Source organism: Chroococcidiopsis sp. [FACHB-1243] (genome assembly GCF_014696895.1).
Classification (GTDB): Bacteria; Cyanobacteriota; Cyanobacteriia; order Cyanobacteriales; family Chroococcidiopsidaceae; genus Chroococcidiopsis.
In genome coordinates this window covers 1-55,748 of sequence record NZ_JACJQX010000005.1, presented here as the reverse complement: position 1 = coordinate 55,748, position 55,748 = coordinate 1, and the positions used below count along the sequence as shown (strand labels likewise).

General features: G+C 44.0%; 60 protein-coding genes and 3 pseudogenes (1 of these 63 running past the window's edge). 33 read left to right on the top strand and 30 right to left on the bottom strand.

Annotation, left to right across the window (positions count from 1 at the left end; all coding sequences use genetic code 11):
* The 3 genes from H6G17_RS05175 to H6G17_RS05165 all read right to left on the bottom strand — a co-directional run.
* On the bottom strand, nt 1–797 hold the 5' portion of the coding sequence (locus H6G17_RS05175; protein ID WP_192154801.1) for an alpha/beta hydrolase. The gene continues 82 nt to the left of window position 1, outside the view; 797 of the gene's 879 nt are visible here — the first part of the coding sequence; it begins with the start codon at nt 795–797; its stop codon lies beyond the left edge, outside the window.
* 4 nt (nt 798–801) lie between these two features.
* Entirely contained in the window at nt 802–1,266 is a 465-nt protein-coding gene (locus tag H6G17_RS05170) for a cupin (RefSeq protein ID WP_015156916.1), read from the bottom strand.
* A gap of 136 nt (nt 1,267–1,402) precedes the next feature.
* Entirely contained in the window at nt 1,403–2,989 is a 1,587-nt protein-coding gene (locus H6G17_RS05165) for a glucose-6-phosphate isomerase (protein WP_192154799.1), read from the bottom strand.
* A 269-nt stretch (nt 2,990–3,258) separates the two neighbouring features.
* On the opposite strand from H6G17_RS05165, the gene H6G17_RS05160 reads away from it, so the two are divergent.
* The 7 genes from H6G17_RS05160 to H6G17_RS05130 all read left to right on the top strand — a co-directional run bounded on the left by H6G17_RS05160 (nt 3,259) and on the right by H6G17_RS05130 (nt 9,385).
* Nucleotides 3,259–4,443 carry a branched-chain amino acid ABC transporter permease gene (locus H6G17_RS05160; RefSeq protein ID WP_192154797.1) on the top strand — a complete coding sequence of 395 codons (1,185 nt, stop codon included), beginning with the start codon at nt 3,259–3,261 and terminating at the stop codon, nt 4,441–4,443.
* Nucleotides 4,444–4,522: 79 nt separating this feature from the next.
* Nucleotides 4,523–5,308: an ABC transporter ATP-binding protein gene (locus H6G17_RS05155; protein ID WP_192155112.1), complete on the top strand. Its 786-nt coding sequence runs from the start codon at nt 4,523–4,525 to the stop codon at nt 5,306–5,308.
* 373 nt (nt 5,309–5,681) lie between these two features.
* Nucleotides 5,682–7,118 carry an NCS2 family permease gene (locus H6G17_RS05150; protein WP_192154795.1) on the top strand — a complete coding sequence of 479 codons (1,437 nt, stop codon included), beginning with the start codon at nt 5,682–5,684 and terminating at the stop codon, nt 7,116–7,118.
* Nucleotides 7,119–7,184: 66 nt separating this feature from the next.
* Nucleotides 7,185–8,186, top strand: coding sequence for an adenosine deaminase (locus H6G17_RS05145; protein WP_192154794.1), 1,002 nt, complete (start codon nt 7,185–7,187; stop codon nt 8,184–8,186).
* A 7-nt stretch (nt 8,187–8,193) separates the two neighbouring features.
* Nucleotides 8,194–8,721: a hypoxanthine phosphoribosyltransferase gene (gene hpt / locus H6G17_RS05140; RefSeq protein ID WP_192154792.1), complete on the top strand. Its 528-nt coding sequence runs from the start codon at nt 8,194–8,196 to the stop codon at nt 8,719–8,721.
* A gap of 125 nt (nt 8,722–8,846) precedes the next feature.
* Nucleotides 8,847–9,074, top strand: coding sequence for an addiction module protein (locus H6G17_RS05135; RefSeq protein ID WP_192154790.1), 228 nt, complete (start codon nt 8,847–8,849; stop codon nt 9,072–9,074).
* Nucleotides 9,074–9,385, top strand: a complete 312-nt coding sequence (locus H6G17_RS05130; protein WP_192154788.1) for a type II toxin-antitoxin system RelE/ParE family toxin — start codon at nt 9,074–9,076, stop codon at nt 9,383–9,385. The genes H6G17_RS05135 and H6G17_RS05130 overlap by 1 nt, the downstream gene beginning before the upstream one ends.
* Nucleotides 9,386–9,445: 60 nt before the next feature.
* On the opposite strand, the gene H6G17_RS05125 is transcribed toward H6G17_RS05130, so the two are convergent.
* Nucleotides 9,446–10,852 carry an ATP-binding protein gene (locus H6G17_RS05125; RefSeq protein WP_192154786.1) on the bottom strand — a complete coding sequence of 469 codons (1,407 nt, stop codon included), beginning with the start codon at nt 10,850–10,852 and terminating at the stop codon, nt 9,446–9,448.
* Nucleotides 10,853–11,134: 282 nt separating this feature from the next.
* On the opposite strand from H6G17_RS05125, the gene H6G17_RS05120 reads away from it, so the two are divergent.
* Nucleotides 11,135–11,605: a hypothetical protein gene (locus H6G17_RS05120; RefSeq protein WP_192154784.1), complete on the top strand. Its 471-nt coding sequence runs from the start codon at nt 11,135–11,137 to the stop codon at nt 11,603–11,605.
* 101 nt (nt 11,606–11,706) lie between these two features.
* Here the strand turns inward: H6G17_RS05120 and H6G17_RS33310 are convergent.
* Nucleotides 11,707–11,802, bottom strand: a pseudogene (locus H6G17_RS33310) (TetR/AcrR family transcriptional regulator); the annotation flags it as partial.
* 60 nt (nt 11,803–11,862) lie between these two features.
* Nucleotides 11,863–12,432, bottom strand: a pseudogene (locus tag H6G17_RS05115) (TetR/AcrR family transcriptional regulator); the annotation flags it as partial.
* Between the two features lie 110 nt (nt 12,433–12,542).
* On the opposite strand from H6G17_RS05115, the gene H6G17_RS05110 reads away from it, so the two are divergent.
* Nucleotides 12,543–13,493, top strand: a complete 951-nt coding sequence (locus tag H6G17_RS05110; protein ID WP_192154780.1) for a Rieske (2Fe-2S) protein — start codon at nt 12,543–12,545, stop codon at nt 13,491–13,493.
* Nucleotides 13,494–13,692: 199 nt separating this feature from the next.
* A complete protein-coding gene (locus tag H6G17_RS05105) occupies nt 13,693–15,300 on the top strand; it encodes a glycosyltransferase family 39 protein (protein ID WP_192154771.1) in 1,608 nt (535 codons plus the stop codon).
* 79 nt (nt 15,301–15,379) lie between these two features.
* On the opposite strand, the gene H6G17_RS05100 is transcribed toward H6G17_RS05105, so the two are convergent.
* Both H6G17_RS05100 and H6G17_RS05095 read right to left on the bottom strand, forming a co-directional pair.
* On the bottom strand, nt 15,380–15,757 hold the full coding sequence (locus tag H6G17_RS05100) for a hypothetical protein (RefSeq protein WP_041463490.1): 378 nt from the start codon (nt 15,755–15,757) through the stop codon (nt 15,380–15,382).
* Nucleotides 15,758–15,824: 67 nt separating this feature from the next.
* Nucleotides 15,825–15,971 carry a hypothetical protein gene (locus H6G17_RS05095; protein WP_192154767.1) on the bottom strand — a complete coding sequence of 49 codons (147 nt, stop codon included), beginning with the start codon at nt 15,969–15,971 and terminating at the stop codon, nt 15,825–15,827.
* 521 nt (nt 15,972–16,492) lie between these two features.
* On the opposite strand from H6G17_RS05095, the gene H6G17_RS05090 reads away from it, so the two are divergent.
* Nucleotides 16,493–18,382, top strand: a complete 1,890-nt coding sequence (locus tag H6G17_RS05090; RefSeq protein ID WP_192154765.1) for a chloride channel protein — start codon at nt 16,493–16,495, stop codon at nt 18,380–18,382.
* Nucleotides 18,383–18,781: 399 nt separating this feature from the next.
* On the opposite strand, the gene H6G17_RS05085 is transcribed toward H6G17_RS05090, so the two are convergent.
* Complete coding sequence (locus tag H6G17_RS05085) at nt 18,782–19,183, bottom strand: AbrB family transcriptional regulator (RefSeq protein WP_192154763.1); 402 nt, start codon at nt 19,181–19,183, stop codon at nt 18,782–18,784.
* A gap of 560 nt (nt 19,184–19,743) precedes the next feature.
* Between H6G17_RS05085 and H6G17_RS05080 the strand changes: the two genes are divergently transcribed.
* Both H6G17_RS05080 and cbiB read left to right on the top strand, forming a co-directional pair.
* Entirely contained in the window at nt 19,744–20,187 is a 444-nt protein-coding gene (locus H6G17_RS05080) for an Rrf2 family transcriptional regulator (RefSeq protein ID WP_015156901.1), read from the top strand.
* Nucleotides 20,188–20,296: 109 nt separating this feature from the next.
* Entirely contained in the window at nt 20,297–21,295 is a 999-nt protein-coding gene (gene cbiB / locus H6G17_RS05075; RefSeq protein WP_347276412.1) for an adenosylcobinamide-phosphate synthase CbiB, read from the top strand.
* A gap of 14 nt (nt 21,296–21,309) precedes the next feature.
* Here cbiB and H6G17_RS05070 read toward each other — a convergent pair whose 3' ends face one another.
* From H6G17_RS05070 to holA, 4 genes are all read right to left on the bottom strand, one after another.
* Nucleotides 21,310–21,999, bottom strand: a complete 690-nt coding sequence (locus H6G17_RS05070) for an urease accessory protein UreF (RefSeq protein WP_192154759.1) — start codon at nt 21,997–21,999, stop codon at nt 21,310–21,312.
* Nucleotides 21,986–22,420, bottom strand: a complete 435-nt coding sequence (gene ureE, locus H6G17_RS05065; RefSeq protein ID WP_192154758.1) for an urease accessory protein UreE — start codon at nt 22,418–22,420, stop codon at nt 21,986–21,988. Before ureE ends, H6G17_RS05070 begins: the two co-directional genes overlap by 14 nt.
* A gap of 96 nt (nt 22,421–22,516) precedes the next feature.
* The gene (locus H6G17_RS05060) at nt 22,517–23,002 is read right to left on the bottom strand and encodes a DUF4168 domain-containing protein (protein ID WP_192154757.1); all 486 of its coding nucleotides are present in this window, start codon (nt 23,000–23,002) and stop codon (nt 22,517–22,519) included.
* Between the two features lie 107 nt (nt 23,003–23,109).
* Nucleotides 23,110–24,102, bottom strand: coding sequence for a DNA polymerase III subunit delta (holA, locus tag H6G17_RS05055; protein ID WP_192154756.1), 993 nt, complete (start codon nt 24,100–24,102; stop codon nt 23,110–23,112).
* A gap of 271 nt (nt 24,103–24,373) precedes the next feature.
* Between holA and H6G17_RS05050 the strand changes: the two genes are divergently transcribed.
* From H6G17_RS05050 to H6G17_RS05040, 3 genes are all read left to right on the top strand, one after another.
* Nucleotides 24,374–24,994, top strand: a complete 621-nt coding sequence (locus H6G17_RS05050) for a precorrin-8X methylmutase (protein WP_192154754.1) — start codon at nt 24,374–24,376, stop codon at nt 24,992–24,994.
* A 92-nt stretch (nt 24,995–25,086) separates the two neighbouring features.
* Nucleotides 25,087–26,331 (top strand): precorrin-6y C5,15-methyltransferase (decarboxylating) subunit CbiE, encoded by a 1,245-nt coding sequence (gene cbiE, locus H6G17_RS05045; protein WP_192154750.1) that lies wholly within the window; start codon nt 25,087–25,089, stop codon nt 26,329–26,331.
* A 243-nt stretch (nt 26,332–26,574) separates the two neighbouring features.
* Nucleotides 26,575–27,888 carry an RNA-guided endonuclease TnpB family protein gene (locus H6G17_RS05040; RefSeq protein ID WP_192155110.1) on the top strand — a complete coding sequence of 438 codons (1,314 nt, stop codon included), beginning with the start codon at nt 26,575–26,577 and terminating at the stop codon, nt 27,886–27,888.
* A 45-nt stretch (nt 27,889–27,933) separates the two neighbouring features.
* Here H6G17_RS05040 and H6G17_RS05035 read toward each other — a convergent pair whose 3' ends face one another.
* Genes H6G17_RS05035 through H6G17_RS05025 form a run of 3 tightly spaced genes read right to left on the bottom strand, consistent with a single transcriptional unit; the run spans nt 27,934 to nt 29,743 of the window.
* Entirely contained in the window at nt 27,934–28,365 is a 432-nt protein-coding gene (locus H6G17_RS05035) for a DUF29 domain-containing protein (protein WP_192154748.1), read from the bottom strand.
* Between the two features lie 19 nt (nt 28,366–28,384).
* Nucleotides 28,385–29,278, bottom strand: coding sequence for a CPBP family intramembrane glutamic endopeptidase (locus tag H6G17_RS05030; RefSeq protein WP_347276411.1), 894 nt, complete (start codon nt 29,276–29,278; stop codon nt 28,385–28,387).
* Nucleotides 29,279–29,329: 51 nt separating this feature from the next.
* Nucleotides 29,330–29,743: an AbrB family transcriptional regulator gene (locus tag H6G17_RS05025; protein ID WP_015156891.1), complete on the bottom strand. Its 414-nt coding sequence runs from the start codon at nt 29,741–29,743 to the stop codon at nt 29,330–29,332.
* 1,046 nt (nt 29,744–30,789) lie between these two features.
* Here H6G17_RS05025 and H6G17_RS05020 point away from each other — a divergent pair.
* A complete protein-coding gene (locus H6G17_RS05020) occupies nt 30,790–31,824 on the top strand; it encodes a succinate dehydrogenase/fumarate reductase iron-sulfur subunit (RefSeq protein WP_192154746.1) in 1,035 nt (344 codons plus the stop codon).
* 92 nt (nt 31,825–31,916) lie between these two features.
* Here the strand turns inward: H6G17_RS05020 and H6G17_RS05015 are convergent, their stop codons facing one another.
* From H6G17_RS05015 to H6G17_RS05000, 4 genes are all read right to left on the bottom strand, one after another.
* The gene (locus H6G17_RS05015) at nt 31,917–32,441 is read right to left on the bottom strand and encodes a PD40 domain-containing protein (protein WP_199316522.1); all 525 of its coding nucleotides are present in this window, start codon (nt 32,439–32,441) and stop codon (nt 31,917–31,919) included.
* 98 nt (nt 32,442–32,539) lie between these two features.
* Nucleotides 32,540–33,142: a PD40 domain-containing protein gene (locus tag H6G17_RS05010; RefSeq protein WP_192154744.1), complete on the bottom strand. Its 603-nt coding sequence runs from the start codon at nt 33,140–33,142 to the stop codon at nt 32,540–32,542.
* Between the two features lie 25 nt (nt 33,143–33,167).
* A complete protein-coding gene (locus H6G17_RS05005; protein ID WP_192154742.1) occupies nt 33,168–34,064 on the bottom strand; it encodes a Ycf66 family protein in 897 nt (298 codons plus the stop codon).
* A 173-nt stretch (nt 34,065–34,237) separates the two neighbouring features.
* Nucleotides 34,238–34,357 carry a photosystem II reaction center X protein gene (locus tag H6G17_RS05000; protein ID WP_192154740.1) on the bottom strand — a complete coding sequence of 40 codons (120 nt, stop codon included), beginning with the start codon at nt 34,355–34,357 and terminating at the stop codon, nt 34,238–34,240.
* A gap of 209 nt (nt 34,358–34,566) precedes the next feature.
* On the opposite strand from H6G17_RS05000, the gene pdxH reads away from it, so the two are divergent.
* Nucleotides 34,567–35,211, top strand: a complete 645-nt coding sequence (gene pdxH / locus H6G17_RS04995) for a pyridoxamine 5'-phosphate oxidase (protein WP_192154738.1) — start codon at nt 34,567–34,569, stop codon at nt 35,209–35,211.
* 27 nt (nt 35,212–35,238) lie between these two features.
* Here pdxH and H6G17_RS04990 read toward each other — a convergent pair whose 3' ends face one another.
* Together H6G17_RS04990 and H6G17_RS04985 are read right to left on the bottom strand one after the other, a co-directional pair.
* Nucleotides 35,239–36,036 (bottom strand): DUF3153 domain-containing protein, encoded by a 798-nt coding sequence (locus tag H6G17_RS04990; RefSeq protein WP_192154736.1) that lies wholly within the window; start codon nt 36,034–36,036, stop codon nt 35,239–35,241.
* Nucleotides 36,037–36,217: 181 nt separating this feature from the next.
* Nucleotides 36,218–36,754, bottom strand: coding sequence for a tetratricopeptide repeat protein (locus H6G17_RS04985; protein WP_242038246.1), 537 nt, complete (start codon nt 36,752–36,754; stop codon nt 36,218–36,220).
* 225 nt (nt 36,755–36,979) lie between these two features.
* On the opposite strand from H6G17_RS04985, the gene H6G17_RS04980 reads away from it, so the two are divergent.
* Nucleotides 36,980–37,480: a hypothetical protein gene (locus H6G17_RS04980; RefSeq protein WP_192154732.1), complete on the top strand. Its 501-nt coding sequence runs from the start codon at nt 36,980–36,982 to the stop codon at nt 37,478–37,480.
* 269 nt (nt 37,481–37,749) lie between these two features.
* Here H6G17_RS04980 and argB read toward each other — a convergent pair whose 3' ends face one another.
* Entirely contained in the window at nt 37,750–38,643 is an 894-nt protein-coding gene (gene argB, locus H6G17_RS04975; protein ID WP_192154730.1) for an acetylglutamate kinase, read from the bottom strand.
* A gap of 86 nt (nt 38,644–38,729) precedes the next feature.
* Here argB and H6G17_RS04970 point away from each other — a divergent pair, with 86 nt between their 5' ends.
* The 9 genes from H6G17_RS04970 (at nt 38,730) to H6G17_RS04930 (ending at nt 45,192) form a co-directional block, all read left to right on the top strand.
* Nucleotides 38,730–38,924 (top strand): hypothetical protein, encoded by a 195-nt coding sequence (locus H6G17_RS04970; protein WP_192154726.1) that lies wholly within the window; start codon nt 38,730–38,732, stop codon nt 38,922–38,924.
* 597 nt (nt 38,925–39,521) lie between these two features.
* Entirely contained in the window at nt 39,522–39,965 is a 444-nt protein-coding gene (locus H6G17_RS04965) for an Hsp20/alpha crystallin family protein (protein ID WP_192154724.1), read from the top strand.
* A gap of 212 nt (nt 39,966–40,177) precedes the next feature.
* Complete coding sequence (locus tag H6G17_RS04960; protein ID WP_192154723.1) at nt 40,178–40,573, top strand: nuclear transport factor 2 family protein; 396 nt, start codon at nt 40,178–40,180, stop codon at nt 40,571–40,573.
* Nucleotides 40,574–40,632: 59 nt separating this feature from the next.
* Entirely contained in the window at nt 40,633–41,307 is a 675-nt protein-coding gene (locus H6G17_RS04955; protein WP_192154721.1) for an exonuclease, read from the top strand.
* Between the two features lie 142 nt (nt 41,308–41,449).
* A complete protein-coding gene (locus tag H6G17_RS04950; RefSeq protein ID WP_192154719.1) occupies nt 41,450–41,908 on the top strand; it encodes a DoxX family protein in 459 nt (152 codons plus the stop codon).
* Between the two features lie 93 nt (nt 41,909–42,001).
* Entirely contained in the window at nt 42,002–42,823 is an 822-nt protein-coding gene (locus tag H6G17_RS04945) for a tetratricopeptide repeat protein (protein WP_192154717.1), read from the top strand.
* A 204-nt stretch (nt 42,824–43,027) separates the two neighbouring features.
* On the top strand, nt 43,028–43,405 hold the full coding sequence (locus H6G17_RS04940; RefSeq protein ID WP_192154715.1) for a DUF952 domain-containing protein: 378 nt from the start codon (nt 43,028–43,030) through the stop codon (nt 43,403–43,405).
* Between the two features lie 70 nt (nt 43,406–43,475).
* Nucleotides 43,476–44,441 carry a queuosine salvage family protein gene (locus H6G17_RS04935; RefSeq protein ID WP_192154713.1) on the top strand — a complete coding sequence of 322 codons (966 nt, stop codon included), beginning with the start codon at nt 43,476–43,478 and terminating at the stop codon, nt 44,439–44,441.
* 487 nt (nt 44,442–44,928) lie between these two features.
* Nucleotides 44,929–45,192: a hypothetical protein gene (locus H6G17_RS04930; RefSeq protein WP_015156872.1), complete on the top strand. Its 264-nt coding sequence runs from the start codon at nt 44,929–44,931 to the stop codon at nt 45,190–45,192.
* 27 nt (nt 45,193–45,219) lie between these two features.
* On the opposite strand, the gene H6G17_RS04925 is transcribed toward H6G17_RS04930, so the two are convergent.
* Nucleotides 45,220–45,381: a molybdenum-pterin-binding domain-containing protein gene (locus H6G17_RS04925; RefSeq protein ID WP_071925454.1), complete on the bottom strand. Its 162-nt coding sequence runs from the start codon at nt 45,379–45,381 to the stop codon at nt 45,220–45,222.
* A gap of 498 nt (nt 45,382–45,879) precedes the next feature.
* On the opposite strand from H6G17_RS04925, the gene H6G17_RS04920 reads away from it, so the two are divergent.
* The gene (locus tag H6G17_RS04920) at nt 45,880–46,224 is read left to right on the top strand and encodes a hypothetical protein (RefSeq protein WP_192154711.1); all 345 of its coding nucleotides are present in this window, start codon (nt 45,880–45,882) and stop codon (nt 46,222–46,224) included.
* 18 nt (nt 46,225–46,242) lie between these two features.
* On the opposite strand, the gene H6G17_RS04915 is transcribed toward H6G17_RS04920, so the two are convergent.
* The 3 genes from H6G17_RS04915 to H6G17_RS04905 all read right to left on the bottom strand — a co-directional run bounded on the left by H6G17_RS04915 (nt 46,243) and on the right by H6G17_RS04905 (nt 49,160).
* Nucleotides 46,243–46,971, bottom strand: a complete 729-nt coding sequence (locus H6G17_RS04915; protein WP_192154709.1) for a pyridoxine 5'-phosphate synthase — start codon at nt 46,969–46,971, stop codon at nt 46,243–46,245.
* A 57-nt stretch (nt 46,972–47,028) separates the two neighbouring features.
* Complete coding sequence (locus H6G17_RS04910; RefSeq protein ID WP_192154707.1) at nt 47,029–47,568, bottom strand: GNAT family N-acetyltransferase; 540 nt, start codon at nt 47,566–47,568, stop codon at nt 47,029–47,031.
* Nucleotides 47,569–47,678: 110 nt separating this feature from the next.
* Nucleotides 47,679–49,160, bottom strand: coding sequence for an aminotransferase class I/II-fold pyridoxal phosphate-dependent enzyme (locus tag H6G17_RS04905; protein ID WP_192154705.1), 1,482 nt, complete (start codon nt 49,158–49,160; stop codon nt 47,679–47,681).
* A gap of 276 nt (nt 49,161–49,436) precedes the next feature.
* Here H6G17_RS04905 and H6G17_RS04900 point away from each other — a divergent pair, with 276 nt between their 5' ends.
* Nucleotides 49,437–49,691, top strand: coding sequence for a hypothetical protein (locus tag H6G17_RS04900; protein ID WP_192154703.1), 255 nt, complete (start codon nt 49,437–49,439; stop codon nt 49,689–49,691).
* Nucleotides 49,692–49,934: 243 nt separating this feature from the next.
* On the opposite strand, the gene H6G17_RS04895 is transcribed toward H6G17_RS04900, so the two are convergent.
* Genes H6G17_RS04895 through H6G17_RS04885 form a run of 3 tightly spaced genes read right to left on the bottom strand, consistent with a single transcriptional unit; the run spans nt 49,935 to nt 52,892 of the window.
* Nucleotides 49,935–51,602, bottom strand: a complete 1,668-nt coding sequence (locus tag H6G17_RS04895; RefSeq protein ID WP_192154701.1) for a CocE/NonD family hydrolase — start codon at nt 51,600–51,602, stop codon at nt 49,935–49,937.
* Nucleotides 51,596–52,051, bottom strand: a complete 456-nt coding sequence (locus H6G17_RS04890; protein WP_039713097.1) for a cupin domain-containing protein — start codon at nt 52,049–52,051, stop codon at nt 51,596–51,598. The genes H6G17_RS04895 and H6G17_RS04890 overlap by 7 nt, the downstream gene beginning before the upstream one ends.
* 55 nt (nt 52,052–52,106) lie before the next feature.
* The gene (locus H6G17_RS04885) at nt 52,107–52,892 is read right to left on the bottom strand and encodes an isochorismatase family cysteine hydrolase (RefSeq protein WP_192155104.1); all 786 of its coding nucleotides are present in this window, start codon (nt 52,890–52,892) and stop codon (nt 52,107–52,109) included.
* Nucleotides 52,893–53,088: 196 nt separating this feature from the next.
* Between H6G17_RS04885 and H6G17_RS04880 the strand changes: the two genes are divergently transcribed.
* The 3 genes and pseudogenes from H6G17_RS04880 to H6G17_RS32465 all read left to right on the top strand — a co-directional run bounded on the left by H6G17_RS04880 (nt 53,089) and on the right by H6G17_RS32465 (nt 55,452).
* Nucleotides 53,089–54,486, top strand: a complete 1,398-nt coding sequence (locus H6G17_RS04880) for an amidohydrolase family protein (protein ID WP_192154698.1) — start codon at nt 53,089–53,091, stop codon at nt 54,484–54,486.
* A 240-nt stretch (nt 54,487–54,726) separates the two neighbouring features.
* Nucleotides 54,727–54,993: a hypothetical protein gene (locus H6G17_RS32475; RefSeq protein ID WP_199316521.1), complete on the top strand. Its 267-nt coding sequence runs from the start codon at nt 54,727–54,729 to the stop codon at nt 54,991–54,993.
* Between the two features lie 9 nt (nt 54,994–55,002).
* Nucleotides 55,003–55,452: pseudogene (locus H6G17_RS32465) on the top strand (rhomboid family intramembrane serine protease).
* The last annotated feature ends 296 nt before the right edge of the window (nt 55,453–55,748 follow it).

The window sequence follows — 55,748 nt, the reverse complement described above, 5'->3', positions numbered from 1 at the left end:
TCTCCAGTAGGAGAGGCAACAAAGACACAATCAATCCCAAATAAGTTCTTGCAAGTGCGAATAGTAGCACCATTTGGCAGCGCGATCGCAATTTGGGCTTTCTCAAAATCGCGGCGATGACCGTCTGTCATTCCTGGTACTGCCTGCAACCGTTGTACGATATCGTCATAGACGATCGCCTCACCAACATTAGCATCTATCCAAAAGTCTTGAATGATGGTGGCAACCGTAGGATAATTTCGCAAGACGGCATGAGCTAGTTCTGGCAAGCAGATAAACCGAGCATTTTGGAATTTGGTAGATTCTACTGGAACTGTGCCATCGCTACCACCATTAATGTCTCCGGCAATAACTAATGTGGGAATTATAGAGGCGATCGCGGCTGCAATTGGCTTACGATTTTTTCCCAGATCGCCAGCAATCCCAATTCCCCAATTTAAAGGATCGATCGCCCGTGCCACATCTGCACCACCGACTGGCGATGCAATCAAAACCAACGAGTGAATTCTAGACCACCACTCGGGATGACGGTGCAACACCTCCAACCAGATCAAACCACCCATTGAATGACCGATAATCTTCAGCGGTACGTCTGGATATTTGGCAATCTGTTTGCTAGCCAGCTTTTCCACTGCCTGAATCAAAGGCTCAATTCTCACCCAAGTTTGAACGTAACCCAGACTCGGCGCAAAAACTGGAATTGTATCTGTGACCAACCGACGCGCCAGCTGCATCATGGCACGGTTATCATCTGCCCAGCCGTGCTGCACGAATAAAAGAAATGCCGGATCTACCAATCAGTCATACTCCCACACTACCCAAGGCTTGCTGAATAATTACAGCCTCCATTTCTGCTAGTTTAGCTCCCGCGATCGCGAGATTGTAGGGAAAAGGACGGGGACGAGGAATATAATCTCGCGGTTGCGTTGGACGATGGCGCAGAACGGCGTTAACGATCGTGCATGGTTCGGAATCCAAGTTAATTGCACCGTGCAGCACACCTGGGGGAATTTTAACAACTTGAGGCAGGCGATCGCTCAATGGAGTGTAGCGATATTGCTTATTTTCTAAAGTCACGAGGGCTAAACGCCCTCTCACAACTAAAATTTGGTCTGTCTGAGATTTGTGAACGAAGAGGTCGTCAATCGTGTGCGGCGGAATCTGCACCAGCATTGTCTCGTGGCTGGACTGGGGAGTATAAAACTGAGCCATTCCCCCTTGAATTGAAGCTAGCGGATAGATCTCAATACCCCGATGAGCAGCCATACCAGATCCGTTTAGACTAAGGATTTACTCCCAATCTAACCCAGCTCTCTGTAAAAAAGTGTTGCGCTAGCAACAGAATGTAACCAAGTATGGTATGTGACTTGTAGAGACGTTACATGTAACGTCTCTATAATTCTCAATTGGCAGAAAACGTCAAACTATCAGGATGGGCGAAATCTCCTTGCATCGTTACCTCTCTCCGATTTGCTTGCAGATGGCGCAGAATTTTATAAATTGCCTCAATTTGGTCTGTTGCTGCAGCTTTCTCGGCAATTTGTGCCAGAGATAAAGGAGTTTTAGCCTCTTGCAGGACTTGCAAGACTTGTTTTTGCAAATCTAACACCACGACGGCTGCTTTTTTCCCTGCTTCTACGCCTGGTTGGTGGTAGGCGTTAATATTCACTAGCGAACCATAGAAACCTACAGCTCGTTCGTAAAGGGCAATTAATGCGCCTACTGTGTGGGGGTTAACTTGGGGAATGGTAATGGTAATGGAATCGCGCTGTTTTTCATACAAGGCTTGGCGAGTTCCTTGGAGGAAGCCAGAGAGATAATCTCCAGCAGTTGCGCCTGGATCGATTTCTGGCGAGGAACCCGAACGGTCTTCCAAGACTTCGATAAAGGTGGCAAAGAAGTTAGGTACGCCTTCGCGCAATTGCTGGACGTAGGCATGTTGGTCGGTCGAACCTTTGTTACCATAGACGGCGATTCCTTGGTGGACGATGTTACCATCGAGGTCTTTTTCTTTACCCAGAGATTCCATCACCAATTGCTGCAAGTAACGGGAAAATAGTAAGAGGCTGTCTTTATAGGGCAGCACCACCATATCTTTTTCACCGCGTCCGTTCCCAGAGTAATACCAACCGAGGGCAAGCAAGGCGGCGGGATTGGTTTTGAGATCGGCAACGCGGGTTGCTGCATCCATTTCTTTTGCACCAGCCAGCATCGCGCGGATGTCGATACCCTGCAAAGCGGCTGGTAGCAAGCCGACGGCGGACAGTTCTGAAGTGCGTCCCCCCACCCAGTCAAACATGGGGAAAGTGGCTAGCCAGCCTTCTGATTTTGCTTGCCTATCGAGTTTGCTATCGGGAGTCGTGATGGCGATCGCGTGTTTGGTAAATTCCAAATTGTGACTTGCATAGGCTGCTTTGAGTTCAATCGTGCCGTTACGCGGTTCTGGCGTGCCTCCAGATTTGGAAATGATAATAACTAAAGTGCTGGTGAGACGATTTCTCACCCGCGTTAACACGCGATCGATCCCCGCCGGATCGGTGTTATCAATGAAGTGAATCGCCAGAGGAGGAAAATCAGGAGCCAAAGCTTCAGCGACAAATTCGGGACCGAGTGCCGAGCCGCCAATACCAATAGAGATAATATCAGTGTAGCGGGGTGCTTGAGGCGGATGGATTGCGCCGCTATGAATTTTTCGGACAAAGGTTTCAATTTGGTCTACAGATTCAACAATCTCTTGTTTAATTTCTGAAGTTGGAGCCAGATCGGGATCGCGCAGCCAGTAATGTCCTACCATCCGATTTTCGTCAGGATTGGCGATCGCCCCTGCTTCTAAAGCCGCCATATCCGCAAATGCTTTCTCTAACTTGGGCTGCAACCCCTCTACCAATGCATCGTCAAAGCGCATCCGACTGATATCTACGTAAAATCCGAGTCCGGCGTGATAATAGAGCCAGTCTTGATAGCGTTGCCAAAGTGCCGCAGCATCCATAACAATTCTCTACTTACTGTTTGCGCTGATAACAAGTCTTAGTTTAAAGGAAGCTGTTGCTTGCGTTTTGCAGTCTTATATAGTTTTTAGTGTTGACTAGAGGACGGGCTTGCTGTGTATCCCTTTAGTTTGATTTCTCATAGCTGTTGCAGAAAACAGCCTTGGTGAGATAAAGATGCGATCGCTACTGACTTCTATCCTTGTTGGGTTAAAATCTTTTAGCACAAAAGCAAACATTCCTTAGTGTGGCGACGGGTTTAGCAACGCATATGTTAGATTTAAACGCCCTGATGAACGATCCAACAATTATCGGTTGGGTTGCCTATATCTTGTTTCTGACAGTTTCTACAGCAATTTTTGCCCTGTTCAGCTTGGGGTTAAACTTGCAATGGGGTTTAACGGGGTTAATTAACTTTGGTCTGGTTGCTTTCATGACTTTGGGAGCATACACGACTGTATTGTTAAGCATGTATGGCGTACCCCTAATCGTAGCAACGCTAGCTGGAGCCTTGGTAGCGGCTCTACTAGGATGGTTAATTGGTTTATCAACACTAAGGTTGCGAGAAGACTACTTAGCAATTGTCACGATTGGGGTATCGGAACTCATTCGCTTGGTAGTCAACAATCAAGATTTGCCAACTCCTAATACTCCCACACCTGGGGCTTTTGGATTGCAGGGATATCCTCTACCCTTAACAGATTTTAACCCCGACACGGTGATGAAATGGATCATGGTAGGGCTACTAACATTAGTTGTTGGTATGTGTTACTGGAAACTTTGGAAATGGGTAATTAAGGGAGAAGCCAGACGTAGCGGGCAAGAGAAACAGAAGTTTTCGCTGCTAAAATTATTGTGGCGGCTGGTTGTCGGTATCATCGCAACGCTGTTAATTTTTGTTCCCTACGCATCTGGAGCTATTGGACTATACAACTTCACCGACTACGAAAAATCGGGATTGATGCTGATTTCTGTGTTGGTGTTAGCTTTGGTCGTGTGGCGGTTGGAAGTGTTAGCGCGATCGCCCTGGGGAAGGGTATTAAAAGCAATTCGCGAAGATGAGGAAGTTGCCCGCGCTTTAGGAAAAAACGTCTTTTGGTATAAATTGCAAGCGTTAATGTTAGGCGGGGCGATCGCTGGGATTTCTGGTGCTTTGTATGCATGGCAGCAAACTTCAGTTTACCCGAATGATTTTCAGCCGCAGACAACTTTCGATGCTTGGATTATGGTGATCTTAGGTGGTGCGGGTAACAACTTCGGTACGATCCTCGGCGCAGTTGTTTTCTTTGCTTACGACAGCGCCACCCGTTTTATCTTGCCCAAAATCGTACCCCTCGATGACGTGCGCCTGAGTGCGTTTCGGATTATGGTTATCGGCTTACTACTGATGATACTGATGATTTGGCGACCACAAGGAATATTAGGTAAGAAAGAAGAATTGACACTTGGAAAGTAGTCATTGGTCATTGGTCATTGGTCATTTGTTTAAGACCAACCAACAACCCATTACCCATTACCCATTACCCATTACCTCAATGGAACCAAAAGATATACAATCCCAACCAATGCCACTATTATCAGCTAGCGGTCTTACCAAAAGTTTTGGCGGGATTAAGGCTGTAGATAATGCCGATTTAGAAGTAGCGAAAGGTAGTATTACGGGGTTAATTGGTCCCAATGGCGCGGGTAAGACAACTCTATTTAACTTACTGTCAAATTTTATTCGCCCCGATCGCGGCTGGGTAATTTTTGACGGCGCACCCGTGCAGCAATTGAGAACCTATCAAATTGCCCTACAGGGTATGGTACGCACGTTTCAAGTCGCACGGACGCTTTCGCGGCTAACAGTACTAGAAAACATGATGCTAGGGGCGCAAAAGCAAGACGGAGAGAACTTTTGGCGGTTGCAATTTCAACCTTGGGCGATCGCTAAAGAACAGCACATACTCCGAGAACAGGCGATGGCTCTGCTAGAATCGGTGGGGTTAACGCATATGGCGCACGAGTATGCGGGGGCGCTATCGGGCGGACAGCGCAAGCTATTGGAAATGGCAAGGGCGTTAATGACGCAACCCAAGTTAATTTTGTTAGACGAACCTGCGGCAGGGGTAAATCCCAAGTTGATCGAACAAATTTGCGATCGCATTCTGACTTGGAACCGCGAAGGTATGACATTTTTAATTATCGAACACAACATGGACGTGATTATGTCCCTGTGCGATCGCGTTTGGGTCATGGCAGAGGGGCGCAACTTAGCTCATGGTAGCCCAGAGGAAATGCAACAACATCCTCAAGTTTTGGAAGCATATTTAGGGAAATAATTCAATACTGTTGTCAAAAATCTGTATCGCTTCAGACAATCTCTCTCTTAAGAAGTATTTCCATGAAACATTGAGATTTGTTAATGGTATCTGAGATGGAAGGTTAATTTGAGCCACATTCGAGTATCTGGCGCTCTAACTGCAATCGTCAGCTTTAGCCAGCGCCAGTTAACTTTTCTTATCAAGTTAAGAGTTTGTGTTTTTTGACACAAAAAACCGACCGAACAACGACATACAGTATGCACCCAGTAGTCACTAAATTTAGGTGCAAAAGACAGCTTTTATGTCGTTAGAGTAACAAGCCTGACTGACGCTTGCTGGTAACTTCCTCAATATTGATAAGCAAAGATAACTTGGTGGAGACAGCCAAAGAATGAGCAGCGATACAGATCGATTAGAACTACAACAACCACCTACGCCACAGTATACGGGTTGGCAAGCAGCGATCGCTCGTTTTTTTAAATTTGACCTGTACAGAACTAACTTTCGGATCGAGACTCTGGCAGGATTGACGACCTTTATGACGATGGCATACATCCTTGTCGTCAATCCCTTAATTTTATCGGACGCGATTTTTCTACAACAGCCAAAAGATTTATTTGCCGAACAAGTCTTTGCTACCGCAGTCTCAGCAGCAATTGGAACGCTGGTAATGGCATTTGTTGCCAACTATCCCTTTGCCCTTGCCCCAGGCATGGGATTAAACGCTTTTTTTGCCTATTCTGTCGTTTTAACTCTAAAAATCGATTGGCGTTTGGCACTGGCGGCTGTATTTGCCGAAGGATTGATCTTTATCGCCCTCACCCTCACCAACGTTCGCAGTCAAATTGTCAATGCCATTCCCATGTCGCTAAAAATAGCAACATCAGTAGGGATTGGTTTGTTTATTGCCTATATTGGGATATCTGGCGATCCGAAAACTGGAGGTGCTGGGCTAATTATTGCCAGCGAAGTGACAAAAACAACCCTCGGCAGCTTCAGAGAACCTAATACTCTGCTAGCTGTTGCTGGAATTATTATTACTACAGCTTTTTTAGTGCGCCGCGTTAAGGGGGCATTACTCTGGGGAGTACTCGCCACCGCCTTACTTGGTTGGATTTTAGGCGTTACACCCCCGCCCAAAGGAATTTTCCAGATCCCTACTTTACCAACAGATCTCATCGGACAAGGCATTTTCGGTTTATCGCGATTAACTGCTAACAATTTTCTCGACTTTATTGCTGTACTTTTGGTGTTCTTGTTTGTCGATATTTTCGATACAGTTGGTACTCTGTCTGGAGTCGGCATGAAGGCAGGATACATTAAGGAGGATGGAAAACTACCGCGAGTCAATCAAGCACTATTTGCTGATGCAGTAGGAACAACAGCTGGGGCGCTGATTGGTACGTCTACAGTCACCACCTATGCAGAATCAGCCGCAGGCGTATCGGAAGGGGGGCGCACGGGTTTCACAGCGGCAGTTGTAGGCGTATTATTTATCCTGGCGATCTTCTTAGTTCCTGTATTCGAGGCAATTCCCGCCTACGCTACTACACCAGCCCTAGTCATTACAGGCGTGTTAATGATGACAGGTGTATCAGATATTCGCTGGGGTGACGTAGCTGAAGCTATTCCAGCATTTTTGACAATTCTATTTATGCCCCTTGCCTACTCAATTGCCACTGGGTTGTCAGTTGGTTTTATCACCTATCCAATTGCCAAAGCACTGCAAGGCAAAGCCCATGAAGTGACAATTGCAACTTGGATTTTAGCCGCAGTTTTCATAATTCGATTTGTCTTTATGACATTGCGCTTCGGTACATCTGAATAAATTTTATATTTATATGTAGAGACGTTACATGTAACGTCTCTACACGCAACTACTGACTCTCTAAAGATGAATTCATTCTTTTGCCAGATTCCTAAAGCCGAGTTACACATACATATTGAAGGTTCCCTCGAACCAGAAATGATGTTTGTATTAGCCGATCGCAACAACATTCAACTACCCTACAAATCGGTAGAAGAAATTCGTGCTGCTTACAACTTTCAAAATCTGCAATCATTTTTGGATCTCTACTATGCAGGAATGAGCGTATTGCAAACAGAGCAAGATTTTTACGATCTAACTTGGGCATATATGCAAAAAGCGTCTGCCCAAAACGTGCGTCACACGGAAATCTTTTTCGATCCTCAAGGTCATACTTCTAGAGGAGTTTCGTTTGAAACAGTTCATCGAGGAGTTTATCGTGCCTTACAGGAAGCACAACAAGAACTCGGCATTTCTTCTTATTTGATTCTCTGTTTTCTAAGACATTTAAGCGCTGAATCAGCAATGGAAGCTTTAGAGCAAGCTTTACCTTATAAAGATACAATTCCAGCAGTAGGTTTGGATTCTTCAGAAGTAGGAAATCCACCTTCAAAGTTTCAAAAAGTATTTGATAAAGCCCGAGAAGAGGGATTTCGTACCGTTGCTCATGCAGGCGAGGAAGGACCACCAGAATATATTTGGGAAGCCATAAATCTTTTAGGCGTATCGCGGATCGATCACGGTGTACGCTGCATCGATGACCCGAAATTATTAGAATACTTAATTGAGAAACAAATTCCTCTGACTGTCTGTCCGCTATCTAATATCAAACTTTGTGTTTTCGATTCAATGTCAAAGCATAACATCAAACAATTATTAGACATGGGATTGTGCGTGACAGTTAATTCTGACGATCCGTCTTATTTTGGTGGTTATGTAGCTGAGAATTTACAGGAAATAGAATCGGCTTTAAATTTGAGTAAGCAAGATATTTATAAATTGGTGAAAAATTCCTTTCAAGCAACATTTTTGAGTGCGACAGACAAACAGGCTCGAATTGCTGAATTAGATGAGTTTATGATGAAGTAAAATAACTATGGATGAAAAACTCGTTCCACTCATTTCTCAGTCAGAAATAGCAATAACAGTACAGCGATTAGCACGGGAGTTGGATCGAGATTATCAGAATAGGTTCCCAATTGTTATTGGTGTTTTGAAAGGCTCTTTTATCTTTCTTGCCGATTTGATCCGGCAGATGCAAACTCCGATTTGTAATGTCGAACTGATCCGTTTATCTAGCTATGGTTGTTCTACCACTAGTTCGGGTGAAGTCAAGATGTTAATGAGTTTAACTGAAGGTATTGTTAACAACAAGGATGTCATTTTAGTTGAAGATATTGTCGATACTGGGTTGTCAACTTCAAAAGCAATAGAAATCTTGAAAGCTTATAATCCATCCTCGCTCAAACTTTGTGCTTTACTCGATAAACCCTCCCGCCGCAAAATTCAAGTTGAAATCGATTATTTGGGAATTGAAATTCCCGATCGCTTTATTGTCGGTTACGGTATTGACATGGATGAAAAATATCGCCAATTACCAGCAATCTACGCGATCGAGGAATAAGCTTTGCTCACTTCATTAGAAAAATGTCTGTTATGCGTGAATGATTTAGGATTACTATAAATTAAGATATTAGTTATTGATGTAAGTTACTATATTTTTAATGATGAAGATGAAGGTTAATAGTTATGCTATCTATCGAGAGGCTTTTAGAAGAAGCATTATCCTTACCAGGTGAATCAAGGGCGCTTTTAGCAGAAAAATTAGTAGAAAGCTTAGAGTTTGATGCAGATCCAAGGGTTGAAGCAGCTTGGATTAACGAAGCGAAGCAGCGGCGAGACGAAATCCAAAAAGGTAATGTTCTATCCATTTCGGGAGATGAAGCTTTAGCGTATGTGAGGCGGCTGCTGGAGTAATGAGATATGTATTTCACCCTGAAGCACTTGCTGAATATGCCGCAGCCGTTCAATACTATGCAGAGAATCGTGCCGAAGTAGCGCAAGCATTTATTAATGCAGTCGAGGACACAATTTATAGAATTAGAGAGTCTCCTACTCGCTGGCGCGTTATTGATGAAGATATTCGGAGATGTCTGACGCGAAAATTTCCCTATGGAATCCTTTACACAGTTGAGTCAGAATATATTCTTATCCTAGCCGTGATGCATTGCAGCCGAAAACCTGGCTACTGGAAAGAGCGCACGCAAACAAAACCTCCAGATGATTAAAATTAGGCTCGGATATAGCCTGGAAACTATGGTTATCAGTCACTGATAACTGAGAACTGTTCACTGATAACTGTGTGTAGCAATTGGCAAACAAATTGTAAAACAAGTCTTACCAGGCTGCGATGTAAATGTAATTGTCCCTTGGTGACGGTTCTCGACAATGCGCCGCACTGCATCTAAACCTAACCCCGAACCCGAACCTACAGGCTTTGTCGTATAGAAAGGCTCGAAAATACGCGATTGAATTTCTACGGGAATTCCCGCACCAGAATCGGTAATTTGTACCTGGATATAATCGCCATTTTGAGCGGTAGCTAATTCAATTACTCCTTTCCCCGCAATCGCATCCACTGCATTATCAATTAAGTTCGTCCAAACTTGATTCAACTCGCTACCAAAGGCGAGAATTTTAGGCAAAGAGCGATCGTAATTCCGCTGAATTTCAATTCCTTGCTTAAATTTGTAAGCAAATAATTGCAATGTATCTTCAATTCCATCGTGAACGTCAACAATTTGTTGCGCGCCGCGATCCATGTAAGAATAAGATTTCATCGACTGGACGAGCTGAGAAATTCGCTGCGCTCCCCGCAAGCCACTCGAAACCGTACACATAATCTCAAAAGACAGCGCCAGCCAGCGCAACCCCATGCCTTTTAGTTCTGTGGAATCGTCTTTCCAGCGTTGAGTCAACTGAGCTAAAGTTTTTACCTCCACACCTCCAGCTGCTAGCGGTTCTGCTAATTTCCAAGCATCTTCTACGCCATAGTCTTCTAACCACTCAAGCAATTGTTCCTCGCGATCGCTAAATTCAATGGGGTTCATGCGACGGTTAACAACTGCCTCCAAACCATCGTCACGTACTTTGAGCCATTTTTCTGTATGTTCTGCCTCTATTTGGAGCTGTCCGTAAACAAAATTCATCCGTTGGAGTTCGAGCAGTGCTGGGGTGATGTCTTGTAAAGCACGAATGACAGCCGCCGCCGGATTGTTGAGTTCGTGTGCTAAGCCGGCAGCTAGCGTGCCTAGAGCTGCCATTTTCTCTCGATTTTGAATAAAAGACTCTAAACCGCGCAATCGTTTCTGTACGGCTTGAAATATTAAGCGCTCGAAGCCTCGGCAACTATGTAGTAAGGTGCGAAAGTCATCGCCTGAAATTTCATAGAGCCGACAGTCAGAAAGGGCGCGTAACGTTACGGGGACTGGTTCATCAGTTAAAACTTGGATCTCGCCAAAAAAAGTAGGTGCTTGGTGCTGTCCGATCGGCATTTCGATCCCTTCGCTGATGCGGGTAATGCTCACCCGACCTGCTAGCATGACATAAAAGCCGCGTGGCGGATCTCCCTGTTTGACAAAGACTTTGCCGCTAGATAGCTCCATTTCTTGAGCGCGATCGCAAACCCAGTGAATTTGCTCTTGAGAGAGCTGTTGAAACAACTCCAGCGTTAACAGTTCGTCTACACATAGCATGGTTGAATCTTCTCCACGCGAGTCGTACTGTTACTGTATCTGAGGATTTATAAGCAAGGGAAGCATGAGAATAATGATTTATTTGCTGTATTGAAGGATACTTTTTGTGAAAGTTTTTGTCGAGTCTATGAGATGCGATCGAAGTAGCACAGGCGATCGCGTTGAGTAGATTCCTTACATGAGAAAGGCAGACGCACTGTAGTTGTTAGTATCTGCCCGTAATTTCACTCGATTATTAGTTGAACCCTGCGGCTTGACTAAACTTAGACGGAGAACAGAACAATGCCAGAAAGCGAGCAACAGCGTCAGAAAACAGAACAGGAACGGCAAAACGCCGAACAAGCTCGGCGCGAGTCGGAAATAAAGCGAGAGGCAAGTGCCGAGCAGCAGAAGCAAGCTGCATTGCGCCAATCTGCTGCTGAAGAACAGCGCATTCAGTCGGAGAAAGACCGTCAGGCTTCTGAGGAGAGCCGAGAATTCGCAAAGGAGATGCGGCAGACAAAAGAGGCTATAAGGCAGCAGGCTGAAGAGGCGCGGCGTGTTGCGGAAGAGGCGCGGCGTGTTGCGGAAGAGGCGCGGCGTGTTGCGGAAGAGGCGCGACGTGTTGCGGAAGAGGCGCGACGTGTTGCGGAAGAGGCGCGACGTGTTGCGGAAGAGGCGCAAAGCATCGTGCAGGAGCAACGCGAAATATTAGCGGAGATGGCGCTGACTGCACAACAGTACCGAAAAGTAATGACACAATACGAAGAGTAGCTGAAGTTAACGCTAGTTTGGCAGCGCATAAATGTAAACGGATCTAGTCATTTAGAGCTTTGGTGAAAACTGAATCATGGCAATGCTCCTTTCCATGCTGGAAACTGCTTGCCGCAATCTTTACACAAATAACGCTGCTTGCCGTGGCGATGCCCGTTTTTAGATAGTCGTTCGGATTGGCAGTGAGGGCATTTCATTACTTCCATTACCTTATCCTGCAATACCTCATCACCGACATGAGGACTTAGGTAGGATACGAGTAAATCTTCAATCTGTTGGATGAGCTGCTGACTGTGAGTTTCGCTGCTGCGGAGAGCAATCAAAATTAACGTATTGCTGCAATGAACGCAGACTTCGGCTAATAAGCTACACCGCTCGTCACTCAAAGCAGGATGGCGCTGTTTCAATAAACTAGCCATAAATGCGATCGCCTCTTGAGTCAAACTCTCGTCAATTGTTTGGAATATTTCTGGTGCGGTAAAAAATTGCACGAAAACAACACGAGATGTCGGTTGCTCGAATAGTTTGGCAACATCTGCTACTAGCCGTTGAATCATCCGTCTCAGAGGTAACTGAATGATCGCAGGCGTGTTTACCTTAGCCCACATTGCTTTTACTCGTTCGACATGACGAATTTCGAGAGCGCGGAAGATAGCTGCTTTATCAGGAAAAAACTGGTAAAGCGAACCAACAGCTGTATTTGCCCGTGCTGCGATCGCATGGGTTGTAGCGGCTTCATAACCTACCTCACCAAATAGCTCAGCCGCAGCATCTAAAATTCTTTCTACCCTTTGCTTACCTCGTTGTTGCTTCGGTGAACGACGCATAGATTTTGTAGGTGACTCACTACCTTTGCTTGACAAACACGAACAATCCGTCATATTTTGAAGAATACGAATAAACCGTCATATATTTTAGATCTTTAAGAGGTCAGTCTATGCATCCTATTCTCCCTGGTGCGCCGTGGTTGATTGCTCATCGCTCAATGTTAGGAGTTAATAAACTCCATAAAATTACTCTTAACGGTCGGGATTACGTACTGTGGCAAAATCAACAAGGTGAAGTCTTTGGCTTAGATAATATTTGCCCTCATATGCAAGCTCCTCTCTCCGATGGCTGGATTTGTCGAGAGCGAGATACCATTACCTGTCCGTTTCACGCCTTAGAATTTGACACGCAAGGGCAGTTGTACCGAGAGAAAACAGTAACTCAACCTTTATTAGAAAAACTAGATTTGACTGCGATCGGCGATAATATCTGGACATATGGAGGATATGAGCCGAAAATTCCCATTCCTGAATTAATTGAAAGAATTACCCCTGGTTTTGAATTTGTTGGGATTGCTGGAAGTAAAAGCATTCAAGGTGATTTTTTAAGCAATCTTTTAATTAATTACGATTACAATCACCAAAATGGCACGCATCGAGAAATATTTAGAATTAAAGCGATTGAGGTTGATGAATATCAGGAAAATGGCTACAGTACAAAACTCCTCCAGAAAGTTACTAGAGACAGTAACACGCTAGGAGAACTTGCTAGCAATCCAGTTTTACTCACCGTTCCGAAAACCTTTGTCAATCAATTTGAATATTCCTTTCCTTCTCTAACTTCATTTATTGCTACAATTCCTTCTGGTCAATTCATTCAAATTCATTCTTTATATCCTGAAACAGAAAATGGTACTAAGACATTTGTTTTAGTTTTTGCCAAAATTCAGAATTTAGTTTTAAAAATCTTATTAAAGAATTCGCTCCTCAAAGCAGTAGATGAAGTCATCCGCCAAGATACAGAAACAATCGAGAATTTATATCCCAGGCAAAAACCAAAAATGCGCCTACCAAACGAAGAAATTATGTTTTACGCCCAAAAGCTATATCAAGAATGGTAAGCAATCGCCTTATCAGTCAAACCCGCGCAGCATCTAGGACAATTTCAACCTATAGGCAATCCAGTAATTGTGGCAAGAATAGAAAGAAGTGGTAAATTGTACTCGTTCCCTGCTGACACCTGAGACAAGCCAAACAGCTACAAAGTGGAACGTTAATTCACGACTATATTGACACCTAGCCTTGAGTATTAAAACTTAGATGCGTCGTTGGATTTTGACTGGGGATAATGCTAAGCATTGGAAATCTCAGCTGCATAGCCGAGCCGATTGGTTATGGATTTGGGGGCTGCTCTTGGCAGCACTACTTCTATATACTAAAAACTTGGGTGACTTACCGTTGCGAGACTGGGACGAAGGTACGGTAGCGCAAGTCGCAAGAGAAATATGGCGATCGCCTGCAAACTGGCTGCACCCAAAAACTATAGGCGGCGAACCTTATTTAAATAAACCACCCCTCATGCATTGGCTCATCGCTCTCACCTATACAATTGGTGGGGTGAATGAGCAGACATCTCGTTTACCAGGGGCATTACTAACCGCGCTTAGCATACCAATCTTATACAGTATTGGACGAGAAATTTTTCACGATCGCACGCCAGCGATTTTCTCGGCTTTAGTTTACTTAGTCATGCTACCCGTACTACGTCACGGCAGGCTGGCAATGTTAGATGGTGCGATCGTCAGTTTTTTTCTATTTACAGTTTGGTGTTTGTTGCGATCGCGGCGCAATCTGCGCTACTGCTTGGGCGTAGGCATCGGTTTAGGACTGATTGGACTGACTAAAGGTATGGTAGGGCTGTTACTCGGAGCGATCGCCCTCTTATTTCTCTTTTGGGATACACCCCGCTTGTTAGGTAGTTGGTATTTATGGGGTGGAATCGCGATCGGGAGCTTGCCTGTAGCGGCGTGGTATGCTGCCCAGTGGTGGCAATACGGACATCAGTTTACCGATCGCGCTGTCGTCGATCAGTCCCTCAGCCGGATTTGGCAAGCGGTAGAAAACCACCAACATCCCCCCTGGTTTTATTTGCTTGAAATTCTCAAATACTGCTTCCCTTGGTTAATTTTTTTACCTAGCGGTCTGCTTTATACCTGGAATCATCGCAACTGGAGTTGGGCAAAACTGATCTTGGTTTGGGGCGGAGGCTACTTGCTAGTAATCTCCTTAATGGGAACTAAACTGCCCTGGTATGTTTTACCAGTTTACCCCGCGATCGCTTTGGCTGTAGGAGTCCAATTGGCTCAGTTTTGGCAGCAACCCTATCCAGCTAAATATCCCCGCTACGCGATCGCATTTTTAACTTTACTAGCGGTGGTGACGTGGGCAGCCAGTCTCTACTACAGTCCTTGGAATACCGATCCCGACTGGGAATTACAGTGGATTTTAGCAGCAGTAGCGGGCACGATGACTTTAAGTGCTTGGTTAGCTGTGAGGGGAGAAAGACAATTTATAATCGTACTCATTTGGGGCATGTACGTTGCCCTGTTACTGTTCGTCACATCTCACCACTGGGTTTGGGAACTAGCAGAAGCCTACCAAGTCAAACCCGTAGCTGCTCTCATTCAAGCTCGCACACCTCCAAACCGAGAAATCTACACTTCCTTTGCCTATAATCGTCCTTCCTTAGATTTTTACAGCGATCGCCGCGTCATTAGTAGCAGCTTCAGCCAACTACAACAACGTTGGCAGCAACCCCAACCTTTTCTACTATTAGATCGTTCTACCCTCAACCGCTTGCAGCTACCATCAGTTAAATCTCTCGGTCAAGCCTCTGGCTGGACGCTAGTTACAAGGGAGAAGTCGTAAGTCAAAAGTCAAAAGTCAAAACTAACTAGTCACCGATCGTCGATCGCCGATCGCTGTTAACTGACAACTGATAACTGACTCAATTTGCTATTTCCTTAACATCTTCCACCAATCTGTCCCAGGGAGATTGTTGTTTGTTGAGGCTATCTAGACTGAAGATACTAATCCCTAACAAAAAGATACTACCCGCAGTTAAGACTGCTACAGGACGTTTGAGCGAACCAAGGTCGCGGATGATTCTTGCCCAAGGTCGGCTTTGACGACGCAGCGCGTGCGCCACCATAACTTGTTTTAAGCATTGGGGGTCGCGCACGTAATGACCGCTCCAACTGACAACTAATTTTTCTTGACAATTAGGACAGGTAAAAAGCCCGCGATTGCCTTTGATTGGCTTGAGCTGTTCGGTACGTTGACAAATCGGGCAAGTGAGAGAGTGGTTTCCAGTGTGAGTGTTCATCAGCGATAACCTAATGCGTCGAACCTGGGGAGCGTGATAAATAGTTGGCATAAGCAATTTAAAACTGCTAATTCCAACCAATAAAGCGATCGCGATCGAACCAAACTAAAAATTTAGCTTTTGTCCCCAAGTCGAGGGTGGGGACTGGCAGATGCGAACCATGGCAATAGGCAGCTCCTGCCAAACCTTTTTGACAAAACTGGTAGAAGTACATACCAGCCGCTCTGATATTAGCCCCTATCTTTGAGAGTATTTGGGGCTTTACGAGTTTCTTCACGCCTAGAGCGTTCGATTACGTGAATCTATGAATTTTTATTTTTTCTATCTTAAACGCTAATTCAATATATCGTCTGATTTTATCTGCATACTGAAAATAGTTAAGCTACAAGCTAGATGGTGTTTGTTGTCATTTGTCATTTGTGAGTGGCTAGCTACCAGCTCTCGTTGCTACCAACTCATATCGCCACTACTCACTACTCACTACTCACTTTACTCTAGTCATTTGTCATTTGCGGTTGCCCATGACGAACGCAAGAGGATTAGGGATTGCTAATTAGCTCTCAACCTACATTTAAGCACTCTTATAACTCTTTTTCGAGCGCGATCGCACTTGCTTAGCAAAGCTTCTTAAACGATCGCAACTATCTACTTGTCTGGCTTCAGAAAAATCGCTGAGAATGAGTAATAGTAGATTGTGAAAATAATTTAACTTTATTTTTCGTTTTTTATCTCTAAATGACCGATCGTTCCCTGTCTGAGGTGAGTCAGCCACAATCTGGCGGGCTTACTGCTACTTCTAACCCTATTGCCCACATTCTCAATCGCTTTCAGCCTTCTCCAGAAGCCGTTGTCTTACTTCTAGCGGTCTTGATTGGCGGCGGTACGGGTATGGGTGTGGTGACATTTCACTATTTAATCGAACTCGTTCACTACGTTGCTTTTGTTAATTTGATGGGGACGCTCTCCGCTTGGGGTGCTTGGACGATCGCTCTGGTTCCAACTCTGGGCGGATTCATTGTCGGATTGATGCTGACGCGCAGGCAAGATTTCGGTCCTGGGCTGTCTTCTTTAATTGCTGCGGCTTCTGGTAGTGCTACGCGACATGCTATTTTGCAGCGACTTCAGCCTGTAACCAAGATGGTAGCTGCTTCTGTATCTTTGGGTAGTGGTGCTTCGCTCGGTCCTGAAGGTCCCAGTGTCGAAATTGGAGCTAATTTTGGCGTGTTACTCGCTCACGTCCTACAAGTCTCGCAAGAACGCCAGCGTCTACTTTTAGGTGCAGGGGCAGCGGCGGGTTTGGCGGCGGGTTTCAATGCTCCCATTGCGGGAGTCTTTTTTGCTCTCGAAGTGGTGTTGGGAACGACATTTGCTAATTCGGCTGTCAGCGTCGTCTTGCTAGCAGCGGTTGTATCGGCGTTGGTTGCCCAAATTGGTTTGGGAGGACAGCCAGCTTTTGCTTTACCTGTATACGAGGTTCGCAGCTCCTTAGAGTTACCGCTCTATGTCGGCTTGGGAATAGCTGCTAGCGTTATTTCAATCGCCTACACTCAATTACTCCTTTGGGGACGAGCCTGTTTTCGCGGACAAGTTAAAGGTTTTGCTTGGCTGGGTCGCGTTCCCTTGCCAATGCATCCGGTGATTGGTGGTGCTTGTGTCGGCTTGGTGGCGTTGCTCTATCCGCAGATTTTAGGCATTGGATACGAAACCATAGAAGCTATGCTTCAGGATGTTGAGTTTTCTTTGCTGCTATTGTTAATTCTGCTGGTGCTGAAGCTAGTAACCACGGCGATTAGTATGGGCAGCGGTTTGGTTGGCGGGGTTTTTGCTCCAGCAATGTTTCTCGGTGCTTCGTTGGGAGCAGCATATGGCAAAATTTTAGCGGCACTGCTACCACAAATTGGCATGTATATGGCTGGTCCGCCAGCTTACGCGATGGTGGGAATGGCAGCTGTACTAGCTGGAAGTGCCAAAGCTCCTTTAACAGCAATTCTATTATTGTTTGAATTGACGCGCGACTATCGCATTGTTTTACCGTTGATGGCGGCGGTAGGCTTAAGTGTCTGGTTAGTAGAACGGCTAAAAAAAAGCGTAACTCCTGAATCTAGCGCCAATTTACAACAGTTGAATTTGAATTTAGTTGGGGACGAAGATCGAGAAATTGTGCAGCAAATATTGGTAAGAGAAGCAATTTACGAAACGCCTCTAATGTTGCCAGATTCTATGTCTGTATCTCAAGCAGGCTTATCCATGACTAACGCTCACTGTCGTAGTGCTTTGGTGGTCAATCCCGAACTGCAACTACTAGGAATTGTGACTTTAGAAGATATTAATCGGGCGATCGCAACTTGGGAAAATGCCGATGCTCGTTTGGTCGATATTTGCACGACCGATTTACTTTATGCTTACACGGATGAACCTTTGTCTGAGGCTCTATCTCGAATGGGAGCCAGGGGGTTACATCAGTTACCAATTGTCGATCGAGATAAGCCAGAGCATGTTTTAGGCTTACTCGAACGGGAACAAATTGCTTTAACGTGTAAACTAGCAACAACTCGCAAAGCGCTTCATCCTTATCTCAAAGTTTCACTACCTGTAGAAGAATTAGCGTTGCCAAAAAGTGAGTAGTGGCTAGTGGCTAGTGAGTAGTAGATTTAATCGTCAACGCCCTGTCAATCGCAAATTGAATTTGCGATCGATAATATAGTGGCGGGCTTTATCAGTTCTAGTCAGGAAACCTTAACAATAAATTGCTTACCTCTGGTGGAAAGTTTGTTAAGCTGCGTTTCTCCAATGGAAACTTGATAAGTACCCGCCTAAGTAACTGAATAAATTTATTGCGCTACTACAAGTTGAACAGCTTAGTCTTTCACCCGCTAGCTTTACTTTCGGGTGAAAAACTAACTCTGCAACTCTCAAAAAGCGCTTTTCTAGCAAAACTTGAGGTACTGTTTGCTGGTGATAAAATTGAGCTTGAAGTCTGACGAAATAGCAGATCGATTTGGATGCGATCGCGTCCCCTAAATCTCAAGCTGTAGCCTCTACGTCTTCTTTTGCTCCATCTAATTGCTTGAGATGAATGTGTTTTTTCCCTAGAGTGATGACAAATTCATCTCCTTGTTGTAAACCCATTTGCTTCGTATATGCCGAACCAATTAGCAAATTACCGTTCGATTGAACGCTAATGCGGTAGCTGGCACTACGTCCGCCACGCCCATTCGAGTTGGAAGTACTATCTAATTCAATCCCTTCCGCATCTATTAGCGCGTTGAGAAACTTCATCATATTGACACGCTCTACACCATTTTTGGTAGTCGTGTAGTAGCCGCATTCCTTTGCCTTTTCTTCTTTACTCAGGCTATCTAGCTCTTTGACTTTCTTGAGCAGTGCTTCTCCGGCTAGAGGCTCGATCTTTTTCTTTTTATTCATCAACTTAGTTTTGTTTCGACTGGAGCAGGTGGTTTACAGTTTTAATTGTCAGCTAACTGAAGCTATGATTTAGTTTAATTTAGCTTTGTATCAGCTTAGCTAACTATAATACACTGATTATAGTGATTCTTTCAGCTTTTCGATCTTAATTTTGAAAATTTTTTTGATTGAAAATAGTATGAGTCATCCTAATAACTGTCCGAGCTTTGTCAATCCCCGATCGAATCGAATCATCCTCAGGAAATAGCATTGGCAAAAACTGACTGAAGTACTGTTGGTTGTGTGGTAGCGATCGCGATCGCCATCTTCGGGAAAAATTATTCGTTCGGGAACGAGTGACGTTCGTCTATTTATCTACCCTCAGTAGGTAATTAAACTGAAAAATTGCTCTACTCCAAAAGACAACTACGTGATTTTTGCTGCACGCATCAATGTGTAAAGTAATTTTCTCTAAATATAAAAAGAGTGAGAATAGAAGTCGTAAGTCGTAAGTCGTAAGTCGTAAGTAAAAAACCTCTTGCCTCTTGCCTCTTGCTTTACTGATAACTGATAACTGAGAAATGAAACTGACAACTAGGGGTCACTACAGCGTTAAAGCATTGCTCGATCTGAGCCTGCAACCAAATTACACTCCGGTAGCAGTTAAAGCAATTGCCGCTCGACAAGAAATTCCTGCTCCTTATTTAGAGAAATTACTGATTGAAATGCGACGAGCAGGATTAGTAACATCGGTGCGGGGAGTCCAAGGAGGATACAAATTAGCGCGATCGCCTGCGGCAATTTCATTAGGTGAAATTCTCGCTGCTGTCGGAGAAACTATCGAACCTTTGCCCCACCATCAACCAGAACCAGGACAAGCAGAAGATTGGGTCACTTTTACGCTCTGGCAACGATTGCATCAAAAAATGAGAGAAGCATTGTATAGTATTACTCTTGCCGATCTCTACTACGATGCCCGTAGTTGGCAAGCCGCTCAAGGAGAAGAAACAAATTTTGTGGTTTAGGAGTGAGAAGCGAGGAATGAGTATGATGTGGGTAATGGGTAATTGGTAGTTGGTAGTTGCACCTGAAGCCCCTTGTCTCCCTTGTCTCCCTTGTCCCAATTTTGAATGCGTGAATTTTGAATGCGTGAATTTTGTCCCCAGCTCCCCCAGCCCTCTTCTCATCGCCGCAGTTCTAGACTACTTAATTGGCGATCCTTGGGATTTTCCACATCCGGTGCGGGTGATGGGATGGCTAATTTCTCAGTTTAATTATTTCGCATTCAAATATTTGAGATCGGAGCGATCGCTCTACTGGGCGGGTGTGGTTTTAGGATTAGGATTAATTCTTGGCAGTGGTTCTGTTAGCTGGTTAATGGTTTACACTGCTAGCCAAGTACATCCATTATTGGGTCTAGTGACAGATAGCATTTTATTAGCCAGTTGTTTTGCTGGGCGCAGTCTCAGAACAGCAGCAGAAGATGTTTTGCAACCTTTGAAAACTGGCGATTTGGTACAAGCGAGAGCGAAATTAAGTCTTTATGTTGGTAGAGATACGCAAGAACTCTCAGCACCAGAAATTTTGAGAGCAGTCTTAGAGACAGTAGCGGAAAATGCTACTGATGGGGTTATGGCTCCTTTATTTTACGCGATCGCCTCTGCCTTCATACCATATACAAATGTGGCGTTTCTGCCCTTGGCATACAAAGCAGCAAGTACTCTCGATTCGATGGTAGGTTATCGAGAAGCACCATACACTCATTTAGGTAGATTTAGCGCTAAATTGGAAGACCGATTGACGTGGTTGCCTTGTCGTTTGACATTATTAACTCTCGCATTGCGATCGCTTAAGCCTTTGTATGTGTGGCAAATGTGCCAGCGAGATGCAATTAAAGATCCTAGTCCTAATTCGGGTTGGAGCGAATGCGCCTATGCATCTGTCTTAGGCGTACAACTGGGGGGGACAAATTGGTATCGGGGAGTAGCCAAGCAAAAGCCTTTACTTGGAGATGCAATTTATCCCATCACAGCCGAAAAGATCCATCAAGCTCTACAACTGACAAGGTATTGTTTTCTCTTGTGGCTAGGTTTGGGAATCGGGGCGATCGCAATTTCTACTTATAGTTTTTAGTCATAAAATTAGGATTAACTCCGAAACAAGCGCGTATATTGAGTTTCGTGTGCCATACTAGCCAGCGATAAACCCCAACTACAACTACTTAACTCGTCATCTGTTAAGACTAGTATCTTAGCAGTTGCATCAACTACAGAAGTTTGTAAATTGATTAAAATCTGTTGTCCGGCAGTTTGTCCCAAAGGAATCAGCTTAATTCCAGCAGTGACTTGATTTGTCGCCCAACTATGTAAATAACCTAAAACAGCAGTTTCTTGAGAAATTTGCCAAGAATTCGCAGCCACTCCAAAGGCGATCGCGTAATTCACTGAATGACCTACTGCATTAAATATAGATTTTAACTGAGGCTCAAGGTCCAACAACAACCGCACCAGCGATCGCCCCATTTGCCAACTAGAATTACGCAATTCTTCCGTTTCTCGTGCCGCCGATAGCCAACTATTCCAATAATTTAAATCTGTTAAATTGCTGGTCACAACAGCATTGTATGCCCTTACTACCATCGCCGCTTCAATCCGAATTGCGCCAAAATGCAATTCCCGTTCCAACCAATGTTGCAAACTTTTAGCATCTGCGATCGCCCCCCATTCTACCAGCGTTTCTATACCCTCAGAATAACTATAAGCTCCTACTGGTAAAACCGGACTCGCCAATTGCAGCAAACTTAATAGTGCTAATTCCGAATTCCTAATGATGTCCATATGCGCCAACTTCAGGCTGAAATGGAGCGTTTTCTTCTATTACCATGACTCCCAGATGTTCTAACATTGCTTGCAATACTGGATCGGGAGATAAGCGAAGATAGTTAGTACCAATTTCTAGGGGTACGTGACGATTACCCAAATGATATGCAGCCCTCAGTAAATCTAAAGATGTAGCTGCTGTGACTGTCAAGACTAGTTCTGATTTTGCCTTGACTAAAATCAAATATTCGCCATTATCCGATCGCAGCAGATCTCCATCCCGCAACACCGTTCCTCTAGGTAAACGTAGAAATACCGTTTCTCCTTCCTCAGTTTCAAAGCGATGGCGGCTTTTCGTACGTTCCTCCGCCGTCAGCACCAAGGTAAAAGCATTGACAGCACTGTTAATAGCTGGTAAGCGATCGGTTATAGTTAACATCAGTTATCAGTTATCAGGGAGTAGGGAGCAGGGAGCAGGGAGCAGGGAGTAGTGACCAGTTAATTCTCTACTTACGACTTACGAATTACGACTTCGTTAAGGGCTTCCTTGTAATCGCAGCATTTCATCTTGAATTCGCTGTCTTAAATCGGGATTATTTTGGACTGTTTTGGTAATTTGATTAAATTCTTCAAAAGAACTAAAGTATTTTTTCACAATTGATTCATACTGCGAGCAATATCCTTTGGCAATACTGCGAGCGTTATCTGGTAGGTTAGAGATGCTATCTTCGCGATCGCACGCAATGCGGGGTAACTCTTCAGAACCCATACTTTGTTTGAGATCGGTTAAAGCCGTTTGGCGGACTGGTTCTGCCTCCAAAACAGCTCTGGCATAATTGTTAACTTCTGCTTCGCTGAAGTCTTGAGCAGATGCGGCAGTGCTGAAGTTGAAATTGCTGAAGTTGTGCAGATCGGGTAGTCCAGCAACTACACTCAACGCGCTAATTGCGCCAATAAGCAGCGATCGCGATAACATCCGGTTGAAGTTGGTTAGTAAATAGAGATAGCAAAATTTAGTCATATTTTATGTTGGCAGAAAATGTCATACCGGAGGTATCAGTTCTTTTGAATCATTTTAAGAGTTAGAAGTTCCAGCCATTTCTCTCTGCGCTTTATTCCAGCTTACAGCTAGCTGTTAGATGATGAAAAAATCTGGCAAAGCGCGATCGCTTTTGTTTGCAACGTCGTTATTTGTTCTGCACCTTGTTTCAAACTCACTTCTAATTCCAGCAAGACGGGTAAAGCAGCGATCAGTTGCTGTGTAGAAATCTGCATCACTTCTCGCTTGAGAATAAATACTCGCTTAGGATTGCTAATTTCTGCTGCTTGAGCAATCTGTTGTTCCGAGTTTTCGCCTCGTTCTAACATTAGCTTCACCCATAGCCAAGTCCGAAACTGTCCGATCAACGTCGCCACGATTTTGAGTACGGGTTCGTTGCGACCGATCAACTGCCCGATGAGGATCAAAGTTTTGTTTGTATCTCCCTGACGAATTGCTTCTGCTAGCTTTAAACTATTTTGAGTATTGACTTTAACCAAGTCTGCTACAATACTCTCGCCTATAGGTGGAGAATTCTCACCTGCATAGAGTTTGAGCTTTTCCAGTTCGTTGTAAAGCAGTCGCGGATCATTTCCTACAGATTCAACGATCGCTTCTACTGCACTGGGAGTGAGCTTCACCCCTAAGCTTTGGGCGGCTTGTCGTACCTGCTGAAGCAGTAAATCTGTTTTCCACGGTGGAATTAGCGCAAATTCCTGCACTTCGGCACGTTCTTGGAAAAGTTTAGTCGATTTCAGCCTGCCATCCGGTTTATTGCGACTTGTCAATAACAAAACTGAAGTCTCGGGAATAGCTGGTAGGGTGCGTTTTAGTTCAGCCAATAAGTCATCTGAACAATTTTGACAAACAGTGGTATCCACCAGCCACACAAGACGACTACCCATCCCAAATGGTGGTGTCATCGCTTGATTGAGTCCCTGAATTACAGCGTCGGATTGTGTAGGCGGAATTTGCGTGTAGTTAAAACTCATCCAATTTGGATCGAGGAAGCGATCGCGCAAGCTATTAACTGCTTGTTGCAACGAAAACTCATTCTCACCCCAGTAGAAGTAGATTGGCACGGTTAGTAAGTCGTAATTCGTAAGTCGTAAGTCGTAATTCGAGAATTAACTGCTTCCTGGTCACTGGTCACTGATAACTGCTCGATCGCTCCCTGCTCCCTGATAACTGACAACTGGCATACTCTAGCATCTCGATCGCCGTAGATTGACTAACTCAAATGAGAAGTATAGTTTCAGTGGAGTAAACTTATTTTATGGTGGAACTAGTTTTGTACAGACGTTTACATGTAACGTCTGTACACTGACAACTGATAACTGATAGCTGACAACTGTGAACTTCCCGATCCATCCCATCATGACGCAGAGTTTTGCGGTTATCGATCGCGAAATTGGCACGTATAAAGATAAATTTAGTCCGGCTGAGTATGCGATCGTCAGACGGGTAATTCATAGTACGGCTGATTTTGAGTTTCAGCATCTGATTCGTTTTAGTCCCAACGCCATTGAAGCAGGAATTCAGGCAATTCGCGATCGCGTGCCAATTATTACTGATGTAGGAATGGTGAAACAGGGTGTAGTGAGTTTGCTCAGAAAAACTTTTGATAATCCACTCATTAGTGCTGTAGAAGGAGTTGAAGTAGCTCTTCCAGGCAAAACCCGCACGGAAACAGGATTAATCCAGTCTTATGAAAAGTTTCCTAGAGCAATTTTTGCGATCGGTAATGCTCCTACAGCGCTTTTAGCTTTATGTCAAGAATTAGAAACCGCCAGTGTGCTGCCAGCTTTGGTAATTGGTGCGCCAGTAGGTTTTATCTCAGTAGTTGAATCCAAGGCTGCATTAGCTCGCTCCCCAGTCAATCAAATTCGTGTAGAAGGACGCAAAGGAGGTTCCTCCGTCGCTGCTGCGATCTTAAATGCTTTAATTATGTTGGCGTTAGAACGGGAGTCATAAGTCGTAAATCGTCAGTCGTAAGTCGTCAGTATTTCCCGCGCCACGCACCACTTTCTACCGATCGCCGATCGCTGTCAACTGATAATTAATAAATGACACCAATACACGTAATTGGCATTGGATTAGATGGAGCTGAGGGACTGGTTGATTCAGTACGTCAATTAGTTGTGGAGGCAAAATTACTTGTAGGGAGCGATCGCCATTTAAATTACTTTCCACACCACCCAGCACCGCGCCTAATTCTGAGAGATTTTACTGAAGCGATCGCTCAAATTCGCCGTTGTTTAGCAGATGGTAAAGATGGTATTGTCATTTTAGTATCGGGCGATCCGTTATTTTTTGGTTTAGGGCGATTGCTACTCGCGGAACTCCCACCAGAACACCTAACTTTTCATCCCCACCTCAGCTCAATACAGTTAGCATTTAATCGGCTCAAAGTTCCCTGGCAAGATGCTAGAGCAATCAGCGCTCATGGGCGATCGCTAGATGAATTAATTCAGGCTTTGCAACAAGGGGTAGAGAAGATTGCCCTGTTGACGGATAAAACAAATAACCCTCATGCGATCGCCCGTCTATTAGTATCGCTAGATTTACTCGATCGATACCAACTTTGGGTATGTGAAAACTTGGGCGGCGAGGACGAAGTATGTCGAGAGATTATCTGTAACTCTACAGACAATCTGTCTTTTGCACCTTTAAATATTGTTGTCTTATTCCGCCAATCCGAGCCAGAACTGCAACTGAACTTAGCCAACTTACCGCAACTAGGGATACCAGATCGTTTATTTCTCAGTTTTAGCGATCGCCCAGGATTAATGACAAAGCGAGAAGTACGCCTCTTAATTTTAGGCGAACTGGCGCTGCAACCCGAACAAATCGTTTGGGATATTGGGGCGGGAACTGGTTCGGTTTCGATTGAAATTGCTCGTTTATTTCCTACTAGTAAAATTTACGCAATTGAAAAAACGGCAGCTGGTAGTGCATTAATTACTCAAAACTGCCAACGATTCGGCGTAAAAAACGTTACGTCAATCCACGGTACTGCTCCAGAGATTTTACAAAATCTTCCTAGATGCGATCGCGTTTTTATCGGTGGTAGCAGTGGTAACTTAACCTCCATTCTAGACACCTGTTCCTGCTTATCTTCTGGCGGAGTTTTAGTCATTGCTCTTGCTACCCTAGAACACCTCAGCACGGCTCTAGACTGGTTCAAGCATCAAAATAGCTGGGAATATCAATTATTACAAGTCCAACTCTCCCGTTCCGTACCCATAGCGCAACTCACCCGCTTTGCCCCTCTCAATCCAGTTACAATTATCACAGCTAAACACCTTTAGCGAGCTTCTTCGCACCTACTCTCCGAGAAGCCACTTCGCGTCTTTGCGTCTTTGCGTGACATAAAAAATTGACAATAGCACTCAGCAATAATCCCAAACCCCATAATTTCAACTTCAACGGGCAAGGAGTCCCTCGTCCATAGCCCCGAAGGGGTTTGGCGTAGGGAGGAATGCCCAACAAGGACTTGACTCCTCAGCGAGTTTCACGACATTATCATAATTACAGATGTCGTGAAAGTGTTAATGTTGCAGGTCATCACCGCTAAGCTAAAACTAGAAGCGAGTTCCGAACAGAAAGAACTGTTACGGGAAGTTTCTTTGGCTTATCGAGATGCCCTGAACTACACTTCCCAAGTTAATTTCGACAATGGTAAATCATCTAATGGAACTAGGATACAAAAACTAGTTTACAGGGATTTACGCGCCGAATTTAACCTTCCTTCTCAGATGGCTTGCAACGTGCCTCGGCAAATTGGCGCAACTTACAAAGGACTGCTAACTAAGCTAAAACAAAACGAAGAAGCCATTCGGACTGGGAAAACACTAGATAGGTTTAAGGGGTTAGATGAGGCTCCTAAGTTTGTTTCTAGGACTTGTAATCTCAACTACTTGAGAGATTTTACCTTCAAACCGAATCAACAGGTTAGTGTCATCACCCTCCAAGGACGAATCACTGTTAATTACTTTGGATATAACAAGCATATTCAGTTGATTAAAAGTGGTTGCAAAATAGGGGGAGCCAAAATCTACTACTCCAAATCGTCTAAGACTTACTATTTATTGGTGAGTTTAGAGTTGGAGTTATCAGAACTAGAGCCTGTAAACTATCGCAGGGTCGTAGGTGTAGACGTTGGTAGACGATTTTTGGCTGTGACAACGGACGTACAAAATCAAACCCAGTTTTTTTCAGGTTCGGAGACAATACACAAAGCAAATCAGTATCAAAGAGCAAGAAAAACCTTACAGCGGAAAGGCACTCGGAGTGCTACTAGACGATTGAAACTAGTATCGGGAAGAGAGAGACGGTTTACCGCTGATGTCAACCACAAAATTAGTAAGCGCATAGTTACACCATGTACTTTGTTTGGTTTGGAAGATTTGACTCATATTAGAGACAGAACTAAACCAAAAAAGAAAGGTAAAAAAGCATCAACCAAGCAAAGAAAAGCCAACAGAAAACAAGCCAAATGGTCATTCGCCGAACTGCATACTTTCATCGACTACAAGGCGGTTTTTATTAGAAGTTTAGCAATTAAAGTCGATGCTAACTACACAAGTATTGGATGTCCTAAATGCGGTCATGTTAGCAATAACAATAGACCGAATAAAGGGCTAATTTTTCGGTGCGAATGCTGTAATTTTGAGCTTCATGCTGATTTAGTTGGAGCTAGAAATATAACGCTAAGAACGCTTCTTTCTCGGCAAGACTGGGAAAGAACGGGTGTCTTGTCAGTACGCCCTGATGCATCGAACGGTGAAGCTTCATCAGAACGCCTACTTAGGTATTCTGAGTTGAGGTGGAGTTCAGATACAAGCCCACGCTATAGCGAAGCTTAGCGTTGGGTAATTGACAGCTTTTACCTGCATTTCTCATCTCGGTTTTCAGGCTGGGAAAAACTCAGCATCTAACACTTGCACCAAGCTGTAAGGACACACAGGTGGAAAAACCTCGTATGGCAACTCCGCCTCTTTAACTGCTAAGTTAATGCCACTAGAATAACCGATCGCCACTGCTTCATCTAAATAGCTTTTTAGGCTAGGGTTTTCATTTATTAACAATAGAATCTGCTGGCGCTGTTCTTTAATTGTGGCTAGCCAGCTATTACCTCGATGCTGGGGTTGATACTGCCATTTCAGTAGATGTCCGATTAACACTCCCAAACGATTTCTCAGTTCTTGTCTCTCTCGCCTGCCCAAGCTTTCTACTTCCTCAATCAGATTCTCCCAGTCAACTGCATCAAAATTCTTTGCCTTTAGTGCTCTAGCAGTGGCTTGCGTCCAAGCATAAAAATCTTTTTCGTAGAGATGTTTCATGAGGCGATCGCGCTTTTATTTAAGCGTAAAAAACTCGGTACAACCAAATCAGCGTGCCTGTTGCTAGTAAAAATAGTAACCCTACTACACCTGCCAAAGGCTTACCATATTTTCCCGTAACCCATGCTGCTGCATTACCCGTATAATCTATGACTTGTAAGGTATCCAAACACGCGATCGCCCATACCCAACCCGCATGAAGTCCCCACGCTAAGCCCAAACTTCCATTGTCTACCCAACGGGCAAGTACCAACACCATACCCATTAACCACAGTCCAGGTAATTGTGGCAATGTTTCTTTTTGCTCCCAAACTAGATGTAACAAAGCGAAAATTAGACTGGAAATTGCAGATGCCCAGCCTAAATAAAAGTCGCGTTCTAATTGAGTGAAAACGAAGCCGCGAAAAATTAATTCTTCCGTGCCGCTAATCCACACTGCTAATAGTAAAGTTAGCAGCACAACTGATGCAAATTGTCTAGATTTTTTTGGTTCGGATTGCTGCCATTTCACCCAACCAAGAGCTATTTGTCCGGCAAATAAACTAGTAATACCGATCGCGCCAATTACAAAACCCCCACCACTAGAAATTAACAGATGCCAATTCCAGATGAAGCCCCAATCAGTAAAAGGTACTGCCAAAATCTGGCTGGCTTGCCATAAAATCAAGGGCGCGATCGCGTAAAGTGAGGCAAGCAGTGGTAATTTTTGTCCACTTGTAATTGGTTGAGACGGTCGCCATTTAATTGCGATCGCGCAGCCAATTGCTAATGGTAGCCAGCAAGCAGTCCATACTAGAAAAAATTCTGTCACCTGTATCATCGATACAGGTGCAATTGTCTGGAATGACATTAAGATTTGGCAGTTATACGATCCGCGATTAGCACGCCTCAGATAAAATTTGTCATCGGTCACTTGCCATTGATTGCTGGTGGCTAACCAATGATAATTGACCAACGACCATTTTTATTCGTCGTCTTCATCGTCTAAGTTATCGTCTCTACTTTTATCGCTATCGAGTTGAATTAGGTGAATGTGTTTGTAACCTAATTTAATCTCAAATTCATCACCTGGCTTTAAGCCCATTGCTTCGGTGTAAGTAGCACCAATTACAATTTGACCGTTTTTGTGTACGCTGACGCGATAGGTTGGTTCCCGTCCGCGACCATCTTTTGGTCCTTCAGGACTCAGAGGAATGCCCCTTGCTGCGAGTAAGGCATCATAAAAATCGGTTAAATTGACGCGAGTTTGGCTGTTTTTTGTGACCGTATAATAGCCACAGGCTTTTGCTCTTTCTCGTCTAGGTAAGTTAGAAAGTTCTTTTACCTTTTGCAGCAATGCTTTTCCAGTTAATGGATGGGTTGCAGTTTCAGTACTCACGCTCCAAATATCCTTACGTTCTCCAAAGTGGGTAAAGTTTGCTTGACAGATATTGACTGGGCTGTTTGCTTTTTGTCTATCGTCAAGTTGCTCTTTGCTAGTCGCACATTGTTTGTGCGATTTTTTCAGTCATCAGTTACACTTTGTCAGTTGTAGGCTATTGATTTGCCACTGACATGCGATCTTCGATCGCCGACTGCTCTGGCTAATTGCCAAGTAGCTAATCTCTTATTTTATAGAAGAAGTATGTCCAAATCTCTCCTGTTCTCCAAAAATTTTTTCCATAATTAGATACTACCCATTTTAAATTCAACTTTGCAAATTTAATCTTAATTTTTTAACCAACCTTACCAAATATACAATCTTCGATCGCTAGCATCGAAGTTTTTTAGTCAAGCAGACACTCCTCGGACTCTAACTGGGAAATGCAACAAACATCAATAATTTTTCCTATTTCTGTAGCGGACTGAACTAAAGGCTAGCTATAAGGGGACAATTTGGTTAGGCATAGCAGAATCTAACCCCCAAAAATGGTTGCAAGCGCTTAGCTTTCACAGCAAAGAACCAAAAAAATTTCGATCGAGACAGGTAAAATCGGAGGAAAGAGGTCATCCCTTTTTACTGATTTATGGCGAGAAAAGAGATCTGCCTAGCCCCCAAATCATCAAAGAGGTCAGGGAATCGGATCTGTTGTCAGAGCAGATAAAATTGGAATCGATCTAAAATCCCTGACCTTTATGAGTACGAAATTGCTCTAGCTTCATTTCTTCAGTACCAGCGACTCATGCGCCCACAAAGAGGGGAAATATATTTTTTTAAAAAAGGGGTTGACAAACCTGAAACTTGACCCTGGTGCTAGATAAATTCCACCAGATTTAGGTCGATCGTTCTAGACTAGAAGCAGTTCCAGCGCGATCGACTACAGAGCAGTAATTTAACTAACCAGGCAGCAAAATCTCCCTTGAAAGGATGGATTAAATGTCAAGTAGCGTTAACAACGATTTATCAGCGCGATCGCTCCTATTTACAAAATTTAGTTGATGCCAATGCAAGTTCTATTTAAAATCATCCGACAATCAGAAAATTCCGCGCCTCGCGTTCAGTCTTATCAGCTAGAGGTAGAACCAGGAAATACAATCTTAGACTGCTTAAATCGGATCAAGTGGGAGCAAGATGGTAGCTTAGCATTTCGTAAAAATTGTCGCAATACTATTTGTGGTAGTTGTGGAATGCGAATTAACGGTCGCTCAGCTTTAGCCTGTAAAGAAAATATTGGTAGCGAAGTCAGCCGACTGCAATTAAGCACGGGTGAGAGCAGGAATAGAGATGTTAAGACACCAGAAATCATTATCTCTCCTTTGGGGAATATGCCAGTCATCAAAGATCTGGTAGTAGATATGAAGAGTTTTTGGAATCATCTAGAGGCAGTCGATCCCTATGTCAGCACGGGGGCAAGAAAAATCCCAGAACGGGAGTTTTTGCAATCACCAGCAGAGCGATCGCAATTAGATCGAACGGGCAACTGTATTATGTGTGGTGCTTGTTATTCTGAATGCAATGCTCGCGAAATCAATCCCGATTTTGTCGGTCCTCATGCTTTAGCCAAAGCATACCGAATGGTAGCAGATAGTCGCGATGCTGAAACCGCAACTCGGTTAGAAAAGTATAACCAAGGAACCCAAGGCGTTTGGGGCTGCACTCGTTGTTATTACTGCAACACTGTTTGTCCGATGGATGTTGCACCGATGGATCGCATCAGTCAGATCAAGCAGGAAATCTTACCATTAAAAGATGCTGCCGATAGCCGTTCCATCCGCCACCGTAAAGTTTTAGTCGAGTTAGTCAAAGAAGGTGGCTGGATCGACGAGCGTAAGTTTGGGTTGCACGTTGTATCAAATTACCTGCGAGATCTCAGGGGCTTACTCAGTTTAGGACCCTTAGGATTGCGAATGCTCGGACGCGGCAAATTCCCGCTCAAATTCGAGCCTTCCGAAGGCGTGGCAGAAGTGCGATCGCTGATTGAAGCTGTAAGGAATGAGGAAGTCGGGAGGCGGGAGTCGGGAGTCGGGGAAGAGAGCTGAGGGAACAATTCAAAATTCAAAATTCACTCACTACACCCCACACCCCACACCCCCTCTTCACGCACCACGCACCGCTCTCTACTAACAACTGTTCACTGCGGGTTCATCGGCACGTTAATTAGGTTGCCAGCGCGATCGCAAACTAAAATATCCCATTGACCGTTAGCGCTCGATTCAAAGGCAATCCTGTTGCCATCGTTGCTGATGGTAGGGTGGCGCACTTCTGCTGCTAAATTTGCCGTTAAATTCCTGAGCTGGCGAGTTTCGCGATCGTAGAGAAAAATACCAACTTGACCTCGCCTACTACTAGTAAACACAATGTAGCGACCATCGGCTGATAAGTCGGGATCGGAGGCGATTGCATCAACAGAGTTTAATCCTGGTAAATTGACGAGGCTACTCGTTTTTAAATTGAATAAATAAACATCTTGTCGCCCGAAGCGATCGGATGTAAACACTACGTATTCACCTGCAACGCGCCCAGACAATTCTGCTGCGGGACTGTTGAGGCTGCGTCCCCCTAGATCGAAGGGATAGCTTAAAAGATGGGGAGAGCCGCTACAGCCACTCAGGAAACTAACCAGGAGCAATATAACTAGAGAGAAACAGATAGACAAGGGGGACAAGGAGCGAGGAAGACAAGGGAGACAAGGGAGACAAGGGAGACGAGGGAGACAAGGGGGGATAAATAATTCTAGCCACTAGCCACCAGTCACTAGTCACTGATAACTGATAACTGGTCACTGCTCCCTACTCCCTGCTCCCTAACAACTGTCATCGTACCATCTGGAATATCCAACTCAACGCGATCGCCTCGATCCAGGATTTCGATATCCCATTGCCCGTTTTTACTGCTTTCAAAGGCAATGTAACGCCCGTCAGGACTGATGCTGGGGTTGCGTACCCATGCCTGATACCACTGGCTGACAATCTGTGTTTGTTGCGTAGCACGGTCGTACAGCGTCAAAACAATTTTACCGCGATCGCCAGTTAAATAAGTTAAATAGCGCCCCGTATAACTCAAGCTCGGATGTTCTGCGATCGCTGCGGCGGGAATGCGCGGTAGAGAAACTAGGCAGCGGTCTTGTAGATCGTATAACAGTAAACGGTGCTTGCCATCGCGATTTGAGACATACGCTAACCAACGCCCATCACCACTCAAGGCTGGTTGCTCGTCGCTATAGGGGCTATTCAGGAAGCCCGACAAACAAACTTGGCGATCGCTAGGACTACAGGCTGCGATCGCCAAACTCAAGATACTTATACCGAGCGCCCAACACAGCCACTTCAGCAACCGTCTCAGCGTAGATTTGTTCATCTATGCTGTCGCCATCCGCGCGAAACTATGGCTCGTCAAAATTAGTTGAATTATCGCGATCGTCGTCAAACCGTTCGATTGGCTTGTAATCGACATAATCGGAAGCTGGAACTTGGACATCATCCTGACCGTAAACTGAATTTTGAGGCGGACGACGTTTTCTCGGTCTAGATGATTCTGTATCCGATTGTTCCACATGTCTAGAGCCGTTACTACCGGAGCGAGGCGGCTTGCTGGTACGAGTCACTTTTTCTTCCCAGTCATCTTCTCTAGTTGCCTGAGAAGAGTCATTCCAATCTTCCTCCCCTGTGTCTGGTTGTAGGGGACGAGATTCTGAACGAGAACGTCGCTTGCTGGTGCTAGTACGAGTCCGGTCGGCGGGTGCAATTTTCTCAGTCGCGCTACGGCTTGACGAGCGGCGGGTTGGTTCTTCCTCATCGCGGCGATAGCGTCGGGGGATTTCATCCTCGCGATCGTACTCGCGATCGTAATCGTCCGTGCGCGTGGAACGTCCATCTCTGCTCCCTCGAATCCGCCGTGGGATCGTGCGTTCTTCCTCTAAAGGATCGTATTCGTCTAACTCTGCTTCGTATTGATATGCAGAGCTGACGGGTCTTTCTTCGTCTACAATTCGAGTATTGCGTCGAGCTTGTTCTGTAGCTACGCTCCGTAGCCTCACGCTTTCTACAGCAAAAAATATTGTTCCTCCTGTCAGCAGCAGTTGACCGAATTGCATAATTGGGTCATACCGCCAACCTTGAAAAATCAGGACGAAACCACAGACTAAACCGATCGCGGCAAAAAAAATATCGTGATCTCGCGCCAATCCAGGGCGAAAGTTGCGGAGGAAATATAGCGCTGCCCCAGCTACAGCTAAGACAATGCCCGAAATACTCGCAAAGTTAAAGTTGAAGTTGACCATTTTCGTTCTCTCAAGTATGTCTAGCCTAGCGAGTCAACTAGAAGATCGTCAAAGTTTGCTGGGTAGATGAGGGATTAGGAGTTAGGAGTGAGGGGTAAGGGAATTCTCCATTAATTCCGAATTCCGCGCTTCCGAATTCCGAATTCTCCCTACTCCCTGCTCCCTGTTCCCTCTTACGAACGTTGAATCTTATCTTGTTGGCTAATAAAAATCAAACCAACGACGACTGGAATCACCACAATTGCCAAACCTGCCAGCAAACTGAAAAAGAAGTTCATTAAAGAAGGTGTCATAGATTTTTAACCCGATAGTTTAACACTTCAACTTTAATTGTAATTTGTCGTTACACGCTTGAGAAGGCAAATTGGTAGTTGGTAGTTGGTAGTTGGTCATTGGTAGTTGGTGGGTACTCTCTTTTCACTTACGAATACCCGACTTACGACTTTTCCATTACCCATTACCCATTACCCATTACCCATTACCCATTACAGTCGCTAAAACTATGAATCCTAATGTTGCCGATCTTCGCATAGATTATCAACTTGAAGGCTTGCAGGAAACTGATGTCGATCCGAATCCTTTGCGTCAATTTCAAATTTGGTTCGATCGCGCCCTATCAGCTCAAATTCCCGAACCAAATGCTATGACCTTAGCCACTGCTACGACTGATGCTATACCTTCGGCTCGAATTGTCTTGCTCAAGGGTTTTGACGAACGCGGTTTCGTTTTTTATACCAATTATCAAAGTCATAAGGGGCAAGAACTAACAACCAATCCCCATGCGGCGCTAGTTTTTTGGTGGGCGGAACTCGAACGCCAAGTGCGGATTGAAGGGCAGGTAGAACAAGTTTCAGTCCAAGAGTCAGATGAATATTATCGCAGCCGTCCGTTAAATAGCCGCTTGGGGGCTTGGGCTTCCGAGCAAAGTCAAGTGGTGGAAAGTCGCGCAGCTTTAGAACAGCGCTTGCAAGAATTGCAAACCAAGTATGACAATCGAGACATTCCCCGTCCGCCGCACTGGGGTGGTTTTCGCGTCATTCCTAACGCAATTGAATTTTGGCAAGGTAGACCGAGTAGATTGCACGATCGCCTCCGCTATCGCCTGCTAGAAAACGGTAGTTGGGCGATCGAGCGGTTGTCTCCTTAGAGTGTAGAGACATTACGTGTAACGTCTCTACACTGCTCCCTGTTCCCTACTCCCTCCTGAAGTTGGCGCAGTGCGATCGCGTAAATAAACCCCTAAAGCAATGAATAGAATGATGAAAATTGTGCCAATTCCAAGGGGACTGGGGAGCCAGAAAATAGTTTCTATATGATTAATCTGTCCTGGTTGCAGCCGCCATATCAACCGATTACCCTGTTTGTTAGCGGGAATGGCGTTTTCTGCCTTCTCGATGCTGCGTCCTCCCCAAGGGGCATTGAGGCTGAATTCAAAATCTAATATCGAACTGGGGTTAATAGCGAGATTAGTGTTTGTGGAAATTAGGGAGAGCGATCGCAAGTCTAAGTCGAAACTCAACCGATTTCTCACTAACAATAAAAAATTATTTTGCTTCAAACTCAATTGAGAATCAATTGGTGGCAAGTCCGTTTCTGTTAAATTATTTGGATTTTCCTTGTCAATGTAGTGGAAAAATGCATTAAATTTTTCTGCTAAGTCCGCCCCATTTTTAAACGGAATTGTAACCGTAACTTCTCGATCCGATCGCCGCTTCGCTTTTCCGTGCAGTTGCTTGGCGCGACGTTCGATGCTGTCTAGCCAAGTCTTTACCGAATCGCCACTCAAACTCATCAGCCGTTCGTCTAGCTGGATGTGCTGCACAATTTCGCCATAGTTTGGGCTGTCAAAATTTACCCCGACTTGATACTGGACGCAGCCGGAAAGAATTAAGGAAGACAACAACACAATTCCTAATAAGCGCAGCTGTCCGATAATTTTCCTAGCTGATGCCATCAAGATAGATAGTTTCACAGACCCCCCTCCGAATACTCTGGTGCGAAGCTCAACCAAGTTATCGCTCTTATTTACTATTGATATCATCATTGCTTGTCGCATGATGATATAGCATTTTTACGCGATTTTTGAGACACCCAACTACAGAGCGTTTCAATTGCAATCGGATTTTACAAATGACCAATAACAAATGACCAACCTAAAGCCCCCACCAAATCAATGCACCAAGAGTTAGGGCGATCGCGAATAGGGCAACAATGATAAAGCGATTGTCTTTGGTGTTGATTTTGCTCAGATCTTCGATTTCTCGCGTTAGTTCCGGCTGGGGCGATCGCTTGCGATTATCGCTTCTGAGACTCAGTTTAATTTGAGACTCATTATCTGACATTGCTGCCAAATCGGGGATTTGCGTCATCCATTCGGCGGGGCGTTGCAATTGCGGTGCTTGCAGAATATATAGTAACCGCCGTCCTTGCTTATTAATCTCATAGTGGGGGTGGCGTTTGAGCTGTTCGCATAAAGCGATCGCCTCTTGTCTTTGTCCGGCAGCTTCGTAAGCATTGGCTAGCCATAGCTGCACTTCACCACCCTGGCGACTGTTACGGTTAGCTAAGGCGCTAGCCTTTTCTAAGTGTTGTACGGCTTGGCGGTACTGTCCCCGCTCAAAAGTTGCTAACCCTGCTTTGTACTCAGTCTTGACAATTTCTTGGGATTGGGAACTCACGTTTGATTGCATGAATCTCTCTGTCTCGATTGTGTCACTCATGGGCAGCTTAACGACATCTGACTTAAGTAACAATTTTACGCAACATTAATCGCCATAAGAACTACAAAATTATTTAAAATTTTAGATAGTGGGCTGAAATATCGGGAACATTCAGGCAACAACGCAGCATCAGAGTTTTCAGACTGCCGATCGCGCTTGGACATTAAGCCCTACCCAAAATCTTAAGTTCTGGATATGAAAAAAATAATCGAGGTTCCACATAAATATATTTCATCCAAATATATTTCAAACAAATATACAAGCTGGGTCAACTGGGGTAGAGTCGCTTGCTCAACTGCTGCGCTTTTATCTTTAGGAATACCATTAGTCAATCCGACACCCGCATCTGCCCAATCTACAATTATTATCAATGGTGGTGGAAACTATCCTCATGGCAACTATCATCGAAGGAACCAGCCACAGTCTGCCCCCTACATCTACGGTAGTCCTATTCCCTCACCCATTCCAGTTAATCCAGCAACGGGGATGACTCCTAGACCCGCCGATCGCTACTTCGAGCGCTACCCCGATTCTGCTCCTAGCAGAGACCAAAATATCACGATTATTAATGTCGATCGTTCGGATGACCGATATCCACACGATCGCTACCTACATGATGTGGGATATCCGAGAGTACGTGCTGTAGAAGTTATACCTGCTCCCCCAATTCCAAATGGACTCGATCCTTACAGGTAGGCTGTTGGCGATCGCACAGCGTGAAAACTTCAAATATTGAGACTTGTGAAGATGGCTGTACGATTGCCCCCTTTTTAGTGCGAAAACTTCAAATATTGAAACTCGTGAAGATTACTGGTACGATTGCCCCCTTTTTAAGGGGGTTGGGGGATCGCATATGACTGCCCCCTTTTTAAGGGGGTTGGGGGATCGCAAGACTACGACTTTGCGAAAAGATCCCCCCTAGCCCCCCTTAAAAAGGGGGGAAGAAGAGAAAGTTGCATGTGAGTCTAGTAAGTATATTCAGAAGCAACGATCATCGAACCGATACCTATGTCAGTGAAGACTTCTAGTAGAAGGGCGTGGGGAATGCGACCGTCGATAATGTGTGCTGCACGCACTCCTTGGGCGAGCGATCGCACGCAGCATTTAACTTTGGGAATCATCCCGCCGCCGACAACACCAGCAGCGATTAAATCTCGCGCCTCTTGAATATCCAATCTAGGTAGTAGCGTTGAAGGATCTTTGTAGTCCTTGAGAATTCCGGCTGTATCTGTCAGTAAAATCAATTTTTCTGCTCCCAGGGCTGCGGCGAGTTCTCCTGCTACAGTATCGGCATTAATGTTGTATGCCTGTCCGTTTTCGTCTGCTGCTACGCTGGAGACGACCGGGATATAACCTTCTTTGAGTAGGGAATTCAACAGCCGCACGTCCATACTCGTCACTTCTCCTACAAAGCCAATCCCCTCGCGACCTTCAGGACGGGCTTTGATTAAATTAGCATCTTTACCGCATAGCCCAATTGCAGAACCACCAGCACGGTTGATCAGAGAAACTAATTCCTTGTTCACCCTGCCAACTAACACCATTTCTACCACGTCCATTGTCGGCGCATCCGTTACCCGCAGTCCGTGCTTGAATTGCGGTTCAATGCCGAGTTTATCTAACCAACTATTAATTTCTGGACCCCCGCCGTGAACTACGACAAGGCGCACTCCCACAGAAGTTAAAAACACGATATCGCGAATCACTTTATCTTTCAGGGTGCTTTCTTTCATCGCTGCGCCGCCATACTTGACGACAACGATTCGTCCGGCAAATTTTTGAATGTAGGGTAGTGCTTCGCTGAGAATTCTTACCCGCGTGGCTTCAGTTTCTCTAATGTACTCGCTCTCGTTGCTCATGAATTGCTTCCAGAACGCAAATAAATACTCGATAAGAGTGCAGTTTAAAAGAGTTTGCGTTTTGCCACAATCTCAGAAATAACAGTTTGGACAGCCTGGTGTGTGGTATTTGGTTATTATTGCATGAGTCGTGGAGTCACGCTGCACGCACAAACGCGAGTAAAATCAATCTCGATCGCGCCGGATTGTACCGATCGCACGGTTGCGGTTTTTATCTCGTCCTACCCGTACTGGAAACTGAGATGAAAGTTGGCGAGCATCGTTTCACCCTCACTGGCTGATAACTGATAACTGAAATTAGTAAAGATTAGTTGCAGGAAATGTGTTTTTCCAGTCGTTAGTAGTATCTTACAAATAGAAGCTTTCTATAGCTTCTGTGGCAGATAAACAGCCAAAAGTCCGATAGATCAACTGAGTTAAGAGGTAAAAGAAGCTGTTTTACTATCTGTCCGACCGACCGACAGCAACACCCAACTCGAACGCTGATATTTCCTCCTAGTTGAAAACAGAGGGCAATGTAACCGACGATCTCACTTTTCTCTGAACAGGAATTGCGATCGGTGCAACCCCAGATAGGATTACAAACATGAGGAAATCGCTAAGCAAGTAGATGCTTGGGTGTTGTTGTTTTGAAATCCAAAAATAATTGAAAAACCGAAACTGGGATAGTCGAAACGTTGAACTAGGTTAGGTTTCCCGTACTCCCAATATTGCAGATATCCGTACAAACTTTTACCTAACTTTCCACTGATATTTTCAGTTCGGTAATCATCATTTCAGCATTCATAAAAACCGAATTTTCTCGAACTTTCTACACCAGTAAGATAAGAAGCAAGAACACGCAAAACAAACTCAAAGTAATAAATCAAGGTGTAGTTATGGTATTAGTTCGCTGGAATCCTTGGCAAGAAATGAATACTCTGCAACGTCAAATCGATCGCTTATTTGAAGATTCATTTGCATCTAGTTCTGTCGTGAATGGTAATATCGTTAAAATGCCAGCCGCAGAAATTTCTGAAACTGAAGATGCCGTCTACCTTAAATTAGAAGTACCTGGAATGGAAGCTAAAGACTTAGACGTGCAAGTTACAGAAGCTGCTGTTTACATTAGTGGCGATCGCAAGTCAGAAACTAAGCAGGAAGAAAACGGCAAGACTCGCAGCGAATTTTACTACGGTAAGTTTCAGCGTGTCATTCCTTTGCCAGCACGGATTCAAAACACCAACGTTACCGCAGAATATAAAGATGGAATTTTGAATCTGACTCTCCCTAAGACTACGGCAGAAAAAAATAAAGTTGTCAAAGTTAATTTAGAGGGATAAGCGATCGAGGAGTAAGAAAATTTCTTCTTATTCCTCGATTCCGCTTTGTCTTCACTACAAAAGCATCAGAACGTTTTGCCTAGCTTCATGTCGTAGCTAGGCTTTCTTGTTTTGACTTTTGACTTTTGACTTCCTGATGTCTCTACAGATAGAGGTAGCTACCTTGACAAAAATTAATAATTTTAGAACGGAAGTTATAGGAGTTCAGCAAAATGACGAGTGAAATTGTCGATCGCTTTATGCAGACGCTTCAGCAAATCGAAGCTAGTGGCGATGTAGAACCATTAGTTGAAATGTTTGCCGAGGATGCAGAAGCGACTAACCTAGCAATGGTAGAACCACTCAAGAGAAAGGACGGCGTGCGGCGATTTTGGCAAAAGTATCTCTCAGTATTCGATCGCATTCACTCTGATTTCACCCATGTCACCGCAGATAGCAACACTGCGGTTATGGAGTGGCGATCGCAAGGGACTTTATCCAATGGTGAAGACGTACATTATCGAGGTGTCAGCATTATTGAAATTGACAATGGATTAGTACAAGCCTTCCGCACCTACTACGATTCAGCCGTATTTCTGCCTACAGGTGCAAAGCAAGCACAGAGATAATTGAGAGGTGATTAAGGCGATTAAAATGAAACAGCATCGATCTGCAAATAATCTAACCCATGCCATCCGAGATTCAGCTGTTACCTAACATTCATGCCAAATCCGTGCGCGAGAATGGCAAGCAATATTACTTAAGTACAAATGGCGATCGCCTTCCTAGTGTCTCTACCATCCTCAACGCTACAAAACCTCAAGCAGATCGAGATAGACTATTCAACTGGAAACAGCGTGTTGGTGTAGAAACTGCCAATCAAATCTCCTCCACTGCCAGCCGTCGCGGTACGCAAACGCATAAATACATTCAGCGTTACTTGCAGGGTGAAGATATATCTTGTTCTGAAGCCAGCCGTCCTTACTGGGAGAGTATCGCACCAGTCTTGGAAGAAATTGATGTCGTCAGATTAATTGAAGGGGCAGTTTTTCACTCAGACTTGAAATATGCTGGAATTGTAGACTGCGTTGCCAGTTATCGAGGTGTACCTTGTGTCTGTGAATGGAAAACAGCAGATCGACCAAAAAGAACCCTCGAACGGCTATTTGATTATCCTTTGCAATTAGTAGCTTATTTAGGTGCAGTCAATCATTATTATCGCGACTATGGAATTCAGTTGAATCGCGCCTTAATTGTCGTCGCAATTCCCCAAACGCCAGCAGAAGTCTTTTGGTTTGAACCAGAAGCGATCGCCTCTTATTGGCAACAATGGCAACAGCGTGTTACTTCCTATTGGCAATAAGGGTGTGGGGTGTGGGGTGTAGAGAAGACTTAGAAATTACGTCTTTAGATAGAAGCATTTACACTCATATCATCATTAGAACTGGCAGAAGAGAACCGCTCGTCACAATTTTGACTTTTAACTTTTGACTTTTGACTTACTTATGAACTCAAGTACCAGTCAGCCCAATCGACGCAAAGAAATTTTCCGAGGCATTCTGGCTGTAGCAATTATTATTGTAGGAATGACTCATTTTCTCAAACCATTAGAATACGCTAAAATTGTTCCGCCTCAACTGCCCAATTCCGTCGAACTAGTTTATATCAGCGGTTTTTTTGAAATTTTGGGTGGCATTGGTTTGTTAATTCCCTTTATTAGCGTTGCTGCGGCTTGGGGGCTGATTATTTTATTTATTGCTGTCTTTCCCGCCAACATTTATTTAGCAACTCACAGCGATATTGTCATTGAAGGCATTCCACATAGCCCGATTATGTATTGGGTGAGGCTACCGTTACAAACAGTTTTAATTGCCTGGGCATGGTGGTATACTCGTAAGCCAGAAGCGCAACCAGGAGCAAAAAGTTTTGTCTCTGGTACGGAAAAGTTAGTTAGTCGAGATTAAATTAGTAATGGATAGTTGTTGGTTAACGGTTAACGGTTGACAGTTAACTACTCTCTGACAACTGATAACTGATAACTGACAACTGATAACTGTATGGGACGATCGATTGAAGCAAATCAAAATAATTTTGCCACTGAGGTTATCGAGCGATCGCAACAACAACTCGTTTTAGTCGATTTTTTTGCTCAATGGTGCGGTCCTTGTCAGGTTCTCAAACCAATTCTCGAAAAACTTGTAGAAGAATATAACTTTACCCTGGCTAAAGTCGATATCGACAAAAACCCGGAACTAGCGCAGGCGTATCGCGTAGAAGGGGTTCCCGATGTCAAAATTTTTAGCCAAGGACAAATGCAGCCAGGATTTGTCGGCGTGCTACCAGAGGCACAAATTCGGGAATTACTAGCTCAATACGGCTTAAAATCTACTTTAGATACCGAAATAGAAGCAATCCAACTCGATCGCGCTGCTGGTAATATTGAAACAGCCAAGCAACGCTTCCGCGAACTGATCGAACTCTATCCTCAAAATCCCAAATTAGCGATCGCTGCCGCAGAGTTTTTAATTGGAATTGGTAGTTTAGAATCGGCAGAAAAATTGCTGGCAGCAGTCCCTTCTGGTAGTCGAGAATACGATGCTAAAGTCCGAACGCTGCGAGAGTTGATGCAGTGGCAGCATCAAGCAGCACAGCTCGTACCAGAAACAGATTTAGACCAACAATATTTGCAAGCAGTTCAATTGACTCTTAAGGGGGATTACGAATCAGCACTATCTATTCTATTGGCGATGGTAGAGCGCGATCGCAAGTATCAAAATGATGCCGCTCGCAAAGCGATGATAACAATTTTTGGTCTACTAGAAGACGACCATCCCTTAACTAAGAGCTATCGCAAGCAACTAACTCTTGTTTTGTACTAAAAATTAGTTATCAGTTTTCAGTTACTTCTTTTCAAATATCACACACCGCGCCCCGCTCATTTTAAACAAATCTCATCTTCTATGAAAAAGCGCTATCAAACATTACTAAAAAATAAAAAAATGCCCATTGAGACTGAACATAACACTATCATAATTAGTAGAGATTAATATTGACGATAGTAAATGTAATGTCAGCTCAGGTTCATGTCAGTTCAGGCAGATACGACTGCTCCACAACTTATCTTGCACATCACGCAGCGATCGCAATGGGAACAAGCACGTAGAGAAGGAATCTATCGAGGTGACACGCTCGATACTGAAGGGTTTATTCACTGCTCTACGCCAGCACAAATCGTTAAAGTAGCCAATAAGTTTTTCTTTCAGCATCAAGAATTAATCGTGCTTTGTATCGATTCTCGGCGCGTGCTAGTTGAGATTAAATATGAAGAATCGGAACCCGAAGAGCAATATCCTCATATTTACGGTTCGCTCAACATAGATGCTGTAATTAAGGTAATCGAGTTTGCACGAGGCGCAAATGGCAAATTTGAATTTCCGCCACAACTTGTGGGATTTACTTGAGGAATGCCGTCTGTGCATCTTGTAATTAATTGGTGTAAGATGCCGATGCTATGAAGTTAGGGGAGTGGAGATGAGTTTAGGTATACTAGATCGAGTCCGTGCAGCCGCGCAAGAAGTCGCTGCTAGGGCAAATTACGTCCGCATTGACGAGTCAAGTATTCCAGCCTATGTTGCTTCTTTGCCCATAGAACAGGCTAGTTCGCCCAAACTCGATCCCCGCTATCATTATCTTGGCGATCCGCGAGAAATAGTCGCTTATATTCTCACGCTCAATGCGATCAACTTTGGTTCTGGCTACTTTCCCCACCTACAAAAACGTCCTCGTCTTTCGGGATACTTTACCATTGCCACCTGTCTGAAAGAGCGGTTTGAAACTCGTGGTGCTTTTAGAGCGCGAGAACTTTGTCGCCTAACGCCGGAAGATTGTGCGAATATTTTCGAGCAAAATCTCACTAAACCACCAATTCGAGAGTTGATGGGGTTATTTGCCTCAGCCTGGAATGAATTAGGACGACATCTACTCGATCGCTATGAAGGAGATTTTGTCGGATTAGTCAATGCGGCTGACTCATCAGCCGAGCGTTTAGTAGAATTGTTGGCAAAAATGCCTCATTTTCAAGATATACAAACATATAACAATGTAGAAGTTCCATTTTACAAACGCGCTCAAATAACCGCTGCCGATTTATCAATTGCACTAGGAAATCAAAGTTTTGGTTTTTTCAACGACTTACCACGATTAACAATTTTTGCTGACAATCTCATTCCTCACGTTTTGCGTGTCGATAATATTTTACAATACGAGCAAAGTTTGGCTGCAAAAATCGATGCCGAAGAATTAATTGCTGCGGGAACTGAGGAAGAAATTGAGATCCGTGCCTGTACTATTCACGCTGCGGAGTTGATAGTCGCACAGTTGCGCCGCTTAGAGCATAAAGTTTCTGCCTTGAAATTAGACTATTTCCTTTGGAATCGCGGACAGCAACCTGAATACAAATCACGTCCGCGCCACCGAACCCGGACGATATTTTATTAACTATTGATAGCAATCCCGAACGCGATCGCTAGAGAGCAGGCTATGATTTGCAAGTTGTTAGCGATCGCCCGTAAGACTGGCTATTTTTCTACTGTCCCTTGCCTCTCGCCTCTTACCAAAAACAAACAACCGAGCGCAAGATTTAATCTAAAATTCATAAACTTAGTCAATTAATCGCTGTTATTTAAAGAACTTGTAAACAATGTTCGTTACTGCTCGAAATCGGGAACACTTATAGCGTATCTTAATGTATCTTGTTCTTAGTAGTGATTTAACCTATAGTTCAAATTTATCTAAAAGAATAAAACTATGTCGCTAGACAGCTAGCAGAATAATTCTTCTGAACATGGCTAGTGATGTGAGGGACTGATTATGGGGTGTGTGTCTCTAACTAGATCGATCGAGAATTGCCGTCTCTGAAATTCGCCTGTAGGTTAATAGTTATAAGTTCTTGAGTGTAAACTCGGAATTGGAGCGCAGCAGCAACATGACACCAATTCAAATAGCCGCGTTAGAGCAGTTTTTGGCTAACAATGGTTTTCTATATGACGATTATGATGAAGAAACTGGTGCGGTTATCTATAGTGTCAGCAGAGGTGACTGGACGATGCAAATAGCTTATGGCGATGAATGTTACTACTGCTTGTATAACGATGTCACCGAGGATGCTGATTGTGCGGAAATTACTCAGCTAGCGGAATTAATGGTGAAGTATGACAGGCTAGCCAAAACTCATTGGCACGCCGCTTAGGGAGTGAAATAGGCGCGTCGCCATAAATCACTCGGTTTGACTGTCCTCAGAATATGTAGGTAGCTTGCGGATCATTGCCCGCAGCAAGTCAGTTTTTGTTCTCTGAGTTTGATGACAATATGTTTCGAGCGCTTGCATTTCTAGCTCCGAAACTTTGAAGGTGATCCACTGCTTTGAATCCTTAGCCACTTGTCCACAGTTGAAGTAACATTAAAACCCACAACGAGCTTCTGTATAGACTAGCACGATATCTTGTGCGTTTAACAAATAGTGGTATCGCAAGAGACTGATTCTGTGCCGCAATTGTGAAAAATTAGATGGTAATTGGTACTAATATCAACCAACCTGCCTCGAACGAGAGTCAGGGGTTACGCTGGGCAATCTATGCTTTTGCAGCATACTTAGCATTTATTGGTCAATTTTATTCACAATCTAGATCTTATTAGGCTGGCTCCTCGCTCCTGATACGCCTGTAAGAATTTAAACGAAGTATTATTTAGCACGGTGAAAAAGAAGCTTTGGAACGATTAGAATTCGCTCTAAAGCTGTATGTAAATTTCTGTGGCTAGATAGATTAACTTGTCCGTCAGCGAACAAACAATAGTACTAGGTTTATGGTTTAGTAGTTTTAGCAAAGAGTATTAACAAGTTGAACGTACAAAATCTAGTCAAGTCGTGGGGTGCGCTATGCTAGAAGATATAGACTTAACAAAAATTAAGGCAATTGGAGAAGTCATTCAGAAGAATTTAGCGATCGTACAGCAAGCGTTGGGAATTGAGGTAGCAAATGATGATGACTTAAGTGAATTAGAAATTGAATCAGAAGGATTTGCCAAGGAAACTATTAGTAACTTCCCCATCAGGAGACTGACTGCATCAGAACTGGCAGAAGAAAAATGCTATGTGTTTGCTATGAGAGAGGCAAACATAGCTAGATTTTTGGAAAATCAAGCTATGTTTGCAGAAAGCGTGACCAAGTTTAATAGCTCGAAAGATAGATTTGTTCAACGACAAAAAGTCAGACATCGGTAATACCGATGTCTGACTTTTTCAAATTTTTGACTCTGACAGCACTTTCAAATACTCTTTTACTGCTGTTGATAGTCCCACGTCTAATGCATCTGCTATGAGTGCATGACCGATTGAGACTTCAAGTATATCTGAAATCGAGCAGAATTTCGCCAAGTTTTGTAGGTTCAAATCGTGTCCGGCATTGACACCTAAACCGATCTCTTGAGCTTGTTTAGCGGCAGCAGCATATTGTTGAAAGACTGATTCTACATTACCATGACGAAAAGCTGTAGCATAAGGTTCTGTATATAATTCAATGCGATCGCTACCAATCTTTTTAGCAATTTTAATTTGATTGAGATCGGTATCCATAAACAGACTGACGCGAATTCCTAAAGATTTTAATTCGTTAATAATTGGTATCAGCTTTTCCCCATCTCGAACCAAATCCCAGCCGCAATCGGAAGTGAATGTATCTGGTGCATCTGGAACCAGAGTACACTGAGTTGGGTTTACTTGGCGGACTATCTCCATAAATGGAGGCTGAAAAGGATTATCTTCAATATTTAACTCAACTGTTAACATTTCTGCTAACTCATAAACATCTGAAGGTTTGATATGTCGTTCGTCGGGACGAGGATGAACGGTAATTCCGCTGGCTCCTGCGTCGATGCAAATTTGTGCTGCGCGAGTAACGCTTAGAATGCCAATAGTTCGAGTATTTCTCAATAAAGCAACTTTATTAAGATTGACACTAAGGTTGGTCATAAAGTTAGATCTTTCTATTTTTAGGATCGTTTCATACAAGCAACTCGATCGTAAAAATTAATTGTTTAAGTTCAACCAATAAAACATTGTATCACCAGTCATCCTGGGAAAACTAGGAGGTAAAACTAATCGATGTATTCTGATAAATCCATTTTTTTCGTAAAATTTATGCGCCGCTTGAAAAACATCAACTGTTCCTAAATAGATGTCACGAATATCTTTTGTTCGCGCCCAATTTAAAAGCGAATTTAATAGCCATTGACCTAAGCCTATTTCCTTCCCGCGATACTTAGAATCGACAAACATTTTTCTCAAAGCTAGCTGACTATTACCTATATCAATAGCGGCGATCGTACCGATAACTTTTTCTCGATCTAAAGCAATCCAAAAATTACCATTACCTTGTTGGTAGAACTTTGGAATGTCTAGTAAGTCGTGTTGGTCTTTGAGAGTAATTGGCAAGCCAAACTCTTGTTGTTGAATGTTTAAGATGAGCTTGATAATTGCTGCTTGATATTGAGTCTGGTAGGTGACAATTTGAATATTCTGAATATTTGATAATTCGCCTGAGAAATTAGGTGAAGTAGATTCTAACATTGAGCTAATAATCTCATTCTAATTCTGCAATAGCTTGATAGTACGCTTTATCTATCCTATTGATATATTTCTGGTTAGGCGGGCATTGCCTGCCCTACAATTGATGTTGACTAAACGTACTTCTGCAAGATTTCTCCTAAAATGGCGATCCCTTGCTCGATTTGTTCTGGTAAAAGGGTAAAATTCAAACGCAAAGCAGGATAACTTTGCTGTCCGCCTGGGAAAAAAGGCGTTCCTTCGGCAACGAACACGCCTCTGGCTAACGCTTTTTGACAAATTTCTGCTAGCGGTAAGTGGGTAGGCATTTGCACCCACAAGAAAGTTCCACCTTTGGGAATTGTCCAATAAGTAGCAGGAGGATAGTGACGCTGCATAGCGCTTAGCATGGCGTTACGACTTTGCAGATGGACAGCTTGCAAATGTGCCAAATGATGGCGATAATGTCCAGATGCTAAATACTCGCTGACAATAGCTTGAGAAACTGTAGATACGTGGATGTCATCAAGTAATTTTCGCTCTACTAAAGGCTGATAGTTTTTTCCAGTAACAACTAGATAACCGACACGAATCCCCGGCATAATAGTTTTAGAAAATGTGCCAGCATAGATGACGCGATCGGTTCGATCTAATGCTTTAATTGGTACTGGTACGGGTTCAAAATTTAATCCTTCATATGCATTATCTTCAAGTACGACGCAGTCATATTTTTCTGCTAATTCTAATAACTGACGGCGATGCTCTAAGCAAGTTGTTAGACCTGTAGGATTGTGAAGGGTACTGACAGTGAAGATTAATTTAGGACGATAAGTGTAAAGGTTTTTTTCCAATAATTCTAAGTTTATTCCTTCAGCTGTCATCGGTATACCAATCACCCTTGCACCCATGTTGTACAGCAGAGATAACATCCCGTGCCAAGTGGGACTCTCTACCAACACCCAATCACCAGGATTCACATAGTGATGCACGACTAGAGAGATCCCCTGTTTGGAACCGTTCGTAATAATTAAATTGTCTGCCGTAATGTTTAAACCGTGCTGCTGTACTAATAGTCGTGCAATTTGTTGCCGCAGTACAGTCTGTCCTTGGGGTAAATCGTAGTTAAATAAGCTACCTGATATGTGCTTAACAGCACGTCGGGCAATGCGCGGTAACTCATCTAGTCCAGAAGCCAAGGAGAAGCCACTACTGAGATCGATTGTCCCTGGTTGCTGGCGGGCTTGCACCGATTTCATATAGAGATTGAAATAAGAATCTCCCTCAAATTCTTGAATTAGTGGTGGTAGAGGCGGTTGTTCTAAAACAATTGTGTCTTGGGGTGGCGCGAATTGGTGCTTCGACTCGACGCGATCGATTTTTGCCGGACAGACGAAGTAGCCAGATCCTTGACGGGCTTCTACGAGTCCTTCTGCTGCTAAGACATTGTAAGCTTCAATGACGGTAAGTTTATTCACCCGCGTACTAGCAGACAGGGTGCGAATGGAAGGAAGCTTATCCCCCGATCGCAATGCACCAGTTTCAATCAAATGACGGATGCGATCGCGGATCTGGAGATAAACTGCCGTAGATGAGTGTCTTTCAATAGGAATTCTCACGATGCAATCCTTTTTAAAGATTGAGAATTCAGCCTGTTTAAATATGATAAATGATTCATCTGAATCTGTGATGGTACACTTTGACTGTATTTACCTAGAACAGTTTTAGATCGAGTCAACTGTTCTATTTAAAATTTCTAAATCCGTACCTTATCAATTTTGTCTGCTGAGGATAAAACTAGAAATAAGCAAGTTAAAAGTCAAAAAGCAAAAGGCAAAAAGATAGAAATTTGCCGATAAATTTTGCCGTGAATAAATCTCACTACAAGGTTTACTATGATGAAAACTTCAGTTTTACCTACGCAAAAAACAAAAATATTTTTATTGCTCATTGAGAGTTTTAAGGCAATTATTGAAAAATTAATTCAGACTTTAACTCGCGGTCATGAATTGCAAGTTTGGCGCAAAAAAGACCGTAATGGTAACGCTTACTGGCAAGCATTCGATCCAAAAACCCGTAAATCTACTAGTCTCAGTTCCGAGGCAGAAATGCGAATTTGGATCGAGCAACGATACTACCACTCTGACTAAACGAAACATGGAACTCATCATTACTTACTCAATTGTCCACATCTGTTTAGTAGCAGTATCGTGGCTTTCGACCAATGCAAAAAATCGACCTATCTCTCCTCCAACCCGCTACCTTGGGAGTACGCATATTAAACCAGAAGTAACAATAGAAATGCAAAAAACACGACTTTGGTTTTAACTTAAATCACAACCAAAATACCTTTTGCGCTCTTACTTTGCGCCTCTGCGTCTTTGCGCGACATTTCATCCAAAATCCACCACTGGCAACAACAACCTTGAAGCGCGATGGTTGCTTCGCAAACCGCCTTCGGCATCGCCACCACACTCAACCCTCAAAGTCACAACTTCGGCATCCATCAACCGCGTGCTACCCAAAGGCGAACCCGTACCAGGATTCATCGGATAAGCCGGAAAACAAGCCGCGCTTAAACTCAACCGCAAAGCATTCCCCTTTCTAATACACACGCACGTCGCTTGCAGAGACATTTTTAAAGGTCGATCTTGTCCTGACGCAACATGAATGTAACCCTGAGTCAAGTTATATACACTCCCATTCGGATGTACCTCAGAAACCACCGCACACAAGTCATGACTGGGCGTATCCGCACTACACCAAATCTCTGCCATCACTTCCCCCGCTAAATGTAAATCTGCGACTAGGGGTGCAGTAGTATAAGTCAAAACATCAGTACGACAATCAATTTGCGATCGCTCAAACGATCCTGCGGGTACGACTGCATGACCTCCCAACGCTGGCACGGGTCGCCAAGGGTCGTGAACGAAGACATCTGAAGCATAGGATTCGGGACAAGATTCGCTTAGCATCCCTGAGTCTTCCCGAATACTTGCCAATCCAGTGCTTGACAAAAAATACGATTTCTGGTTTGATTTGCTTATTATGGGTAAAGTGTGCCACATATTAGTTCCCATCTCAAACCAACGAATTGGTGACTCTGCTTCTAAGCCTGTATCCAAACCCTTCAAAAACAGATCGAACCAACGAACTTGCATCTCATCTACGGGACTGACAGCTTCCAGCCCGTAATCAACTGCACCGACTTTGCGCGACCAAGGTAAATGCGCCCAAGGTCCCACGAGCAATTGCTGACGATATTGACTCCGTTCTGCCATATCTTTGTACAAACGCAGCGTCCCGCGCAGGTATGTATCAAACCAGCCACCAATGTGAAACATCGGTAGATCTATGTGTTGCAAGTGGCGCTGAGGCGAAATTTCCTGCCAGTAGTCATCATCTTGAGAATGTTCCAACCACTCGTGATAGAAGGCATTAGGTGCAAATTTACGCAGACACTCGTTTAAGCTGGGAACGCGATCGTAGACAGATATATCTTGAGCTGCAGCGTAAAGAGTGTAATGTGCTGCAACATCACCCTGTATCCTGGCGGATTCGGCAGCGAGTTGAATTGCCCAGCCCAAATTCGTTTGCAAGCAAAACGCCCCACCCTCGTATACCCAGTCACTGTAGAGGTTATAGGCAACCATCGCGGGGCAAATTGTTCTTAAAGCAGGAGGCTTGGCAGCAGCAGCATATAACTGTGTCATTCCCTGATAAGAAAAGCCATACATCCCAACTTTGCCATTACTACCAGGTAAATTCGCCGCCCAATTTACCGTATCTTCGCCATCTTCAATTTCATGGACGAATAGCTTAAATTCTCCCTCTGATGTACCTCGCCCTCGCACGTCTTGAATGACGACAATATATCCACGGGCAGCATACCAAGTTGGATGGGCGTAGACTACAGTAGACGCGATCGCCCTACCATAGGGTTGACGCATTAATAATATGGGAAATTCACCCTCAGCATCAGGATAGTAGACATCTGCATCCAACCGCACGCGATTGCGCGTCAGCATCGAAACAGTTTTTTTCGGGCGCACTGCTAACATAAAACTGGTGCAGGTAAGCGACGCAACACGGAAATATCCTCCTCATCCAGCTCTACAGGCGTACCGCTACGGATCAGTTCGGCAAAGTCTTCGTTTGGAACCATGATACACAGGGCATACAACCGAGTCGAACCAGTATTTTCTATGATATGAGTTCCCGTAGCAGGGACTAAAATGCTATCTCCGGCTTGGATAGAAACCGTTTTCCCATCACACATTGCTCGTCCTTCGCCTTTGAGGATAAAAAACATTTCTACTGCCCGTCGGTGTCGATTAGGAGGAGTCTTGCCATCCACATCAAAAATTTCTACACACATTGTCAGTGACTTGTTAGCAGTTGCCGTGTCAAAGACAAGCGCCAATCTGTTGGTATCTTGAGGGCTAATCCGAAAGGCTTGGTAGTCTTGGGGAGACTTAACAACGGGAATTACACAACGATTTGTATTCATACGTGGTAATTGGTAGTTGGTAATAGGTAAGAGGCGAGAAGTAACTGATAACTGGTCACTGGTTACTGGTCGCTGTATCTTTAATTGCTTCCACGATAGCTTGGGAATCGGTGACAAAACCAAAGCATTGCTTAACGTTGTATAAAGTTGCCAGCCAGCAATATTCTGGGGATGTGGTAGCGGTACAGTCTTCGACTAACACGCAGTCGTAGCCTAAAAAATTAGCATCTTGTAATGTTGCCATGACGCATTGATCGACATTTACGCCTGCAAAAAATAGCGTCGTTCTGCCCAAATTATGCAAAATACTATCTAAGGGAGTATCCCAAAAACCACTCATGCGGTACTTATCGACGCGGATATCTTGGGGAAGTTGTTCTAACTCATCTACTACCGCCGCCGCCCAACTTCCAGCCGTTAGTACCTTAGCACCGTTGGTAGGGAGAGGGTCGCCTAACCCGACTCCCGTACCTGTGGGGTTGTAAACGTGGCGCGAACCAGCACTAATATTAACTAAATCGGGACGATTCCCCCAGTTAACCCAGATGACGGGGACATCAATTTGCCGCAAAACTGGCAGTAAAGATTTTAGCGGTGAAATTGGGCTGCGGGCGGGAGTCACATCCACGCCAATATGTGCCAGCCAGCCATCGGGATGACAGAAATCATTTTGCATATCTATAACTAGAATGGCAGACTTTGCCAGGTCGAGGCGTAAAGTTTTAGTTTGAGTTTGTAGGGTAATAATTTTTGTGTCTAGAGGCGGACGAGTGATATCTGCGATCGCTTCATTGACTGCCCAGGCGTTGGGTGGTATTCCTAGAGTTGTTAGGTGGTTCATATTAGAGGGGAGTTGGGAGTCGGGAGTCGGCGTACATAGATGTTTGTCCAGATGCGGTTCGATCGATGCATCGCACGCCTCCATATGCAAGATTATTATTCAGTGACTTTGTACTCTGAGTAGAAATCTTTTTTACAGAATTGGTGTCACACTAAATAACAAGATTTTATATTTGTTGATATTTCAGGATAAGTTTGTGAGTTATACGATTCAACAAGTCTTAATTCCGGTTGAAGACGGTTACACAATAGTAGACGTGCAGATAGAAAACGATCGCATTGCTGCTATTGCTCCCCAATTACCTATAAACGGCACGGCGATCGATGGTAATAATAAGTTACTCCTACCTGGTTTTTTTAACGCTCACACGCATTCTTCTGAAATGTGGCAACGCGGGATGATTTCTCCCGTTCCTTTAGAGTTGTGGCTTGCCGAACTGTACGATTTTGCCCCCCTGGATCCCGAACAAGTCTATCTCAGTGCTTTGGGTACGGCGGTAGAAACCCTACTTTCAGGAGGGACTAGCGTTGTCGATCACTTAGTTTTGATCCCAGGAAAGGAAATTGAAACTGTAGCAGCGGCAGTGAGGGCTTATCATGAAATTGGGATTCGGGCTTTCGTTGCGCCCCTAATTCAAGATGAAGCTTTGACTGCGGGAATACCGACTGGAGGGAAGGAAGTAGAAAAAGAAGCTTTCTTTCGTTCTACAAATGAGATATTGGCAATGATGGAGGACGTTGTGACTCAATTCCACCGCCCAGAGGAAGGAATTAATCTACTCGTCGCCCCTACAGGAATTCAACTATGTTCTGATGCTTTATTTACAGGGTGTATTGAATTGAGCGATCGCTACAATCTCTGTCGTCATTCTCACTTACTCGAAACCAAAGCCCAGAAAAAATTAGCACGAGAAAAATACGATTGCAGTGCTGTAGAACACTTAAAACAAATTGGCTATTTGAGCGCTCGCACTTCTTTAGCCCATTGTGTATGGTTAGATGACGACGACATTGCTATCCTTGCCGAAACGAAATCAACTGTAGTTCACAATCCCTTAAGTAACCTACGTTTAGGTAGCGGGATCGCCCCTATCTTAAAATATCGTCAAGCAGAAATAAACGTAAGTTTTGGTTGCGATGGTTCTGCGAGTAATGATTCGCAAGATTTGTTAGAAGCAATCAAAATTGGTTCAATTCTACACACCGTTACCGATCCAGATTATCGTCACTGGATTACACCACGTCAAGCAGTAGAAATGGCATCTTGCGGCGGGGCGAAAGGGCTAAATGTTTCAGATACAATAGGAACCTTAACAGTAGGAAAAAAAGCCGATCTAGTAGTTTATAATTTGACTAATTTATCGCTCCTACCTCGTACCGATCCGATTGGTTTACTAATATTAGGTCGTCCAACTCAGGTTGTTGATAGTGTCTGGGTAAATGGCAAACAAATTGTGAGTGGTGGGAAGTTAACAACTATTGATGTTGACGAACTACGACAAAAACTATTTCATCGCAGCCAATGGAGTAGCCAGCGCCAATCTAAAACTGTGACAGAAATTGAGGCTCGCTATCGCGTGGTGATGGGATTATAAGTTAAAAACGAGAAAGAAAAAATTTCCAATTAAATCATATTCTTCGTTCGACCTGCGCGATCGCTCTCATTCTCTTCAGCTCGAACAAATTTACCTAACTTTTCTATCATTTCTCTATGTTGCTGTGAGCGCAGTGCATGTTCCTCTGCTTCAGCAATGTGTGCTGACGATAACTTTTTCCTATTCTAGTATTTACGTCTATTCTGCCCTCTGTCTGCCCAATCGATGTCTGACAAAAGAATGAGTTTTTCTCCAACTCCTATGATTCCGATTAGCAATCGCATTTCTAGCGGTAGGCAACCAGTTGTTGTCTATTTAATAATAGGTATAAATATTGTTTTATTTATCTGGGAATGGCAACTCGATGTTAAAGGAGAACTAAGCCATATCATTAGTAGTTGGGGAGTGACTCCAACAAAAATAGTTTATGTCGCGGCAGCAGCTTTTACTACCTTGAATCCTGCTGCTTGGATAGCTTGGCTTTTACTTGAGTTGTCCCTAGTTTAAGGACTATTCTTGCATAGTAGTTTCAGCCATTTAATTGGTAATTCACTATTTTTATTAGTATTTTGCAAAATTTTAGAAAACTTATTATGACATCTTAAGTTTTTATATTTTTATTTACTATGTGGCGTTTTGACCTTTGGATTGCAGATTTTAGTTGAGCCTACACTCAACTTACCTTTAATTGGCTCGAATGGTGCGATCGTGGGAGTTTTAGGAGCTTATCTCTACAAGTTTCCTAGAACTAAAATCGACACAATCTTACCCTTATTAACTATATTTATTCCGATAGAGATACCAGTATCCTTTTATTTGTATTGGTGGTTTATTCAACAGTTATTCTATAGTATTGGCAACTTGAGCATTCATAGCAGTGTAAATTCTTTCAGTTTTAGCTATTGGATGCATGAGATTGGATTAGTTATTGGTATAGTCTTGATGTGCTCTCTAAAATATAAGTAGTGATAAACAATATCTGTAAATTCATGCATCATATAGAACGGTAAGTTCTCTAACGCGAAAGTTTTATCTTTCTTGATAGTAGTCTCGACGCGATATGACAGCCACAATCTCGCTTCGTTTTTACGAAGGGATTTTTTCTAATAAAATGACCGAGAAATAGCAAAAGCCTCGCTCTGTAGAGCGAGGCTTTTGAGGAAAAATGAACCTGGCGCGGAGCTATTGTGCCGTGGGGCGACCCCCAGAGTATCGTCGCCGCAGTCGCGTTTCACACCTGAGTTCGGGATGGAGTCAGAGTG

Excerpts from the sequence above, each read along its gene's own strand:
- H6G17_RS05170 (WP_015156916.1), bottom strand. The coding sequence starts at position 1,266 with ATGGCTGCTCATCGGGGTATTGAGATCTATCCGCTAGCTTCAATTCAA.
- H6G17_RS05165 (WP_192154799.1), bottom strand. The coding sequence starts at position 2,989 with ATGGATGCTGCGGCACTTTGGCAACGCTATCAAGACTGGCTCTATTAT.
- H6G17_RS05160 (WP_192154797.1), top strand. The coding sequence starts at position 3,259 with ATGTTAGATTTAAACGCCCTGATGAACGATCCAACAATTATCGGTTGG.
- H6G17_RS05155 (WP_192155112.1), top strand. The coding sequence starts at position 4,523 with ATGGAACCAAAAGATATACAATCCCAACCAATGCCACTATTATCAGCT.
- H6G17_RS05150 (WP_192154795.1), top strand. The coding sequence starts at position 5,682 with ATGAGCAGCGATACAGATCGATTAGAACTACAACAACCACCTACGCCA.
- H6G17_RS05145 (WP_192154794.1), top strand. The coding sequence starts at position 7,185 with ATGAATTCATTCTTTTGCCAGATTCCTAAAGCCGAGTTACACATACAT.
- hpt (WP_192154792.1), top strand. The coding sequence starts at position 8,194 with ATGGATGAAAAACTCGTTCCACTCATTTCTCAGTCAGAAATAGCAATA.
- H6G17_RS05135 (WP_192154790.1), top strand. The coding sequence starts at position 8,847 with ATGCTATCTATCGAGAGGCTTTTAGAAGAAGCATTATCCTTACCAGGT.
- H6G17_RS05130 (WP_192154788.1), top strand. The coding sequence starts at position 9,074 with ATGAGATATGTATTTCACCCTGAAGCACTTGCTGAATATGCCGCAGCC.
- H6G17_RS05125 (WP_192154786.1), bottom strand. The coding sequence starts at position 10,852 with ATGCTATGTGTAGACGAACTGTTAACGCTGGAGTTGTTTCAACAGCTC.
- H6G17_RS05120 (WP_192154784.1), top strand. The coding sequence starts at position 11,135 with ATGCCAGAAAGCGAGCAACAGCGTCAGAAAACAGAACAGGAACGGCAA.
- H6G17_RS05110 (WP_192154780.1), top strand. The coding sequence starts at position 12,543 with ATGCATCCTATTCTCCCTGGTGCGCCGTGGTTGATTGCTCATCGCTCA.
- H6G17_RS05105 (WP_192154771.1), top strand. The coding sequence starts at position 13,693 with ATGCGTCGTTGGATTTTGACTGGGGATAATGCTAAGCATTGGAAATCT.
- H6G17_RS05100 (WP_041463490.1), bottom strand. The coding sequence starts at position 15,757 with ATGAACACTCACACTGGAAACCACTCTCTCACTTGCCCGATTTGTCAA.
- H6G17_RS05095 (WP_192154767.1), bottom strand. The coding sequence starts at position 15,971 with ATGTACTTCTACCAGTTTTGTCAAAAAGGTTTGGCAGGAGCTGCCTAT.
- H6G17_RS05090 (WP_192154765.1), top strand. The coding sequence starts at position 16,493 with ATGACCGATCGTTCCCTGTCTGAGGTGAGTCAGCCACAATCTGGCGGG.
- H6G17_RS05085 (WP_192154763.1), bottom strand. The coding sequence starts at position 19,183 with ATGAATAAAAAGAAAAAGATCGAGCCTCTAGCCGGAGAAGCACTGCTC.
- H6G17_RS05080 (WP_015156901.1), top strand. The coding sequence starts at position 19,744 with ATGAAACTGACAACTAGGGGTCACTACAGCGTTAAAGCATTGCTCGAT.
- H6G17_RS05070 (WP_192154759.1), bottom strand. The coding sequence starts at position 21,999 with ATGGACATCATTAGGAATTCGGAATTAGCACTATTAAGTTTGCTGCAA.
- ureE (WP_192154758.1), bottom strand. The coding sequence starts at position 22,420 with ATGTTAACTATAACCGATCGCTTACCAGCTATTAACAGTGCTGTCAAT.
- H6G17_RS05060 (WP_192154757.1), bottom strand. The coding sequence starts at position 23,002 with ATGACTAAATTTTGCTATCTCTATTTACTAACCAACTTCAACCGGATG.
- cbiE (WP_192154750.1), top strand. The coding sequence starts at position 25,087 with ATGACACCAATACACGTAATTGGCATTGGATTAGATGGAGCTGAGGGA.
- H6G17_RS05040 (WP_192155110.1), top strand. The coding sequence starts at position 26,575 with ATGTTGCAGGTCATCACCGCTAAGCTAAAACTAGAAGCGAGTTCCGAA.
- H6G17_RS05035 (WP_192154748.1), bottom strand. The coding sequence starts at position 28,365 with ATGAAACATCTCTACGAAAAAGATTTTTATGCTTGGACGCAAGCCACT.
- H6G17_RS05020 (WP_192154746.1), top strand. The coding sequence starts at position 30,790 with ATGCAAGTTCTATTTAAAATCATCCGACAATCAGAAAATTCCGCGCCT.
- H6G17_RS05010 (WP_192154744.1), bottom strand. The coding sequence starts at position 33,142 with ATGAACAAATCTACGCTGAGACGGTTGCTGAAGTGGCTGTGTTGGGCG.
- H6G17_RS05005 (WP_192154742.1), bottom strand. The coding sequence starts at position 34,064 with ATGGTCAACTTCAACTTTAACTTTGCGAGTATTTCGGGCATTGTCTTA.
- H6G17_RS05000 (WP_192154740.1), bottom strand. The coding sequence starts at position 34,357 with ATGACACCTTCTTTAATGAACTTCTTTTTCAGTTTGCTGGCAGGTTTG.
- pdxH (WP_192154738.1), top strand. The coding sequence starts at position 34,567 with ATGAATCCTAATGTTGCCGATCTTCGCATAGATTATCAACTTGAAGGC.
- H6G17_RS04985 (WP_242038246.1), bottom strand. The coding sequence starts at position 36,754 with ATGCAATCAAACGTGAGTTCCCAATCCCAAGAAATTGTCAAGACTGAG.
- H6G17_RS04980 (WP_192154732.1), top strand. The coding sequence starts at position 36,980 with ATGAAAAAAATAATCGAGGTTCCACATAAATATATTTCATCCAAATAT.
- argB (WP_192154730.1), bottom strand. The coding sequence starts at position 38,643 with ATGAGCAACGAGAGCGAGTACATTAGAGAAACTGAAGCCACGCGGGTA.
- H6G17_RS04965 (WP_192154724.1), top strand. The coding sequence starts at position 39,522 with ATGGTATTAGTTCGCTGGAATCCTTGGCAAGAAATGAATACTCTGCAA.
- H6G17_RS04960 (WP_192154723.1), top strand. The coding sequence starts at position 40,178 with ATGACGAGTGAAATTGTCGATCGCTTTATGCAGACGCTTCAGCAAATC.
- H6G17_RS04955 (WP_192154721.1), top strand. The coding sequence starts at position 40,633 with ATGCCATCCGAGATTCAGCTGTTACCTAACATTCATGCCAAATCCGTG.
- H6G17_RS04950 (WP_192154719.1), top strand. The coding sequence starts at position 41,450 with ATGAACTCAAGTACCAGTCAGCCCAATCGACGCAAAGAAATTTTCCGA.
- H6G17_RS04945 (WP_192154717.1), top strand. The coding sequence starts at position 42,002 with ATGGGACGATCGATTGAAGCAAATCAAAATAATTTTGCCACTGAGGTT.
- H6G17_RS04940 (WP_192154715.1), top strand. The coding sequence starts at position 43,028 with ATGTCAGTTCAGGCAGATACGACTGCTCCACAACTTATCTTGCACATC.
- H6G17_RS04935 (WP_192154713.1), top strand. The coding sequence starts at position 43,476 with ATGAGTTTAGGTATACTAGATCGAGTCCGTGCAGCCGCGCAAGAAGTC.
- H6G17_RS04930 (WP_015156872.1), top strand. The coding sequence starts at position 44,929 with ATGACACCAATTCAAATAGCCGCGTTAGAGCAGTTTTTGGCTAACAAT.
- H6G17_RS04920 (WP_192154711.1), top strand. The coding sequence starts at position 45,880 with ATGCTAGAAGATATAGACTTAACAAAAATTAAGGCAATTGGAGAAGTC.
- H6G17_RS04915 (WP_192154709.1), bottom strand. The coding sequence starts at position 46,971 with ATGACCAACCTTAGTGTCAATCTTAATAAAGTTGCTTTATTGAGAAAT.
- H6G17_RS04910 (WP_192154707.1), bottom strand. The coding sequence starts at position 47,568 with ATGTTAGAATCTACTTCACCTAATTTCTCAGGCGAATTATCAAATATT.
- H6G17_RS04900 (WP_192154703.1), top strand. The coding sequence starts at position 49,437 with ATGATGAAAACTTCAGTTTTACCTACGCAAAAAACAAAAATATTTTTA.
- H6G17_RS04895 (WP_192154701.1), bottom strand. The coding sequence starts at position 51,602 with ATGTTAGCAGTGCGCCCGAAAAAAACTGTTTCGATGCTGACGCGCAAT.
- H6G17_RS04890 (WP_039713097.1), bottom strand. The coding sequence starts at position 52,051 with ATGAATACAAATCGTTGTGTAATTCCCGTTGTTAAGTCTCCCCAAGAC.
- H6G17_RS04885 (WP_192155104.1), bottom strand. The coding sequence starts at position 52,892 with ATGAACCACCTAACAACTCTAGGAATACCACCCAACGCCTGGGCAGTC.
- H6G17_RS32475 (WP_199316521.1), top strand. The coding sequence starts at position 54,727 with ATGAGTTTTTCTCCAACTCCTATGATTCCGATTAGCAATCGCATTTCT.